Genomic DNA, 54,474 nt, shown 5'->3' on the forward strand with positions numbered 1-54,474 from the left:
AACAGTAAATTGTTAGCGTCCTTTTTATTATGATGCAATCTCACCAGTTTTTACAGCATCTTGATTGTACGTATCCTGATCTAATTCACCAAGCCATTTACTAGAAATAAGACCTGCTGTCATAGAACCACTTACGTTAAGAGCAGTACGACCCATATCGATTAATGGTTCAACTGAGATAACAAGAGCGACAATGCCGATTGGTAAGTTCATTGTAGATAGTACGATTAACGCTGCGAATGTTGCACCGCCACCAACGCCGGCAACACCGAATGAGCTAATAGCAACGACAGCGATTAAAGTTAAAATGAATTGTGGTTGTAATGGATCAATTCCTACAGTTGGAGCGACCATCATAGCAAGCATCGCTGGATAAATACCTGCGCAACCGTTTTGACCGATAGATACCCCAAAGGATGCAGCGAAGTTAGCGATTCCTTCAGAAATACCAAGTTTTTCTTTTTGTGCTTCAATATTTAATGGCATTGCACCAGCACTAGAGCGAGATGTGAATGCAAATGTTAATACAGGGAAAACTTTTTTCAAATATTGAATTGGATTTAAACCAGATAATGCGATTAATAATAAGTGAATGATAAACATTACGATAAGAGCTACGTAAGAAGCTAACACGAAGTTACCAAGTTTTAAAATAGCATTTATATCGCTACCAGCAACTGTCTTTGCCATAAGAGCTAATACGCCGTATGGAGTCAGGCGTAAAATTAACGTTACCATACGCATTACGATTGCATATACAGCATCAAGCATCTTCTTAAATAGCTCTGCTTGTTCTGGATGCTTTCTTTTTACACCGAGAAAGGCAATACCGATAAATGCTGCAAATATTACAACAGAAATTGTTGATGTTGGACGAGCACCTGTTAAATCAAGAAACGGATTTGTAGGCAACAGTTCTAATAATTTGTCTGGAATTGTTGTCTTTTCAATAGAAGTAAATCTTTCTTCTACTAATTTCAGACGAGCGGATTCTGCATCACCTTGTTGTAATCCTGTTGCTGATACATCAAATCCTGCGCTTGCAGCTATACCGACAGCTGCGGCAATTCCTGTAGTAAGAATTAAAATTCCGATAATAAGACCACTGATTTTACCAAGGTTTTTCGTTAATTGTAATTTTGTAAATGCTGAAATAATAGATACTAAAATAAGTGGCATAACGATCATTTGAAGTAACTTCACATAACCGTTACCAATTAAACCGAACCAGGTATTTGATTCGATAATTACTTTAGAAGTAGGCTCATAAATAAATTGTAATATAAGACCGAAGATAATTCCGACTCCTAAAGCAGTAAATACACGTCTATTAAAAGATACATGCTTACGTTGCATATAATACAATACGCCAACTAAAATGAGCATGACTGTGATGTTAATTCCGACAAGCAGTGTATTCATGTTAATTCCCCCTAATTCCAATGTGTTATATAGAATATAAGGTAATAAAACCTATAAGTCAACTAGGGAATTGCGGAATTAAAAAAAAGATGGCAAATTGCCATCTTTTAATGTCCAGCTCCAGGGACAAGTAAAAATGTTGTGTACCATGTAAATCCGATGAAGAAAACGGTTAAATATGCCCCGAATACGTATATATACATACGCTCTGTTAATTTTAAATAACTTAAAAGTACGAAGAATCCTGTTTGTCCTAAAAATAGTAGTGCGGCCGAATGCATATCCCCTACGTAAAACATAACCGAGAAAATTCCAGTCCAAAAGCCGAGAACGCGAAACATGCGCTCCATGCCATCTCCCTCCTTTTCTAGAAAAAGTAAAACCTCTCTTCATTATAGTTTATTTTTCATACTATTGTAAATATTCGTTCATATAAAAGAGAAGAAGCCAATTATAATAATTGACTTCTTATAAGATAGAAAATTAAATTTGCACTTTATAGTTACAAGATTTGCATCCATCTAGTAGACTATCGTTTCGTGTTAATTCCACGTTCGGGAATAGGATTTCAAAAATCCCCTTCATCATATCTCCGTGCATATTACAAATTTCAGTCGGATGATGCGCAGCAACTTCTTTAAATGGGCAATTGTGTACATCATAGAAAATTTTTGTGCCATCTGTACTTAATTCAAAAGCAGGAGATAAACCAGCTGTTGAGAATGCTTCTTTTGCGATTAGCATTTTTTGTTCTATCGTCAATGCTTCTGCACTTACATTTAAGCGATGCATATGTTGTTGCATTAATTCTTTGCCGAATTGTTTCCCTGTTTCATATAGCGCTTTTTCACCAGCGCTACCTAAGCTTAGCAGTGAATTAAATGCTATCTGCGCTAATAATTGATAATCGCGAAATGGGAATTGTAACTGGATGACATCTTGAGACAAGACGTATAGTCTGCTTGGTCTGCCGCCTTTCCCAGTTTTTTTTGTTTCTGATTTGAGCATATTAACATCTTCTAATTTAGATAAATGTAAACGCGCTACGTTTGGATGAATGTTAAACTCATCTGCAATTTCTTGTACAGTTACGTAATTATGCTTTTGCGAAATATATTTATAAATATAATAACGAGTAGGGTCAGATAATACACCTGTAATTTTTAAAGCTTGTTCCATTAGGATCTCCACCTTTATCACTTTATCCAAGATATTAACATTATAATACAGATAAACTTCCATATAGGTAATTTCAGACAATAATTCGGAAATTGTTCATAATTTCACAAACATATTTTTCCTTTTTCTCTTAGTGAAAATACAAAATCTCTAATTTTTCTTGTGCATTTTTTCATGATATATACATAGTGAGGAGGGAAACTTGATGAATAGTGTCGAGCTTTTTGCAAATATGATTATGAAAGAAGCTTGTAGGGTGCAAGCATCAGACTTACATATTGTGCCCAGGCAAAAGGATGTGGCGATTCAATTACGTATAGGGAAAGATTTAATTACGAAACGGTGTATTGAAAAGGAATTTGGAGAAAAGCTTGTTTCGCACTTTAAGTTTTTAGCATCAATGGATATAGGAGAGAGGAGAAAGCCTCAAAATGGTTCATTATATTTGCAAATTGATGGATCAGAAGTGTATTTACGCCTTTCAACACTTCCAACAGTATATCAAGAAAGTCTAGTTATTCGCCTCCATTTACAAGCATCTGTTCAGCCGTTGTCTCATCTTTCGTTATTTCCAAGTACAGCGGAAAAATTACTCTCTTTTTTAAAGCATTCTCATGGGTTACTCGTATTTACTGGGCCGACTGGTTCTGGAAAAACAACGACAATGTATGCGTTATTAGAAGTAGCAAGAAAAGGAGAAACACGTCGCATCGTTACGCTGGAAGATCCAGTTGAGAGAAGAAAAGACGGTTTATTACAAATTCAAATAAATGAAAAAGCTGGTATCACATATGAAACGGGATTAAAGGCTATTTTGCGTCACGATCCAGATATTATTTTAGTTGGCGAAATTCGTGATGAAGAAACAGCAAAAGTAGCTGTAAGGGCCAGTTTGACGGGACATTTAGTGATGACAACCTTGCATACAAATGATGCGAAAGGAGCGATACTACGATTTATGGATTATGGTATTACAAGGCAAGAAATTGAACAATCATTATTGGCTGTAGCTGCTCAGCGACTCGTTGAATTAAAATGTCCGTTTTGCAGAGGGAAGTGTTCAACTTTATGTAAATCAATGAGGCAAGTGAGGCAGGCAAGCATTTATGAACTGTTATATGGATATGAATTAAAACAAGCGATTAAAGAAGCAAGTGGAGAACATGTTACGTATCACTATGAAACGTTGGAATCGTCGGTGCGAAAAGGGTATGCTTTAGGCTTTTTAGAAGAAGATGTATATGTTTAAGAGAAAATGGAGTTTAAGTGATCAAGTATTATTATGGAAAAGATTAAGTGATTTATTAGAGAAAGGTTACTCACTTTTACAGGCGTTAGAATTTTTGCAGTTTCAACTACCGTTAGGGAAGAAATTACAGTTACAGCATATGATCGAGGGATTGAAAAATGGACAAAGTTTGCATGCTTCTTTTCATCAATTAATGTTTCATCCGGAGGTGTTAAGTTATTTGTTTTATGCAGAGCGACACGGTGATATTTCTTTTGCTTTGCAACAAGGGAGTGCACTTCTTTACAAGAAGGATAAATATAGGAAAGATATGATGAAAGTAATGCAATATCCTATGTTTTTATCATTTTTTTTAATGATTATGCTTTCTGTTTTTAACCTCATTTTATTGCCTCAGTTTGAAATGATGTATAGTTCTTTACGTTCTACAGCACCACCACTTACGGAGCAAATTTTAGTTGCAATTAAATTATTACCCTACTTCATTTATATCATTTTTCTTATCGTTATAACGGGATTTAGTTTATATATATTTTATTTCCGAAAACTTCCGCCTACTCAGCAGGTAAAGATTATGATCCGTATTCCCCTTATGAAAACATTTTCTATTTTAAATCATTCGCATTATTTTTCCGCTCAATTAAGTGGTTTATTACACGGTGGATTGTCAGTGCACGAAGCATTAACAATAATGATGAAGCAAAAGTATCATCCATTCTTTCAGTATGAAGCAGCCCGAATTGAGCGGCAATTAATTGCAGGAGAACCGTTACAATCTATTATTGATAAAAGCGGTTATTATGAGAAAGAACTTTCTTATATCATTACGCATGGACAAGCAAACGGTAATTTAGCAAATGAGCTTGGTGATTACAGTGAGCACATTATTGAAAAGGTAGAACAAAAAATTAAACGTATGTTATTTGTGATTCAACCCATTTTATTTACATGTCTTGGGGTTATAGTCATTCTGATGTACTTAGCGATGATTATGCCGATGTTTCAAATGATGAATTCAATTTAGGGGGGATTTACATGCAGAATGAGGAAGGTTTTACTCTTTTAGAAATGTTATTAGTTATGGTTGTCATAACTGTATTATTACTATTAATTATTCCAAATGTAGTTACACAGCGCTCATCCGTGCAAGGAAAAGGATGTGCAGCCTATGTGAAATCTATAGAAGCACAAATACAAGCATATCAATTGCAACATAATAAGATTCCATCAATAGAGGAACTTGAAACAGGAAAGTATATTACTTCTAAAACTTGTCCGAAAGGTGAACCAATCCATATTTCCGATGATGGCACAGTATCAGCCGGGAAATCGTGAAACAAAAAGGTTTTACTCTTTTAGAAATGCTACTTGTCTTATTTGCTATTTCTGTACTGAGTGTTGTTACGCATTTTAACGTTACTTCGTTATATGAAAAACAAAGAGCCGAGCAGTTTTTGAAACAGTTTTCAAATGATATTTTGTATATGCAGCAGTTGGCGATTAAGCGTCAAAAACATTATACGTTACGCTGGTTTAAAGGGAAACAGATGTATTATATTTCGGAATCGGAGACGGGCTTTTTAATTGTTAAGAGAGAATATGATAAAGATGTCCAAATTGATTTGCATACCTTTCCGAATCCGATGACATATAATCCGAGCGGGAATATTAATAGAGGTGGTACGATTTTACTTTCCTATCGAGGGTATAAATATGAGATTGTATTTCAGCTTGGCAGAGGGAGATTTACGTATCGTGAAGTGTCAAAAAGGATCAGTAATGGTTGAAATGGTTGTAGCGTTAAGTTTAATAATGATGGCGGTATCGTTATTGCTCCCGCAAACATTATTAATTATGCAAGAAAGAAAAAATATAAAAATGAGCTATAAAGCATTAATACTATTAAAAAAAGAAGCGACCTTATTTATGTATGAGAATGAGGAAAAGCGAGAAAAAGAGCAAGTCATAAAAGGAATTGTATATTACACATATTGGAGAGGAGATGAGGTTTGTACGATGTGGAAAGATATGAGAGGAAAAGCGATGGAGCAATGCCTTTATGCAGAGAAAAGGTAAAAAGGAAGCAGGATTTACGTTAATAGAAATGATTGCATGTTTGTTGCTTTTATCAATGTTCTTTTTACTTTTACCACGTCTTCATATTATGGGAATAGAAAATACACATTCAAAAGGATTAAATGAATGGGAGTGGGATGTGTTTTTAGGACAAATGCAATTAGAGTTTCGTGAAGTATTAAGTGGGAGGAAGATAGCACTAGAAAATGATGAACATATTTTGCGCTTCCAACTTCGTAATGGCGATGAGGTGACGTATGAAAAAGTGAATAGTAATTTAATAAGAAAAGTAAATATGCGCGGAAGGGAATCTATATTGCAAAGGATTGAAGCGATTTCGTATAAATTAACACCTCATTTGCTCTATATATATGTGAAAGATATAAGTGGTGAAATATATGAAGGCGTGGCTGTACGCTATAGTGAAATTGAGATAGAAACATGAGAAAACAAGATGGATTTGCAATGCCAGGAACAATTATTTTTCTTATTTTATTCATTTCTTTTTTGATGTACGAAACGAATATGTTACTTTTGGATAAAAAATTTTATTCTGAAATAGAACAAAGTTTTTTTATGGAGGAACTTATTGATCGAGCTATTTCAGATATAAAAAGAGACTTACAGCAAAAAGAAAAAGAGGATGTTTTTTTATTTCAGTATGAAAGAGGAGAAGGGAGTGGAAAGTACGTCTTTGAAAATGATGTTATTAACATTTCATTGCAATGTGTTACAAAAAAGAGAGTTTTCTACAAAGTGAGCTTTCGCTATAGGAAAAGGGATAATAAAATATTGGATTGGGTAGAAGGATAATGTGTAAAATACGCGGGGGAGAAGCATTAATTTCCAATGTGTTGAGAGTCAATTTTTTTGTGGAAAGGGATAAAAAGGATAGTTAAAAGTTTAAATTTTCTCAAAAAAGAGAAAGGTAGAAAGAATATGATATATTCATGCTATCCAATCATTTTTTCTAGGGAGATAAGGAAATGACAACTAACAATCAAATAGATGAAAATAAGGAACAAACTATTTTTGATCATAAAGGAAATACGATTATGACAGAAGATAGGGAAATACAAATTATTTCAAAATTCGAAGAACCCCTTATTGTCGTATTAGCAAATGTATTAAGTGATGAAGAATGTGATGGATTAATCGAATTTTCTAAAAATAAAATAGAGCGGTCTAAAATTGGTTCATCACGTGATGTAAATGATATTCGAACGAGTAGCGGTGCATTTTTGGAAGAGAATGAACTAACTTCGAAGATTGAAAAACGAATTTCATCTATCATGAATGTTCCTGTAGCGCATGGAGAAGGATTGCACATTTTAAATTATGAAGTGGATCAAGAATATAAAGCGCACTATGATTATTTTGCGGAACATAGTAGATCAGCTGCTAATAATCGTATAAGTACTCTTGTGATGTACTTAAATGATGTAGAGGAAGGCGGGGAGACATTCTTTCCGAAATTAAATCTTTCTGTACACCCTAGAAAGGGAATGGCAGTATACTTTGAGTATTTTTATCAAGACCAATCACTAAATGAGCTTACGTTACATGGAGGAGCACCTGTAACGAAAGGCGAGAAATGGGTTGCAACGCAGTGGGTGAGAAGAGGTACTTATAAGTAAAAGTGAGCCAGCTTGTTTGATTGCGAGAAAATAGGGAGTATGTTACGTTTTGTTCTTCATTTCATAAGAAGAACAAAACGTTTTTTTATTAAATAAAGTAGCATCTTTCGTTATAATAACAAATAATAACGGATGATTGAGAGGAACGAAAATGAAATCTATATACATAACCGGCTATATGGGAGCTGGGAAAACAACAATTGGAAAAGCGTTAAGTAAAGAACTCCATATGGAAGTTGTAGATACAGATCAAAAAATCGAAGAGCAGAAAGAGAAAGCGATTCGGCATATTTTTGCAGAAGAAGGCGAAATGGTTTTTCGCGAATATGAAAGTGAAATGTTACGTTCACTACCGTTTCAGAATGTAATTATTACAACTGGTGGAGGAATTATTGAACGAGAGGAAAATCGAAAGTGGATGAAGGAAAATGGAACTGTTGTGTATTTATATTGCGATCCACATGTAATTGCAGAAAGGCTTCGGGAAGATACGACACGTCCACTATTTCAGAAGAAAGATATAGCTGCATTTGTAACGAAATTTGAATCGCGCCGAGCTTATTATGAAGAGGCTGATATTCATATCGATACGACAAATAAGTCGGTGAAGCAAATTATGAATGAATTAAAGCAAAAGATTAATGAATAAAAAAGTGGACATACTAATCAAGTAGAGGTGATGATAATATGTCTACTAATGATTATGTACGCTTTGTGACACAGCAATTTGTGTCATATATGGATGCTCCAAAAGAGGATCGAAAACAACAGAAACAACAACGTCGTGCGGAGAAAGAGCCATTCTTAAATAAATGGTTTGGTGTTATGCCACTGAGCGCTGCTTTGTTTTATCGAAATGTAAAAAATAAAAGAAAAAAATCAAGCTAACTTTTTCGTAATATGTTTAGCGAAACCAAAATCCCCTAGTATAACAAGATGCTAGGGGATTTTGGTTTATTGCACAGATTCTTTTTCTTCAGTAACCGCATGTATTTTATTGTTTACCCATACAAATCCAATTCCGATACAAATAGAAATGCCCCACCCAACAGCGGTCATAATAGCTCTCATTTCACCATATCCATCTACACCGAAAACAGAGATGAAATAGATTTTCAAGAAACTTTTTAATATAAATTGAAGACCGAAAAATAGTGTTAAATATTGCAGTGCTGGATATATGCGACTATCCCGGTAAAGCTCACGACTTTTATCGCGGTCATGGCCTTGCAGCGCTGCGATATCCGCTGCGAAATATAACATAAGTGGTTTTTTTATAAAGATTGTACATATAACGATGCAGCCAAGTACGATATGATAATATGCATCATTCCATAGCATTCGTTCCGCTGATCCAGATATTAAGTCTACCGCTGTATTAGAAATAAGTGTAATTAAAATAAAGAACCCTGTAACGTTAAGCTGTTTTTCTTTTTTAAAGGTATACAGTGTATAAATAATCCCCGGAACAGAGGAAATTAACATTGCGTAATAAGGATCGATATAAGGTTTTGCAAATTTCCAAATGAGGAATGGGAATACGAGATAAAAGACAAGATCTAATATAGCTTTTTTATTTTGATTCATACATGGCCTCCTTAAGTCATACATATATTTTATAATATAATTTCTGAAAATTGTATAAGGTTAATGAAAAAAAAGAAAAGTAGATGTTTAATAGATTAAGAAATTGCCCCTAGCGTAGTAAGTTTTTTTAGTATATAATAAAGGAAACGCTTTCATTTTTTTACTTTGTTCACAAAATGGACGGAAAATCACATATTTACTATTGATATGTTGCTTTATAATGAAACTAATTAAATATACATGCATACAATATTGTGAAATAAATAACATAAATAACATAAATAATCTATATAAATGTAAACGTTATCAAAGAGAGAGGTGGAGACAATGAGTAAATTTTTCTTCAATCATAATCCAGCAACATTAGAGGATGGAAGACTTGTTAAGTATGCTGAAATTATTTATGGAGAAGGTGGCCGTTCTGTATTAGAAAATTTAATGGTGAAGGCATCTATCAGATTGCGTGATCGTTATCCGAATAAATCTGACGAACAGATCTCGAACCTCGTAAATCAAGGCATCCATGATATGTTTCAAAAATACGTGAATGAGTAAGAGCAGCTACTGGCTGCTCTTATTTTTTTGTATAAGGATTGTGCTTTTAGCTGAAAATAAAGGTGCATTCTGAAGTGTGTAAAAAGGAGGGGAAAAGATGAGCAATGGAATTGGTCGTTCAAAAGAAAATCTTCCAACTGATGCAAATCATGTAAGCGCGAAGGACCGTGCAAATCAAAAACGTATGACAGAGAAAAAACAACAAGAGCGTAATGACGATAGAGAATAGGATGGAAAAACATCTTAAAGAAAGCTCCTTCAACAGTTGAAGGAGCTTTCTTTAAGATAGAAAATGATTTGCGGTAACATAAAAGAGACCGCCGTTTATAATTTGTATTGTAATACGTGGTTCGTATTGTTCTTGTAATGCTTGCTTTTCAATTTCATAGCTTTCTGGAAGTTCATCGCTATCTTCGTAAAATCGATTTAAAAGGTCTAAATCGTGATTCCAACGCACTCTCGCTTCTTTTGCCCACGTGTGGTCATCTTCAGCAATTATACTTTTTAAAGCATCCTCTATACGTTGTAAGCCACTTTGTGGCTTAATGATAGGTGAGAGCGTAAAACAAAAATCAGGTATTTTCGGTGTGAGTTTGATCTCTGCTAAAGTGTCATGAAAGTTTGCAAGCATTGTCCCGGAAATAAGATGAATACCGATGGAATGAAGTATGTCTTTTTTTCGGTCGCATTGATAAGATACTTTTATATTTACACCAAGCCAAGGGTGAAGAGGGGTATGAGTTGCCCCGCTATGTTTCACTTCCTCATATAAACGTATGTATGAGCCTAGTTCTTTTGTCGTTTCAAATATTTGATGCAAACGTGGTGAACCGTAATGAATAAGTTCACCGTCGTTTTCTTCGTTTTCCGGATTTGTAATAAGAGTAAGGCGCATCGGGTTCGGAACGCCTCCTGTTTTTTCAAGATAGTGCCAATAGAAAGGGCGGTTCATTAATAATTTATCCATTTCAATTGTTAACTGCACGTCTAATAGGTGAGGGGAACGTTCTAAAATTTCGCAGTTATTCGCCTCAAAAAAGTTGTATAAGTAATTATGAATTTCATTTTGCTGCATAGTCCTGCACCTCTGCTTCATTGCGCTTCGCAAAATCGATAATAGATGTTAAATTTTCCATCTTGATTCGAATTTCACCTTCGCTTTTTGACTGCGCGAAAATCTCTTGAATATGTGCATCAATATTTTTCATGTTGATTCTCGTTAAAATTTCATCGAGTTCACCGATTACACGTTCAAATAAATTAATTTTTTCATATAGTAGTTTTAAAATGTGCTCTTCAACAGTATGCTTTGTTGCTAAGTTATAAATATGAACATCATTTTTTTGTCCAAGGCGGTGAATACGTCCAATCCTTTGCTCAAGTCGCATTGGATTCCACGGTAAGTCGTAATTAATCATATGGCTACAAAATTGTAAGTTAATTCCTTCACCACCAGCTTCGGTCGCAATTAATACTTGGGCATGAGTTTGGAAAAGCTCCTTCATCCAATCTTTTTTCCCGCGCTTAAATCCACCGCGAAATGGGACAGAGGAAATGCCATGTTGTTGTAAGAACCATTGTAAATACATTTGTGAAGCTCTATATTCAGTGAAAATAATGACTTTATCGTCAACTTCTTTTATAAGCTCTAGTGCTTTATTTGCTTTGGAGTTGAACGGAATATGATTAATTTTATCCATCAGCACATCAATATGTGGGTCCTTTATGTAATGCTCATTTTCTTTCTGCCGTTTTTCTACATGTTTTTTTAATGAATAGTAAACAGCTTCCCGACTACTACATGCTTCCCGTTTTAAAGTTAAGGATGAGAAAGCAGATGTAAAGGCATTTTGTTCACGCCAATTTTCAATTTCATTATACAAAGCTTGTTCTTCTTCATTAAATTCAACGAAGATTGTTCGTACATGCCTCTTCGGCCAATCAATGCCAGTGTTATGGCGTCTATTTCGAACCATTACTTTATTGATAAGAGCTTTTAAATCTTCATCGGATTCAGTGGAACGATTTTTTGAAGCATAATATTCTTCAAAATTAGATTGATTGCCTAAATGACCTGGTTTTAATAAAGAAACGAGGTTGAAGATTTCATCAATTTTATTTTGAACAGGAGTTGCGGTTAGTAATAAACAAAACTTCTTTTTTAATCGCTGTGCAAATTCATAGTTTTTTGTTTTATTGTTTTTTAGTTTATGTGCTTCATCGATAATAATAAGGTCATACTCTAGGTTTAAAACGATATCGCGATGCGGTGAACGTTTCGCAGTATCGATTGATGAAACGATGACATCAGCTTGTTCCCAAGAATAACTTTTCTTTTGAGCGACCGCAGGAATAAAAAATTTTGTGTTAAGTTCATATGCCCACTGAGATACGAGAGAAGCTGGAACGAGAATGAGTACCTTTTTTACAAGTCCTCGAACCATGTATTCTTTTAAAATAAGTCCAGCTTCAATCGTTTTTCCAAGTCCAACTTCATCTGCTAGAATCGCTTTACCATTCATTTGTTCAATGACATTTTGAGCGACCTCCAATTGATGCGGCAGCGGCGTGAAATGTGATAAATGTTTCGGTGCTTGCAATCCATCAAAAGTAGGAACGAGTAATGATTTCTCTGTTTTATAAGCTAAATGATATAAATCCCAATTTGTCCAAGGACCATCTTCATCAATTCTTGTTAAAAAATTGTTTTGCCACGTTCGATCTACGGAAATATCGACATTCATTAAGACTCTCCCACCTTTTATAAACTAAAGTGATTATTTTAAAAATCTTTATTATAAGCCTCGTAATAAGGCACTATCACAATTACTAAAAGTTAAAGAATAGGCAATGATTCAGGACTAAATCTCGAAAGTTGTATTTAATATGATTAAGAATAAAAAATTCTAAATTTTTTTTTATGCTAGAATATTGATGAAATATAGCGAATGATGTTAGGATAATGGTGTGAAATGTGTGGAATCTTTCGTATTTTATCCAAGAAAGTAACTTTTTATTTACGCTTTCATAAAAAAATATACTGAGATTCCGTATAACCTTATCTTTTCAGAATGAAAATGTTTAGATATGGGAAGCAACTTTTATTGATTTGTCAGAGCATAAGGGGGAAAGAGCATGATTACATTACAACGTACACCGTTATTTGATGTATACGCGAAGTATGGTGGGAAAACAATCGACTTCGGTGGTTGGGAATTACCAGTTCAATTTTCAAGCATTAAAGAAGAGCATGAAGCTGTACGTACAGAAGCAGGTTTGTTCGATGTATCTCATATGGGAGAAGTAGAGGTAAAGGGTGTAGATAGTTTAGCATTTTTACAACGTGTTGTTACAAATGACGTATCTACCTTAAAGGTAGGAGGCGCACAATATACAGCTATGTGCTATGAAAATGGCGGCACAGTAGATGATTTATTAATCTACAAACGTGGTGAAGAAGACTATTTATTAGTAATCAATGCATCAAATATCGAGAAAGATTACGAATGGTTAGCAAGTCATGTAATTGGCGATGCAAAGGTAGTCAATGTTTCTAGTGAAGTTGCGCAACTTGCAATTCAAGGACCAAAAGCACAAGACATTTTACAAAAAGTTGTGTCAGAAGATTTGAAAGAAATTAAGTTCTTTAAATTTAAAAACGATATTCTTGTAGATGGAATTCCTGCACTTGTATCTCGTACAGGTTATACAGGTGAAGATGGATTCGAAATTTACTGTAAGAGTGAAGATGCTGCAAAACTTTGGGTGAAACTTCTTGAAGTTGGAGAAGAAGATGGGTTAAAACCATGTGGCTTAGGTGCTCGTGATACACTTCGCTTCGAAGCAACACTTCCGTTATACGGGCAAGAGTTATCAAAAGATATTACACCGATTGAAGCGGGAATTGGCTTTGCGGTAAAACCAAATAAAGAAGCAGATTTCTTTGGGAAAGAAACGTTAAAAGAGCAAAAGGAAAACGGTGCATCTCGTAAATTAGTCGGCATCGAAGTAATCGAACGCGGTATTCCTCGTACGCATTACCCTGTATTTATAGGAGAAGAAAAAATCGGGGAAGTAACGAGTGGTACACAATCTCCAACGTTAAAGAAAAGCATTGGTTTAGCACTAATTGATGTGAAATACGCAACAGTTGATACAGAAGTAGAAATTGAAATTCGTAATAAACGCGTCAAAGCAGTAGTTGTTCCAACACCATTTTATAAACGTTCAAAGTAACGGGGAGAGGGGTAGATTTCATGTTGCATCGTTATCTTCCAATGACAGAAGAAGACAAAAAAGAAATGTTACAAACAATCGGCGTTCAGACGATTGATGAGTTATTCTCTGATATTCCAGAGAGTGTTCGTTTTAAAGGGGATTTAAAAATTAAAGAAGCAAAATCAGAGCCAGAGCTTTTAAAAGAGCTATCTCAAATGGCTAGCAAAAATGCGAACTTAAAAGAATACGCTTCTTTCTTAGGTGCAGGTGTATACGATCATTACGCTCCAGTAATTGTTGATCATGTAATTTCTCGTTCAGAATTTTATACAGCTTACACACCATACCAACCAGAAATTTCACAAGGGGAATTACAAGCAATTTTTGAGTTCCAAACAATGATTTGTGAATTAACAGGAATGGATGTAGCGAACTCTTCTATGTATGACGGAGGTACAGCATTAGCTGAAGCGGCAATGTTAGCAGCTGGTCATACTCGCAAAAAGAAAATTCTTGTGTCTAATGCAGTTCATCCAGAATCAAGAGCGGTACTTGAAACATATGCAAAAGGTCAAAATCTTGAAGTTGTTGAAATTGATCATAAAAACGGTGTAACAGATTTAGACGTATTACAAAGTGAAGTAGATGATACAGTTGCTTGCGTAATCGTTCAATATCCAAACTTCTTCGGACAAGTTGAAAAGTTAGCTGATATCGAAAAAATCGTTCATCAACAAAAATCATTATTTATCGTTTCTTCAAATCCATTATCATTAGGCGCATTAACACCACCAGGAAAATTTGGTGCTGATATTGTAATCGGTGATGCACAGCCATTTGGTATCCCAACGCAGTTTGGTGGACCTCATTGTGGTTACTTTGCAACAACGAAAGCATTTATGCGTAAAATTCCAGGACGTCTTGTCGGACAAACTGTAGATTCAGATGGTAAACGTGGATTTGTATTAACGTTACAAGCACGTGAACAGCATATTCGCCGTGATAAAGCGACGTCTAACATTTGTTCAAACCAAGCGTTAAATGCATTAGCAGCATCAGTTGCAATGACTGCACTTGGAAAACAAGGTGTGAAAGAAATGGCACGTCAAAATATTTCTAAAGCACAATATGCAAAGCGTCAATTCGAAGCGAAAGGCTTCACTGTAACGTTCGCTGGACCATTCTTTAATGAATTTGTTGTAGATTGCAAACGTCCAGTTAAAGAAATAAATGATGTATTAATACAAAAGAATATTATCGGTGGTTACGACCTAGGCCGTGATTATAAAGAGCATGAAAATCATATGCTTGTAGCAGTAACAGAGCTTCGTACAAAAGAGGAAATTGACACACTTGTAAACGAAATGGGGGCTATCCAATGAAGAACCAAGACCAAGCACTTATTTTTGAAGTGACTAAAGAAGGACGCGTAGGATATAGCTTACCCAAATTAGATGTAGAAGAAGTGAAATTAGAAGATGTATTTGAGAGCGATTATATTCGCGTTGAAGATGCAGAGCTTCCAGAAGTATCTGAACTTGATATTATGCGCCATTACACAGCGCTTTCAAACCGTAACCACGGCGTTGATTCTGGATTCTACCCACTTGGATCTTGTACGATGAAATATAATCCGAAAATTAATGAAAACGTAGCTCGCTTCGCAGGCTTTGCAAATATTCATCCACTTCAAGATGAAAAAACAGTGCAAGGTGCAATGGAATTAATGTACGACTTACAAGAACATTTAATTGAAATTACAGGTATGGATACTGTTACGTTACAGCCAGCAGCTGGTGCACATGGTGAATGGACAGGTTTAATGTTGATTCGTGCATATCATGAAGCAAATGGTGACTTTAACCGTACGAAAGTAATTGTTCCTGACTCTGCTCACGGAACAAACCCGGCGTCTGCAACAGTAGCTGGTTTTGAAACAATTACGGTGAAATCAAATGAACATGGTCTTGTTGACTTAGATGATTTAAAACGTGTTGTAAACGAAGAAACAGCAGCACTTATGTTAACAAATCCGAATACATTAGGCCTATTCGAAGAAAATATTTTAGAAATGGCAGAAATTGTCCATAACGCAGGCGGTAAATTATACTATGATGGTGCAAACTTAAATGCGGTATTAAGCCAAGCACGCCCAGGAGATATGGGATTTGACGTTGTGCATTTAAACCTTCATAAAACATTTACAGGTCCGCATGGCGGCGGTGGCCCAGGTTCTGGTCCAGTAGGTGTGAAAGCTGATTTAATTCCGTACTTACCAAAACCGATTTTGGAGAAAACGGAAAATGGCTATCACTTCAACTATGATCGTCCAGAAGCAATTGGGCGTGTGAAACCATTCTATGGTAACTTCGGAATTAACGTTCGTGCATACACATATATTCGTTCTATGGGTCCAGATGGACTACGTGCAGTAACTGAGTATGCTGTATTAAATGCGAACTATATGATGAGAAGATTAGCACCATTCTATGATCTTCCATTCGACAGACATTGCAAGCATGAATTTGTATTATCAGGTCGTCGTCAAAAGAAACTTGGTGTGCGTACATTAGATATTGCAAAACGTCTGCTTGATTTCGGTTACCATCCACCAACAATTTACTTCCCATTAAATGTGGAAGAATGTATTATGATTGAACCAACAGAAACAGAATCAAAAGAAACATTAGATGGTTTCATTGATAAGATGATTCAAATTGCTAAAGAGGTAGAAGAAAATCCAGAAGTTGTACAAGAAGCGCCACATACAACGGTAATTAAACGTTTGGATGAAACATTGGCTGCTCGTAAACCAGTTTTACGTTATGAAAAGCTAGCACCTGTACAAGTGTGATTGGAATAAAAAGAACTCGCTACATGCGGGTTCTTTTTTTTTTTTGCAACATTGGTGCGGCTAGAATGAAAAAATGTTGAAAATTTATATTTTTTGTTTCATATTGCTGTAAAGATGCGGTTTTATAGGTGATTTTGTTGAAAAAGTCGGTTTGATAAAAGTATTTATTTTTGTTAGAATTTTATTGAAATTAAGAAGATGCGATGAGGTAGAAATTACTCATTTTTATGTATATGTGAAAAAACGAGCAAGGCGGGGGTGGAAGCGTGGGATATAGATGTTATAGAATGGTATACCATCTAGAAAATGGAGAAACAATTAAAGATGTAAAAGAATTTTGTTACAGAGACCAAGGAAAAGTGTTAGAAAGAGTAGCGCACCGTGTAATGGATAATAGAGAAGTGACAGCGATTGATAAACAAGGAACAATCATTTCAATAGCGTGTGAGGACATTGTAAAGGTAGAACTTGATTACATAACAGAAAGTTAACCTTGAGTCATATCGAATTATTCGATACAATATACTGTTGAATGGTGAAGAGAGAAGAGAGGAGTTTATCATGGATAATACAAGACACTTTTATATGTTTATTTTAGCGTTTGTTCTTGTTGTGGCGTTAACGATTTATTTAATTGTTGATAGCAGCTGGTACAATACAGTTCATCCAGCATTCCTTCTTTTTATGTATGTAGGAATTGCGGTTGTTAGTTTCGGAATGAGAGACGAAATGTTAGATCGCTTTGAAAAGTGATACATATACGAAAGACCAACAGGAAAATGTTGGTCTTTTTTTCTTGCCAAAAATAGGATGTTGTGTATATACTGTGTATATAAGGTATATACAGTATATACACACTGGAGGAAAACATGAATATTATTATTTCGAATTCTTCCCAAGACCCTATTTATGTGCAAATAAGGAAACAATTAAGCCAGCTTATTTTAAATGGTGGTTTAAAGGGTGGAGACCAATTACCGTCTATTCGTAGCTTAGCGAAGGAATTACAAATTAGTGTAATTACAACGAAGCGTGCGTACGAGGAGCTTGAAAAAGAAGGATATATAGAAACTGTTGCTGGGAAGGGGACTTATGTTTCACGTGAAAATAATGAACTATTAAAAGAACAGCGGCTACGTCTATTGGAAAGTAAAGCGGAAGAGATTGTGAATGAAAGTAAAGTGTTGCAGCTTTCACTTGAAGAGTTGCAACAGATGATTGCGCGTTTATACAAGGGGGAATAAGAGATGTTAGAGCTAAAAAACGTTTGTAAAACTTATCAAGATTTCTCAGTGAAAAATGTAAGTTTTACATTGCCACGTGGATATATTATGGGATTTATCGGACCGAATGGAGCTGGAAAAAGTACGACGATCAAAATGATTATGAATTTAATCAGAAAAGAGAGCGGTGATATAAAAATTTTTGGTAAGGACAATAAGAAAGCCGAAAAGGAAATAAAACAAAATATTGGTTTTGTATATGATGAAAATCATTATTACGAAGATTTAACGTGTGAGCAAATGAAACGGATTATTGCACCGTTATATAAAAAGTGGGACGAAAAGCAGTATCAATCGTATATGCAGAGATTACAAGTTCCAACGTATAAAAAGATTAAAGAGTTATCCAAGGGGATGAAAATGAAATTTGCGATTGCAATCGCACTTTCACACCATGCGGAATTCATTATTATGGATGAACCAACAGCAGGGTTAGATCCAGTTGTTCGAAGTGAATTGCTTGATATGCTGCAAGAGATTGTGATGGAGGATGAAGTATCTGTCTTATTTTCCACACACATTACTACAGACTTAGAACGCATCGCGGATTACATTACGTTCATCAATGATGGAGAAATTATATTTACTGGTGAGAAAGATGAATTAATGGAGAACTACGTAATCGTAAAGGGAAGCAATGATTTATTAGATCGAGAAGGAAAAGAACTATTTGTTGGATTACGAAAAAATAAATTTGGCTTTGAAGGTTTAGCAGAGGATAGACAAGCAATTATCGATTGGTTTGGAAATGAGGTTGTACTAGAAAAACCTACATTAGATGATATCATCGTTTACACTGCGAAAGGGAGAGGTGCTTATGCGTCAGCTCGTATATAAAGATTTGTTCTTTTTTCGGGGGATATGGTTAGTGTATCTTACTATACCTTTTATATTCTTTTTATTTGAACATGGTGATGGAATGCTGTTTCCTATGAGTTGTTTATTTATAACTCTTTCCTCAGTTACGATATTAGTCGTAATAGATGAACGAAATACAAGTGACATTATTATTAATAGTTTACCGTTAAGTAAAAAGGATATCATAATTGCTAGATATATTTCCAGTGCAATATTTATTGTAGGTGGTATGTTCTCCACTATGTTGGTTGCTTTTCTTATAAGAGGTATCGCTGTTATTGGTGATATCGGTGCATATCATCCTAATCTATACATTGAAGTTCCATGGTATGGAGTAGTAAATGGGGTTGTTTACGCCGTATTTTTGGTTGTCACCTTTTTCCCTAGTTATTATGGTACAAAATCGAAGGTAGTAAGAAGTATAGTATCAGCAGCATCAATAGGAGTGGGGGGAATACTTTGGATATTTATTAGTGATGGGCTGAATGAAACAGCACCTTCATTCATTGAGTGGATTATGAATCCATCACATCTTGGCGTATTTATAGTTGGAGGAATTATATTGGCTAGTGTATATATGGCTTCTATGTTTCTAACAATTAAAATTTACGGAGCACGTGATTTATAGAGAGGAGAATTCATATGCAACAGTTGATTTTGAAGGAGTTTTTCTTACAGAAGAAGATGTTTCCTTTCTATTTTTTAATACCTATTTTATCTATTTTTAGAAATTCCGTAGAACCAATGGGGATTGCAATAGGATTATTTATAACATGTAGTACGATTATATATTTCTTTTTATTATGAAGAGAAAAGTAAAACAGAAAAAGTATTAGTGAGTTTGCCTATAACAAGAAAAGAGATAGTTATAGCTAAATATATTGCAACCACATTATTTATTATAGCCGGTCTGAGTACAACTTTTATAGTCGTAATATTAGGAAACATTTTATTGAACAGAGATATAGTTATTCCTGGATATGCAATATTTTCAGCAATAGTAGCAACTTTGATTTATTGTGTAGTAACGATACCTACTAATTACATTGGAGGATATAAAGCTACTACTGTCTTGAATGTGATTATGATTTTTCCTTTAATGGGTATGATTGGCCTTATGTGCAATGTTTTTGGTGATAAAACAATCATGCTAAAAGTACTTCACTCTGAAGATGCTATATTATCAATGAGTGTTCTTGGTATCGGATTGTTAGTAAGTATAGTCATATCCATGTTGCTCTCAATGAAAATGTTTCAGGAGACAGAGTTATAGAAGGGGCATTTTCATATTAGGAGGTGCAATAAATGATCAGGCAACTAGTCTTAAAAGATATGATGTTGCAAAGAAAGTTAGGGTTTGCTTATCTTATATGTTTGTTTTTCCTTGCTATTGTTGATTTTCGTAGTGATAGTTTTCTGACGACATTTAGCATGTTTATACCTGTTCTTGGCATGATGCTGTCAATGAGTTATGAGAATAAAAATAAAAGTGAAATGCTAGTAAATAGTCTTCCATTTCAACGAAAAGAAATTGTCATAGCAAAATACATATTTGTAAGCATTTTAGTTGTTTTAGGTGGAATTTTCTCACTTGTGGTTGGTTTAATTCAGTTACAAAATGAACATATAACTGGATTTATGCTGTGGGGAGCGATTCTTGGTGGAATAACAGGTGGTTTTGTTTATAGCATAATTGTACTTCCAATTGAATTTTCAGTAGGGTATAGCAGTGCAAAATAAATTGCTCCGTTTGCCGGACTTGCATTGGGGTATTTAAGTGGAGTGATTGTAAGTAACGTGTGGTTAGATGTAGAGAATGTTTGGAGCACGAGTCTAGTCGTAAATGTTTGTTTTATAGCTGGGCTGCTTCTTTTATATATCATGTCTATGTTATTCTCAATTAATTTGTATAGTGAGCGTGATTTGTAAGAGAGAGGAGAATAGTGTTGAAACAACTAATTTTAAAAGATTTCATCATTCAATGGAAATTTTTAATTTGGTACATATTGTATCCTGTTTTCTTTTATATGGCTTTAACAGATACGGAAAATCTGTTCATAATTATGTCAGTAATTATTACAATTGGGGCAACAGTAAAAACATTTGAAGCAGATAGTAAAAATGAGAGTGAAGTTATAGTAAATAGTTTACCAATATTGAGAAAACAAATTGTGTATGCGAAATATATAGTAGCAATTATTATTCTTTTTATAAGCGTAACGGTCGGTTGTTTCACGATGGGAATGAAGAATGGGGTTAACCTATTTGAATTTATTGAAACGACAATGGTTGCTAGTATTAGCTTTATTTTAGTGTATTTAAGTTTTGTTTTACCGATATCGTTTTGGCTAGGATATAAAAAAACTATTTTTATTACGCTTTTCATACTAATAGCACCGATAGCAATTTGTTCTATGTTCTTTCAAATCAAACTAGAACAAATTCAACTATATAACAGCGTGTTATTCGTTAGTTCAATATGCATGTTCATAGTATCGATCTTCGTTTCAGTGAAATTGTATGAGAAGAGAGAATTTTAAAAGGTGCCTCATAAAAGGCACCTTCTTCAATAACGGCAATACGAGAGCAAAAGTTTATAAAAAGAAACGCTATTAGGCACATCTTTTGGAGTATGTAATATAAAGCTGAAAATGATAACGAGAATGAGAAAGAGGAAAAATAAAAATAGGATCTGCTTATGTATAGAATTTTGCATATTATGCACTCCTTTTTTAGGTAGTATGTCCAAAAGAAAGGAGGGTATGAAAAATTTTAGGAGGGAGAATGATGAACAAAAGAAAATGGTTATATAGAATAGGAGTACTTTTATTTTCAATAGGTCTCATATTAGCAAATTTTTATTCGGATATACCACCGCTATTTCCTAGTTTGCATAAAGGGATTGGTATGAGTGTTGTCATAGTTGGTCTGCTTTGTCTTATCGCATCAAATTTCTATAGAAAATCTAAATAGACATAAAAAAGGACAGTTACTTCTTTTCAGAAGAACTGTCCTTTTTAAATAACTTATTCCATAGTTTGGCGATGCTCCATATAATCACGATAGTAATGGAGGCAATAATTGACCAAGCGATAGATGCAATTTCAAGTGCCATGTTGGGAAGGAATGTAAGAATGGATATTACTTTATGAAACAACCATTCTATTATATGAAAACTTATTTGCAATAGAATGATAATCCCGAGTGTGATCCATGTTAAGATTTGTTTTCCTTTTTCTTTCCACATGACATTCACCTCACGTTAGCCTAATAGTTTTAAGCCAACAGCACCGCATAGAATACAGCTTAAGAAGGCAAGGCGGCGCCAATCCGCTGACTCGCGGAAAATAAGAATACCTAGAAGTGCACTTCCGGCAGTTCCGATTCCAGTCCAAATTGCGTAAGCAGTTCCCATCGGTAATGTGTCCATTGCAAGAGATAAGAAGAAGAAGCTTACGCCGAAGTTAGCGATTAAAATTACTTTTGGTGCCCAGCCTTTCTTTTCAGTGGCTACTTTCATAAAGAGTACACCAACAATTTCACAAATACCAGCTAGAATTAAAAATACCCAAGCCATTTTATGCAGCCTCCTTCGCTTCTTTTTCTTCTGTTACTCGTTTTAAGCCGATTACTCCGAAGAAAATTAAACCGATTAATAAAACTTTTACGATAGAGAAAGGTTCTCCGAAGATGAAAATCTCTGTAAGAACGATTCCGCCAGCTCCAATTCCAGTAAAGACTGCGTATACAGTGCCGACAGGTAAATCTTTATAAGCTCTAAATAATAAGACGAAACTTACTGTAATTAATAGAGCGACACCTATCCATTCAAGTGGTGTCTCCGCGTGTTTTAGTCCAATCACCCAAAAAATTTCAATAATACCAGCTAAGATTACATAAATCCATGCCATATGTCATTTCTCCTTCCTACCAGTCGTTAGGTAAAGGGCTTAAAAACGACGCATTGCAAAGGAGCAATCCGTCAGTTTGAAAGTCCGCGCCAAAATACTTTCCAAGAAGCTTCTAAACGTGTCTCAAAACGATTTAAACCTGCGTATAGTAGTTCAACCATAAGGCCGTCAAGTAAGCATAAAAAAGCCTCCAAAGCGTCTTTTACTTCAATGTTATGCAGTTCATCTTGTTCGCTTGCTCTTTTAAACACAGGGAATAAAAGTTTTCCGACATTTTCAATGTGTACATTCGCTTTATCAATAATTTGTTCGCGAAATGCATCCGGCGGAAAATAAGAAGTTCGTAACCAAAACATTGATTCTTCACTTTCACCAAATCGTTTTGCATAGCCTTTTAACAAATTTAAGAGCAATTCTTCAGTAGACGATTTTGAAAAATTTTCGATATCGTTTGTGAAGCTTTGCAAATCTTTTTGAAGAGCGGATTCCAAGCATGTAAAATATAGCTCTTCTTTTCCTTTAAAGTGTGCGTAAATCGATGGTTTTTTAATCCCAACTTCTTGAGCAATATTTGCTAATGAAGTTCCTTCGTAGCCGTAGCGTGCGAAATGAGAAAGTGCTACAGCTTTAATGCGGTTTGCTGTCATTTTCATCCCCTACCTACCGTTCGTTAGGTTAATTATATGAGATGAAAAATATAAAGTCAATAGGCGGAGAACTGAAAAAAGAGCGCTATAGTTAACGCTCCTTTTTCAAACTGTTTCTCGTTCAATTAAATGGAATGGAAGTTCTTCTGCGTTGCCGATAATTTGTTCGCTTTGAATCTGTTTATGGAATAAAGAAAAAGCACGTGATCCCATCGTGAGACCGGGATGTTCAATAGTTGTAATTTCTAATGCTTTTGAAATTTCATGGTTATCAAATCCCAGGATTGCGAGGTCTTCAGGTATGCGAATGCCGTTTTTTTTTGCCTCTGTTAATAAACCAGCAGCAACTTGATCGTTCGCTGTGAAAATAGCGGTTGGGCGATTTTTCATGTTTAAAATACGGTGAAGTATTTTTGCCCCGTCCTGCATCGTATAACATTGATGGAAAATCCAATCAGGGTGAACTGTTTTTTCTTCGTGACGAAGGGTATCGGCGAAAGCTTTTTCACGCTCGATTGAATTAACACTTGTTTTTCTTGCTAAACAAATGCCGATTTTTTCATGACCTTTACTGAGTAAATAGGAAGTACCGAGACGGAAGCCCTCATAATGATCTACATAGACAGATGAAATGAGGGGATGGTTCATTTTTTCACATGAAATAATAGGGGCAAATTTTGCGAACGGTTCAATTTGTTCCCATGAACTCGTGCGAGAGCAAATAATCATCCCGTCAAATTGCTTCATTTTCATCATTTCAAGAACGCGAATTTCTTCAATACTATCGTAATTCGTTTGGCATAAATTAATATGATATCCAGCTGCTAACGCTTCGTTTCCGATTCCTTCAATGATCGTGCTAAAGTACGGAACATTAATAAAAGGTAGCATAACGCCAATTGTATATGTTTTACCTTTTATTAAATGGATAGCATTTATATTTTTTGCATAGTTCAATTCTTCAACTGCATCTAGAACACGCTTACGTTTTTCTTCTTTTACGTAAGGATGATTATTAAGGACACGGGAAACCGTTGATATGGATACACCAGCAGTTTTTGCAATTTGTTTTATATTGGCCATATGTATCACCTCTTTACTCAATTATAAGGGGAAAATAATAAGAATGAAAAAATCTTGACCTGAAAAGCTTTTCACAATCTATGTTATAAGCATGACTTCTGTTGCTCGCGTAACCTTTTTATTTGGGCGTAAGAGTAGCGGGGTCTTTTTTATGTCTGCAAAGAATTTTTGTCAAAATGTGTGAGAATAACGTGGAAAGTTTTCGGAGGAGGCGTTTGATAACGAAGCGAATAGAAGAGAGTATAAACGCTTCGCTCGTTAAGAGGGCGGTATGAAAGGGCGGAAACAAATTGAAAAAAGGAATCATTTGTTTCGTGTTTTCTAGTGTAATACTTAGCTCATGTTCATTTCAACAAACGATACAAGAAGAAAAAACATTTGTAGGAACAACAGGAGGGGCTAAGGACCGTGTTACTGATCCGATTCCGCTAAAGGAAATTCCAAAATATTTTCCGGCGAAGTTTAAAGTTCCAACGTTTTTACCTTATGACATTACGAGTGATGTGAAGGGAGAGGTAAGAACGATGGGAAAGAAGAATGCTGTCTTAACGATTAAATATAAGCAACAAGAGAAAGGAAGGCACGATTATATAGAGTTAACAGTGGCCAACTTTTCTTACAGTTTTCCATACCTCGTAGAAGAGAATCGATTTCAAGAACAAATGAAATTGAATAATGGAGCACCTGCTTATTTTAAAAATAAGGATGATTACGAGCGAGGGGACGAATTTGCTACGCTTATATGGAAAGAGAAGGGGATTGAATACCAGCTATTATATCGTAATGTAGATGAGAAAGATGAAGATGTGATTAAACAAAATCTACTGTACATTGCGAACAATATGGAATAAAAAAACTAGCTGTATCGTGCAGCTAGTTTTTTGTATGTTATTTCTTTTTAATTTTGCCTGACCAAGATTTAAATCCACCTTTTAATTGGTAGAAATCTGTGTAGCCTTGTTTTTTTAAGTATTGAGCTGCACGACCTGTACGGAATCCGCTTTGGCAATATAAATAAACCGGTTGATCTTGGCGAAGTTCTTTGTGGCGAAGGCGAATTTGTGATAATGGAATGTTACGCGCACCTAAAATATGTCCCGCGTTAAATTCATCTGCTTCGCGAATATCGATAAGCTGTGCTTTACGGTAGCCAGCGCGAAATTCTTCTTCTGAAAGTGTTTTAATTAATTTTTTTTGATAGAAATACATCCATACAGTGTAGCCGATGAATGCTGCAATTGCCGCTAGTATAATAATCAAGTTTGTTGACACGATTCTATCGCTCCCTTTTTTCTTATCCTACTTTCAATATTATAATGCCCATATGTATTTATGCAACAGATTCATTTGTATATAAGAAGAAATTTCGTATTCTTTCACAAATTTTGTCGAATTTGGTAGACTAGAGAATGTGAAAAATAATTGGTTATATGAGGTGCAGGATGGGAAAAGAAAAATGGTGTTATATTAACTCTGGTCAATGTTCACCAGCATTTAATATGGCGTTAGATGAATGTTTATTAAATTGGCAAAGTGAAAAGAAAATGCCACCAACAATTCGTTTTTACGAATGGGAAGTACCAACATTAACAGTCGGGTATTTTCAGCGTGTTGAAAAAGATATAAATATGGATGTAGTTAACGAAAAGAAATATGGATTCGTTCGTCGTCAAACAGGCGGCAGGGGTGTACTACATGACAAAGAATTAACGTACAGTGTTATTGTGTCTGAAGATCATCCGGATATGCCAAAAACAGTTACAGAAGCATACCGCGTTATTTCGCAAGGCTTATTAGACGGTTTTAAGGCATTAGGATTAGAAGCGTATTATGCGGTTCCGAAAACAGAAGCGGATCGTGAGAATTTAAAAAATCCGCGTTCAGGAGTATGTTTTGATGCACCATCTTGGTATGAAATTGTAGTTGAAGGAAGAAAAATTGCAGGTAGTGCTCAAACACGTCAAAAAGGTGTTATCTTACAGCACGGTTCGATTCCGTTAGAAATAGATTTAGATGAGTTATACGATCTATTTTTATTCCCGAATGAACGTGTAAAAGAGCGTATGAAAAACATGTTTTCTTCTAAAGCAGTAGCGATTAATGAATTAACAGACCGTACATTTACGATTGAACAGTTAATTCAAGCGTTTGAAACTGGATTTGAAAAAGGTTTAGATATAGAGCTTGTGCCGTATGAACTAACAGAAGAACAGCTTCATGAAGTTCAAACTTTAGCAAAAGAGAAGTATGAAAGTAATGAATGGAATTATAAAAAATAAGGAGATGGCGACCGCCATCTCCTTGTTTTTATAGTAAATTAAGTACTTTTTCTACTTTGATTCCTTTATCTTGTAAAGAACGAAGGCGATTTACAACGTCCATAATTTCTTTGTCGAATGTAACGCTAATACCTTGGCTTTGTAGCTCTTTTTTTAATCCTTCAATAGAATCATCTATGTCGATGCCAAGCTCGTAATCTTGACAAACTTCAATTGTCTTTTTCACAAGTTTAACATAATTTTCTTGTAGTTTTGTATTTGTTTCAGTCAAAGCAGGTTGCTTCGGTTTTACAGGAGTAACCGGTGCTGTCTCTTGCTTTGTAACTGGAGTAGGTACTGCTTTTTTCACAGGTGCTGGAGTAGATAGTTCTACAGCTGCTTCAACACTTACTGACTTCGGTGTTGGTACCGGTGTAGGCTTAGGTGCTACAGCAGGTGTTTCGCGCATAACAGGTTTAGGAGCGGGTGTAACTGCTTTAGGAGCCTCTACAACTACTTCTTTGTTCGGAGTAGCTTCTACAACTGTTTCTTCTTGCTCAGCAGCTTCTTTATTTTCTTTGCTCCACATAACGCGTTCAATTTCTAGAGAAACATTGTTCTTATTCATCGCTGTTAATGTAACTTTACCAACTTCCGCGTTCCCAGTGAAATCAACAATTTTATAAATAACACTCTTGTTCCAATCCACGTTTCCGCTCAAAAATAATTCTTCGTTACATTTCGGCGTTAAGCCCTCGATTTTAATTTCTGCGTTTACACCGTTTTCACTATATACCATAATTAGCGAAGCATTTACATCTTCGTCTGCTAACATTAGTTCACGTACCATTTTGCCGGTGCGTACTTGCGTTTTCTTCTTAACTGACATCAAATTTCTCCTCTCAAAAACTCAGTAATAATAAAAAAATCGTATAACGAAAAATAATTGCTCACGAAGATTTATGATACCGATAATAAAAGCATCACGTCAACAATTAACTTTAATTATTTTGCATTTTTCTTATTTTCTTTATGAAATTTTTCAATTTGTAAAATTAGACAGAAGAAAAACAGCCGTTTGAAAGGCTGTTAAAAATTTGATTTTTTGTATAGTAATTTATATAAAATAAAAAATAGGATAGCGATTAAGGCGTTTTGCCAAAAGGTTAGATTATAAATGAGATAAGGTTGTTTTTTAAAATAGATATTTAAAAATACAGCTGAACAAAATGGAGTAGCAAATGCGAATCCAAATAGAATCCTTCTTTTCCAATTCATCGTTTGATCAAAAGAGTAGCGTTTTAATAAATATAAGATGAAAAGTATACCTAGTACGATAAGTGAAATAGACAAAGTAGTCCCAGGAATACTAAAAGGTGGGCTTAATCTTTCTGTATTCTTTTCAAAAAGAAAAATGAAAAAAGAAGCAACGGTATCCATTCCAAACTGTATAGCAAGAAGTAAGCTAATAACAAAGCCGATTAAAGAAAATTTTTCTAACTTAGTTGGAGCTGGCAAAGCCGCTATAAGTTCATCGCAATAAGGTTGTAAGTCATCACCAAAGATATCATAAGCATTTTTATTTTCTGCTTGTGCTTCGATGAGATGATCTAATATTTCTAATAATAGTTCTTCTACTTGATGTTCGGGTACGTTAGATAACCGAAGATATACTAACATATCACCATAAGCAACTTCGTTTTCAGGTGTTAGAAGTTTGCGTTTTCTGTTGTTTAGTTCTATCATATCTTTCGCCTTCATCCCTATCACTCCCCTTGTAATAAGTTGTTTACCGTCGTTGAAACCATCCCCCAGCTTTTTTTAAATTCTTCAAGCTGTTCTAATCCCTTATCAGTTACGTGATAATATTTTCGCTTCGGTCCAAGAGAGGAAGCCTTTAATGTACCTTCAATAAGTTTCTCTTTTTGCATGCGTAACAATAAAGGATAGATGCTTCCTTCACTTACGAATGTAAAGCCGTATTTATTTAATTTTGTACTTAGTTCATATCCGTACACTTCTTCTTGTGAAATGATATATAGAATGCAACCTTCTAGTACACCTTTTAACATTTGGCTGTGCATGATTTCACCACCTTTTATCCAGGTAACTTGCCTTGCAAGGTAGCTGTTATCCAAATTATAACATCTGGTAACTTGCTTTACAAGTTACTGAAGTGGAAAACTTTAATCTGTGTTAATTTTTCTTTGCTTCCCATACTAACGAGAGGAGGGAAGCATATGAAACCATTTATACCAAAACTCGTTTACTTTGAACCGAGGGCACTCGAATATCCGCTTGGAAAAGAGCTTTATGAGAAGTTTACGAAGATGGGATTAGAAATTCGTGAAACGACATCACACAATCAAATTAGAAATTTGCCAGGCGAAAATGAATTGCAAAAGTATCGTAATGCAAAAGCAACACTTGTCGTTGGGGTGAGGAAGACGTTAAAGTTCGATACATCAAAACCGTCAGCTGAATATGCAATTCCGCTTGCAACAGGGTGTATGGGACATTGTCATTATTGTTATTTGCAAACGACGCTTGGGAATAAACCTTACGTTCGCGTGTATGTGAATCTAGATGAAATATTTGAGAAGGCAAAGCAATATATGGATGAAAGGGCCCCTGAAATAACAAGATTTGAAGCGGCGTGTACATCCGACATCGTTGGAATTGATCATTTAACGCATGCATTAAAGCGGGCGATAGAGTTTATCGGAGAAAGTGAACATGGACGTTTACGTTTCGTTACGAAATATTCGCATGTTGATCATTTATTAGACGCAAAGCATAATGGGAAAACGCGTTTTCGATTTAGCATTAATTCACGTTATGTGATTAAAAATTTTGAGCCGGGGACATCACCGTTTGAAAAGCGAATTGAGGCGGCACGTAAAGTAGCAGGAGCTAATTATCCACTTGGTTTTATTGTTGCACCAATTTATATGCATGAGGGATGGGAAGAGGGATACCGAGAATTATTTGAGCGCTTGTACAATGCATTAAAAGATATGGCGATACCAAATTTAACATTTGAATTAATTCAGCATCGCTTTACGAAACCGGCAAAAAAGGTCATTCAAGAGCGTTATCCAAATACGAAACTTGAAATGGATGAAGAGAAGCGGAAATATAAATGGGGACGATACGGCATTGGAAAATATGTATATCAAAAAGATGATGCGGAAGTGTTGGAGGAAACAATAAGAAGTTACATACATGAGTATTTTCCCGATGCAGAAATTCAATATTTTACATAAGGGAACCTGTATGGGAATACGGATTCTTTTTTGTTTTATATATTTAGGCTCGTTTCTACCTTGTCACGTTATTCTTTCTGGTGTATCATTTTATTGATTGCTTCGTACGGAATAAGCAAAATGAAATTGGATGGAGGAAACCGATGCCTACCCCTAGTATGGAAGATTATATTGAACAAATTTATTTGTTGATTGATGAAAAGGGTTATGCCCGTGTATCTGATATTGCTGAAGCGCTTAGTGTACATCCATCCTCTGTAACAAAAATGGTACAAAAATTAGACAAAGACGAATATCTAATTTATGAAAAATATAGAGGGCTTGTATTAACATCAAAAGGTAAAAAAATCGGAGAACGTCTCGTATATCGTCATGAATTGTTAGAACAGTTTATGCGCATTATCGGTGTGGATGAAAGCAAAATTTATAATGATGTAGAAGGAATTGAACATCATTTAAGTTGGGAATCAATTGACCGTATCGGTGATTTAGTACAATACTTTGAACAAGATGAAGTTCGAGTAGAAACACTTCGTGGTGTTCAAAAAGCAAATGAAGAGAAAAGTAATTAAGGGGAACGTGTGGCGTTTCCTTTTTTATTTCAATCGAAAAGGACGGGAGAATAATGAAAGCAATTATTTTTGATTTTGATGGATTAATTGTGGACACAGAAACAATATGGTTTCACTCTTTCAGAGATGCTGTTCGTGAATACGGCGGCGAGTTACCTTTAGAGGAATTTGCAAAATGTATTGGAACGACAGATGAAGTGCTTTATGCATATTTAAAAGAGCAATTAAAAGAAAAATTTAACGAGCATGCATTAAAGGAAAAAGTAACAAATTTACATAAAGAGAAAATGAAAATACCAAAAGCGCGTGACGGGGTAAAAGAATATTTAGAAGAAGCGAAAGAACTTGGATTGAAAATCGCATTAGCCTCTAGTTCATCTAGGGAGTGGGTCGTTCGTTTTTTAGAAGAGCTACAAATTAGAGATTATTTTGAAGTGATTAAAACGAGAGAAGATGTAGAGAAGGTAAAACCAGATCCAGCTCTTTATAAAGTTACGATAGAAGAATTAGGAATTGAACTGTCAGAAGCTGTTGTATTTGAAGATTCATTAAATGGATTGAAAGCAGCGGTTGCAGCAGGATTAAAATGTATCGTCGTGCCTAATGATGTGACAAGAAATTTGCAATTTGAAAACCATCACCTTCGTATCGAAAGTATGAAAGAGAAAAGTTTGAAAGAAGTGCTTCAACATATAAAGTGAAACTTTAATCAGTAGGGTTTTTCGCATCTTCCACTGATTATTAGCCCCGCACCAACCGGGGGGAAAAAAGACCGTATTTCCTAAAAGGAAGCACGGTCTTTCTTTTTGTTTTTTTTACCTTCAATGACAGTTAAATGAGATTGTTTTCTTTTTCTTTTCAACGATGGAGAATTACCCTTTTTCCCCTTGTCATCAGAAGCATTTCGTTTCAAGAAAGAATTGCTTAGGGGTGCTACATTTTGTTTCCCGTGTTTGCGGTTCGATTGTTTCGCTGCACGCTTATATGAGCTTTGCGAATTTGCAGAACCACTAGAGTTTGTAAACATTTTGTAGAGTAAGTAAAAGATACCGACGACAGCCAACATGATACCAATGTTTTTCAATACTTCCATTGGATTTGTAATGACAGATGAAACAAGGCCGAATATTGCTAATCCGATAATAAGCACAAATATAGCGAATGTAAACGAACGACCGTTCATAAGGGACACCTCCTAAAAACATATATTAAAATTAGTATATTAACGATGAGGAAAGGAGTTGAACACCATTTTTAAATAATTATTGTTTGTTTTCTAAACGTAATAATTCTTCAAACGATGCGATTGCAACTTCCGCTTGATCATCTGTTGGTTCTTTTGTTGTTAATAGTTGCAGCCATAATCCTGGATATCCAAGTACTCGCAAAACAGGGACATCTCGTAATCGATTGGTAAATTGTAATACTTCAAAAGAAATACCGAGAACAACTGGAATTAATAAAATTCGGTTTACTACCCTTGCCCAAAGCGGATCTGTAGGGACGAGGAAATAGACAAACATTCCAATAATGACCGTAAATATAATAAAGCTACTGCCACAGCGATAATGGAGGCGAGTTTGCTTTTGAACATTTTCTACAGTCAGTGGAAGATTATTCTCATAAGCATTGATTACTTTATGTTCCGCACCGTGGTACTGAAATACCCGCTTAATAAGTGGGGTTAAAGAAATGAAGTATATATAGCTCAATAATAGCATGAGCTTAATGACACTTTCGACAATGATTTGCCCTGTATGAGATGGGAAAATCGGTCTCGTTAATTCAGCTAAAAGTGCAGGAACTGCTGTGAAAATTACTTTACCGAATATGAACGATAAAACGCCAACTGCTGCAACTCCTAATACCATCGTTAATTTTGATTGTTCTTCTTTTTTATTTGCAAATTGTTCATCATCTTCTGGGTGGACATCAAATCGTTCTGAAGCAAAGTTTAAATGTTTCGCTCCATTCGCACTTGCATCCACAATAGCGGCAATACCTCGTAAAAATGGAATCTTCTTTAGTAGAGACAATGCTTTATTACGAACGCGTGGTAAACGATAAAATTCAATCGATTTATCTTTACGACGAACCGCTGTAACAGTATATTCTCTACCGCCAAACATAACTCCTTCTATGACTGCCTGCCCGCCATATATTTGTTTTGACTCTTCTGCCATGTTAACACCAACCTGTATTTGTTTCTCTCTTATGTAGAAAAAGAGGCAATTGTCATACTTGGTTCTGTCATCTTGAAATAAGACAATCACCGAGTTTCTTTTATTTTATCGACAAATACAGGTAGATGACAAGTGAAAATGTTACGAGAGTCGGACATTTCTTATTCTTTTTATAGACAAATTTTGCAGGATTTAAACATGCTTCAAAATAGTTTCGGGCATACTATTGAGCGGAGGTGTCAATGTGAATCAAGAACAATCAACAATAAGAAACTTTGTACAAATTGGTTTATTTGGTGGCTTATTTTGGGGAGGGATATGGTATTTCCTTCATATATTCTCATTTACAGAAGCTGGCCCTAACTATTTACTTTTACCGTTTGCATTTGGAGATTGGAAAGAAGGGGTTTGGGGAAATGTACTAGGTATCGTTTGTATGGGACTTCTTTCAATTTTAGTGGCATTTCTCTATAAAGCTCTTTTTAAAAAGTTTGAAGGAGTATTACCTGGCGTACTATACGGTTTGTTTTGGTGGGCATTATTATTTTTGGGGATGGGGCTAATGGCACCTGTTATTAAAAGTGCACTCCATTTACCGAAAGAAACAATTGTAACGACAATATGTATCTTTATATTATATGGTGTTTTTATTTCGTATTCTGTAGCATTCGAATCGAATAATACGAATAGAGGAGAAGGGCTCGAGAAGACAAACTATTCAAACAAGTGATTCCTATGTTAAAATGTCGTATAGACATTCTTTAATATTAAGGAGTTTTAAGAAAATGAAAAAGTTACTCCTCGTAAACGGTCCGAACCTAAATCGCCTTGGCGTTAGGGAAGTAAATGTATACGGAAAAGGAACGTTAGCGACGCTTGAAGCAGATATGAAACAAGAAGCAGAAAAAATGGGAGTGGAATTAGAATGTTTCCAATCGAATCATGAAGGTGCTCTTATTGACATCATTCATGAGGCTGAAGATATATATGAAGGGATCATTTTAAATCCTGGAGCATTTACGCATTATAGCTACGCGATTCGGGATGCTATCGCAAGCGTGTCGATTCCAGTTATTGAAGTACATATTTCTAACATTCACGGGCGTGAGTCGTTTCGTCATGAATCTGTGACAACGGCTGTTTGTGCGGGACAAATTGTTGGATTTGGTTTTTATGGCTATAAGCTAGCGCTATTTGCATTAATGGAGAAATTGAGGGAGGCATAAAGTAATGGAAAAGATCGAGAGATTAAGAAGTGCGTTTGATGAGGCTGGTATTGACGGTATCGTATTAACGAATGAACATAGCCGTAGATATATGGCGAATTTCACAGGAACAGCTGGTGTTGTACTAATTTCAAAAGAGCGTGCTCTATTTATTACAGATTTCCGTTATGTAGAGCAAGCTAGTAAGCAAGCGGCTGGATACGAAATAGTGCAGCATACAGGATTAATTCTTGATGAAGTTGCGAAACAAGTTAAAGAACTTGGAATTCAAAAGCTAGGCTTTGAGCAAGATACTCTTACATATAGCTCTTACGTAACGCATAATGAAGCGATCGAAGCTGAATTCATCCCAACTTCTGGGCTTGTAGAAAAGTTACGCTTGATAAAGACTGATTCAGAGATTAAGATATTAAAGGAAGCTGCACAGATTGCAGATGCTGCCTTTGAGCATATTCTATCATTCATTCGCCCGGGAGTATCTGAAATTGAAGTGTCAAATGAACTTGAATTTTTCATGAGAAAACAAGGAGCAACATCTTCTTCGTTTGATATTATCGTTGCTTCAGGTCTTCGTTCGGCATTACCGCACGGCGTGGCATCTGAAAAAGTGATAGAAAAAGGAGATTTCGTCACATTAGACTTCGGCGCTTATTACAAAGGATATTGCTCTGATATTACTCGTACGATTGCAGTCGGTGAACCATCTGATAAATTAAAAGAAATTTATAATATCGTTTTAGAAGCACAACTACGTGGTGTGAACGGTATTAAAGCTGGTTTAACGGGTCGTGAGGCTGATGCATTAACGCGTGATTACATAACGGAAAAAGGATATGGTGAATACTTCGGACACTCTACTGGTCACGGAATCGGTCTTGAAATCCATGAAGCACCAGGTTTAGCGTTCCGTTCTGATACAGTACTTGAACCAGGTATGGCTGTAACAGTAGAACCAGGTATTTATATTCCAGGTGTTGGCGGGGTACGTATTGAAGATGATATCATTGTAACAAGTGAAGGTAATGAAGTAATAACGAAATCACCAAAAGAACTTATTATTTTGTAATACACAGGAGGATTTTTTTACATGATTTCAGTAAACGATTTTCGTACAGGTTTAACAATTTCAGTGGACAATGCCCTTTGGCAAGTAATGGATTTCCAACACGTAAAGCCAGGTAAAGGTGCTGCATTCGTTCGCTCTAAACTACGTAACCTTCGCACAGGATCTGTTCAAGAGAAAACATTCCGTGCAGGTGAAAAAGTAGAAAAAGCACACATCGAAAACCGTCGTATGCAATACTTATACGCGAGCGGTGAGTCTCACGTATTTATGGATAACGAAACTTATGAGCAAATCGAACTTGGCGAAAACCAAATCGAGCGCGAATTAAAATTCTTAAAAGAAAACATGGGAGTATCTATTATGACATACCAAGATGAAGTACTTGGTGTTGAACTTCCGAACACAGTTGAATTAACAGTGTCAGAAACAGAGCCTGGTATTAAAGGTGACACAGCTTCTAACGTAACAAAACCAGCTAAATTAGAAACTGGTCTTGTTGTACAAGTACCAATCTTCATTAACGAAGGCGAAATGCTTATCATCAACACTGGTGAAGGTAAATACGTTTCTCGTGCATAGTAGAAAAGCACTCGTGATTATCACGAGTGCTTTTTTTTATAGGAAATAGGGAAGATAGTAAATTGCGGTTATAACAAAACTAACTGTGACGAGTGAAAGAGTACCCATAATATATGGAGTCAAAATAATTTGAAAGGGTTTTATTTCACCAGTCTCAACACCAGTTAATGTTTTACTTACCGCGTGATCCGTAATGTTGTTTCTATGGTTACTCATAATAATTAGCCATGTGATTGCAAATATGGCTAAACTGCCAAGGAAAAAGCTATCCATAAATGACCAACCGACCAATTTTGAAAAAAGATAAATAAGGGCTAATTCTACCACGATTGTGAAACTAATTTTCAATACCTTCATATTTTTCCTCCTCACTTTGTAATTTCAACCAATTTAAAAAAATTTTACGTGATACGCCATGCAGTGAGCAAGGGGACTTTACTTCTTTCTCTAGTGCAGCGTGTTCTTCTGGAAACTTGTTTTCCACATGCAATGAAATGTACGGTAGTTTTTCTTGTGCTTTTAACGAGCGAATATTATTCGTTTTAGCACCAGCGAATACGTATGTAAGTTGTAAGTCTAAAAAAGCGATTTTAAAAATTTCTTTTTTAGCAGCCTCGTTATAGCCTTTTCCCCAGTAAGGATGGCCAAGCCAACTGCCAATGTGAGATTGTTTCTTCTCGTAATTAATATGTTTAAGTGTGGTGAGGCCGATTATTTCATTTTCTTCATTTAGAACCACTCTGGATAAAGATTTCTTTTGGTGCTCTTCTTCTATCGCAAAAAGAAGAAACGCTTTCGTGTCTTCGATTTTTTCTACCTGTATTCCTAATGCATTTTTTACATGTGGATCACTTGATAGCTTGAAAATCACATTTGCATATCGTAAATCTAGTGGTAACAAACGAACGTGCTGCATCGTCAAAACCCCTTTCTCATTAAATGTACCATAAAATACCATAAAATAATACGAATATTCAGATTAAAGGATGGGGATAGAGAAAAATTATGTTTTTACTTCTGAAATAGACAACCCCTGCATATGGTTGTACAAATATATTCTTTTTTAGAATACGAAATTAGTAACCGTTACGGGAGAAGGTGGGAGAATGAAACAGTGGCTAGCGGCAATGGAAACATCCGTGCTTGTTATGGGGTTACTTCGGTTGTTTTCAGGTAGCGCGGAAATATTCGCCGCTTTGCTTATGATTTACGTGAATGATGCGAAGAAAGCATTGTTTATAAATGGTATGTTGGCGTTTGTTGGTCCGACCGTATTAATTTTAACAATGACAATTGGCATAGCGAGTGTAGCAAGTGAGATTTCTTTCTTGAAACTCTTTTTTCTAGCGCTTGGAATTGGCTGCATTTTTATCGCGTTGTTGAAATAGTAAGTCGAGTATAGTGGGGAGAAGCTTATGAAAGAAGTATTAGAAGTTTTACCGAAAACGATGAGACAGTTAGTTGAAGGCTGTAAACAATACGACGCTCTAGAGGAAATTCGTGTTCGAATTGGAAGGCCCCTAGAGTGTATCGCACATGGAGAAGTGTTTTTCTATGACTATATCGCTACAGCGGAAGATGCAATCCATTTATTGAATAAATTAAGTCAATTCTCAATTTATACGATGGAAGAGGAATTGAAACGTGGATATGTGACACTACGAGGAGGACATAGAATTGGTCTAGCTGGAAAAGTCATTACAGAAAAAAGTGCAGTGAAAATGATTCGGGATGTCTCTTCGTTTAATATTCGGATTGCCCGTCAAAAAATAGGGATTGCTGAGCCGCTTCTGCCATATCTTTATGAATCACGATGGTTAAACACGATGGTAATAGGCCCACCGCAAACGGGGAAAACAACACTTTTAAGAGATGTAGCACGCTGTATGAGTCAAGGTGTAAGTGCTTCGAAAATCCCTTCATGTAAAGTGGGAATTGTTGATGAACGATCAGAAATTGCGGGCTGTGTGAAAGGAATCCCGCAATATGACTTTGGCACGCGAGTAGATGTATTAGACGCTTGTCCAAAAGCTGAAGGAATGATGATGATGATTCGTTCTATGAGCCCAGACATATTAATCGTAGATGAAATTGGACGTAAAGAAGATAGTGAAGCGATTATGGAGGCGGTACATGCAGGCGTTCAGCTTTTTATAAGTGCACATGGATTTTCTTATGATGATGTTGTGAAACGTCCATCGTTACAGGCGGTGCTGGAACTTGGTGTATTTGATAGGTTTGTGGAATTATCAAAAGCGAGAGGGCCAGGAACAGTTATGCAAGTGAAAGATAAGTATGGAAAATCAGTATTACCTCATAGAAAGGCTCAAGGCGTATGGTGAAAATATTTGGTGCGGTATTAATAGTTGCTGTTAGCACCTTTTTCGGATTTTCATACGCTAAAAGGTACAGTGAGAGACCGCGGCAACTTAGGTTATTGAAGGCAGCATTGCAATCATTAGAAGCTGAAATTATGTATGGACACACGCCGTTATCTGAGGCTGCAGAGCGTTTAGTCAAACAAATGCCGAAGCCATTAAATTGGATATTTCAAAGCTTTTCGAAACGGCTAGAGGGCGGGGAGCAAACAGTTAGAGAAGCTTGGATTGATAGTTTGAAGGAGAACTGGACGTTAACGGCGTTTAAACAAACCGAGTATGAAATACTGCAACAATTTGGTGAAACACTTGGACAACATGATCGTGAATCACAACAAAAACATATTCGCTTATGTATTACACATTTGGAGAGAGAAGAAGGAGAAGCGAAAGCATTACAACTACAATATGAAAAAATGATAAAGAGTTTAGGGGTACTAGCAGGGCTACTTATCGTAATTTTACTGCTATAGGGGGGAGAAAGGCGATGTCCATTGATGTTGGATTAATATTTCAAATCGCCGGAATCGGCATTGTTTTAGCTTTCATTCATACTGTACTAAAAGAATTAAAGCGAGAGGATATTGCAAATTGGGTTATCCTTGTCGGTTTTGTCGTTATTTTGTTTCATGTTGCATTTTTAATTAATACTCTATTCGACAAGATTAAAAGTGTCTTTCTCTTCCAGTAAAGGAGGCGGTTCGAATCGAAATTATACAAATTGTCGGATTAGGCCTCGTTGCTACATTTTTAGCTGCTGTTTTGAATCAGCATAAGTCTAGTATTACATCGTTATTTATTGTGTTCATTGGTAGCATGATGTTTCTTCTCTTAATCGATCAAATTCATTCTATTTTACAAATGATTGAGAGAGTGGCGAGTGAAGCGAAGGTTAGCAACGTATATGTAGAAACGTTATTGAAAATTATAGGGATTGCTTATATCGCTGAGTTTGGTGCGCAAATTACAAAGGATGCTGGTCAAGGTGCAATCGCTTCGAAAATTGAATTAGCTGGGAAAATCTTAATTCTCGTCATGGCAATTCCTATTTTGACGGTTGTAATTGAAACAATTCTCGGTTTTTTACCTACGGGATAAGGGGGAGTGAATGTTGAGGAAGTTTGGAGCTAAGCTACTATTTGCTTGCTTCCTTTTCTTTTCTTTACCGATTGTTGTACAAGCTTCTCCTATAGAAACAAACGTCGTTGATCAACAATTGGATAAGCTCGGAATTGAAGATGTGAAGCAATTTTGGGACGGGCTTGTTACAAAGTATGGAGGCTATTTACCAGAGAGTCAAAAAGGAAGCTTTATGGAGTTTGTAAAGGGAGAAAAAGAGTTCTCCATAAAAGAGTGGATGATAGGTCTACTAAAATATTTATTTCACGAGCTTGTTGCAAATGGAAAGTTACTTGGAACGCTCATTATGCTAACGATTTTCAGTGCATTGTTGCAATCGTTGCAATCTGCTTTTTCAAAGAGTAGCGTGAGTAAAATCGCTGATGCAGTCGTATACATGGTACTTATTATTTTCGCTTTAAATAGTTTTTATGTCGTCATGACATATGCAAGAGAGACGATACAAACAATGGTAGATTTCATACTAGCGTTATTACCAATTTTACTTGCACTCATAGCAACAGGCGGCGGTGTTGTTTCTGTAGCATTTTTTCATCCAATCATCATTTTCTTAATGAATACGAGTGGGCTTCTTATGAACTATATCGTTCTACCACTTTTATTACTTGCAACTATATTAAGTATTGTAAGTACGATGAGTGATCAATATAAAGTTACGAAATTGTCCAAGCTTTTGCAAAACGTTAGTGTTGGGATTATTGGTATCTTTTTGACGGTTTTTTTAGGTGTATTATCTGTACAGGGAACAGCGTCAGCCGTTGCTGATGGTATAGCTGTGAAAACGGCTAAATTTGTAACAGGAAACTTCATTCCTGTAGTAGGAAGGATGTTTACTGAGGCGGCGGATACTGTTATTAGTGCATCTGGATTATTAAAAAACACAGTCGGAATTATCGGGCTCGTTATTTTATGCTTAATTGTCGCTTTCCCAGCGATTCAAATTTTTTGTATCGCGTTTATTTATAAATTCGCAGCAGCAGTATTGCAACCAGTAGGCGGAGGAGCAATTATTCAATGTTTAGATATCATTGGACGAAGTATCATTTACGTATTTGCTTGCTTAGCTATCGTATCATTTATGTTCTTTTTAAGTATCACAATTATTATTGCTGCCGGGAACATCACTCTCATGATGCGGTAGGAGGTGAAGAGTGTGCAATTTGTTACAGAGTGGATTAGAAATATTATCGTTTTTTTACTCTTAGCGACAATGCTTCATCTTATTCTTCCAAATTCAAATTTGCAAAAGTACGTTAAATTCGTTGTAAGTCTATTGTTAGTCGTATTAATTTTAACGCCTCTATTTAAGTTGTTACAAACAGATGTAAATGAAGTTATCGCAAATTTCAATGAAGAAAAGTACGTAGCAGATGGATCTGTAAAAAATTCGATAGATTCGAAGAAAAAAGAAATACAAGCTCTAACACGTGCATATAGTTTAGAAGAGATGGCTACCAAAATGAAAAAAGACGTAGGAAAAGAGTTTGAGAAAAAGTATGGTATGACAGTCTCTGAAATACAAATAGTCGCAGTGGAAAGTGCAGAAGAAGTAAAGTCAGCGAAAGATATTCAATCTGTTGTTGTGACGTTGAAAGAAAAAGAACGTAGTAAAAATGATGCAATCGAAACAGTAAAGCCAATTGAAATTAATATGAAAGAACCTCCAAAAAAAATAGAAGAAACGAATGTAGAAATGAAAGATTTCTTTTCAAGCAGGTGGCAACTAGAGGATAAACAAATCCAAGTTCAGATGGAAGGGAGGACAGGTAGCGTAAATGGACAATAAAGATAAAAATTCGAGGTTCTCATTTTTTCGAAACCTATTAAATGGGGATGGAAAAGAAAGTAATGAGAAGGGGAAAAAGGTAACACCTAAGTTTTTGCTTGTCCTACTTATACTTGGGATTGCGCTTATGTTTTCTAGTAATTTCTTATCACCTAAAAAAGAAGAAGTGCCTGTGTTTAAAGAAAAGACAAGTCAAAGCCACGATAAAGATGTACCAACTTTCGGACAAAAAAACAATGATAATATGTCAAATGTAGAAAAATACGAAAAAGCGTATGAACAAGAATTGAAAGCTTCTTTAGAAGAGATAGCCGGAGTAAAAGACGTAACTATTAAAGTGAACTTAGATTCATCTGAAGAAAAAATACTCGAGAAAAATACAGTAAAACGTTCACAAACGACAGGTGAAACTGATAAAGCAGGCGGTAAAAGGGAAGTAGAAGACGAGTCTCTTGATGAAAAGACCGTCATTATACGTGAAGGTGATAAAGAAACTCCAATTGTTTTGCGAACAGAGAAACCGAAAGTACGAGGTGTTCTGGTCGTAGCAAAGGGAGTGGATAATATACAAATAAAAGCAATGGTAAAAGAAGCTGTGACGCGATTATTAGATGTACCAGCTCATCGCGTTTCAGTATCACCGAAAAATGGATAGGGAGGAAATAAAGTGTTAAAAAAACAAACGGTTTGGTTATTAACGATGTTAAGTTTAGTGGTTGTACTATCTGTTTATTACGTAACAACTCCTGATAAAATGAATACTGCAGCACCGGCAACGGGTGAAAAGATGGGACAAGAAAAGCAAGGTGCTGATAAAGCAGTTACAAAAGAAACAACGAAAGAAACTACAAATAAAGAGACAACAAAAGAAAGTACAAGCAAGGAAACTACAAATAAAGAAACAGACAAAAAAGAGAATGATAAAAAAGAAACAAGTAAAAAAGAGGCTAGCGTAACAGTTCAATCAAGCGATGAGAATTTCACAGCGTTACGTATGCAAATGGAAGATCAGCGTAGTGTAGAGAAAGAAAAGTTACAAAATGTAATGAAGTCATCAAAATCTTCAGCAGAAGAAAAGAGTAAAGCGAAAGATAATCTTGATGCAATCACTACAATGGAAACGAAGCAACAATTACTTGAGACAGTGATTAAATCTCAAGGTGGATATAAGGATGCTCTTGTAAGAGCTGATGGAACGGACATTAAAGTAACAGTTAAATCGGCAAAGCATTCACAAAAAGAAGCGAATAAAATTATTCAGCTCGTAAGAAGTGAGGGTGGTTCAAAAGATGTAGGTGTGAAATTTGATCCCTCAGTAAAATAAAGTGGCATATTCATTATAATGGGTGTTTTTTCTTCAAATTAGATAAAAGAATAATAGAAAAAAGCTATCGTTTTCGATAGCCTTTTTCTATTTCATCTTTGCAGTTGTATTTAGTATTTTCAATTGGAAACGGGGAAATACGCTGTGAGTAAAAGATTAATGGTTCATGATGATGGTGATTACTTTTTCCAGATTTGACGTGGATGAAGAGGACCAATGCCCAAATCACTACGGCAGGCAAGAACAGGATGAGCCATATCATATGTCCGCACCTCACTACAATAAATTTTCTACACTTTGAACATACTATTCTTTTATGAAGGAAGAATGAACGGCACGTAAACAAAAAAATAATATTTGGTAAAAATATGTTTTTTTACCGTAGATAAAATGAAGAATGCTGAGGGAATTACGTTTTTACACTTTACAGTTTTGAAAAAGTAAAGAATGTTTTTTAGGAAGTGGTCTTGCCAATTTTGTGTGAAACTTGGTATTATTACTAGGTAATAATTTTTTGGTGGAATAATATTTTTACAGGAGTTTCGATTTATAATAAAGAAATATAAATTGGAATGTTTAAAAAATTTAGCGTAAGATGGGAATAGTAAATATTTCTATTAGTAAATGTCATAGGAATAAATTTTCTAATAGAATACATCGTATTTTTACAGTAAATCAGTTTGATGCTAATCTGTAAAAACGGGACAAACAAGAGTATGGGAGTGGATTTTACATGTTTAAAATTCAAGAAGTTCGTGAATTAATTAAATTAATTGATAGCTCTAATATTGATGAATTTGAATACAAAAAAGACGGTACAACAATCAAAATGAAAAAACGTGGTAATGAAGTTGTTGCTGTGCAAGCACCGGTAACGAAACAGCTAGTACAACCAGCAGCATCTGTTGAAGTAGAAACAACAGTAGCGGCAGCGCAAGTAGAAGTGCAAAAACAAGAAGAAGAGAAAGCTGTTCAAAATGAAAACCTACATAAAATCACATCACCGATGGTAGGGACATTTTATTCCTCTTCTTCGCCTGATACACCTCAATATGTAAGTGTTGGGGACAGAGTATCGAAAGATTCTATCGTATGTATTGTTGAAGCTATGAAATTATTTAACGAAATTGACGCAGATGTAGAGGGCGAAATTGTTGAAATTCTTGTTAATAACGGACAGCTTGTTGAGTATGGACAACCGCTATTTCTTGTAAAAGCGTAATAAGGGAGTCTTTGTGATGATAAAAAAAGTATTAATAGCCAATCGTGGAGAAATTGCTGTACGAATTATTCGCGCTTGTAAAGAAATGGATATTGAAACAGTTGCAATTTATTCTGAAGCAGACAAAGAGTCACTTCATGTGCAAATTGCAGATGAAGCGTATTGTGTTGGACCAACGATTTCGAAAGAAAGCTATTTAAATTTGACGAACATTATTAGCGTTGCAAAATTGACAGGTTGTGATGCAATTCATCCGGGATACGGATTTTTAGCAGAGAATGCAGATTTTGCAGAATTATGCCGTGAGTGTAACTTGATTTTTATCGGTCCAAGCCCGGAAGCTATTTCAAAGATGGGCACAAAAGACGTTGCACGTGATACAATGAAAGAAGCAGGGGTTCCGATTGTACCAGGTTCACAAGGGATTATTAAAAATACCGAAGAAGCGATCGAGCTTGCTAATCAAATTGGATATCCAGTTATTATTAAAGCGACTGCAGGTGGCGGCGGAAAAGGTATTCGTGTTGCGCGCCATGAAGAAGAGCTTGTAAAAGGAATTCAAATTACACAGCAAGAAGCCAGTACCGCTTTTGGGAACCCTGGTGTATACTTAGAGAAGTACGTTGAAGATTTCCGCCATGTTGAGATTCAAATAATGGCAGATACACATGGAAATGCCATTCATTTAGGAGAGCGTGATTGTACAATTCAGCGCCGTCTGCAAAAACTATTAGAAGAAAGTCCATCACCTGCACTTGATGAGAATATTCGCAAGCAAATGGGTGACGCAGCAGTTAAAGCGGCGGTAGCGGTTGATTATACAGGTGCTGGTACGGTTGAGTTTATTTATGAATATAAAACGAAAAGCTTTTATTTCATGGAGATGAATACGAGAATCCAAGTTGAACATCCAGTTACTGAAATGGTAACAGGGATGGATTTAATTAAAGAACAAATTCTTGTTGCTTCTGGAGAAAAGTTATCGTTACAGCAAGAAGAAGTACAATTTAATGGTTGGGCAATGGAATGTCGAATTAATGCGGAAAACCCTGCCAAAAAATTTATGCCATCTCCAGGTAGAGTAGAAATGTACTTACCACCAGGCGGATTTGGTATTCGCGTCGATTCAGCTGTATATCCGGGATATTCAATACCACCTTTCTATGATTCGATGGTTGCTAAATTAATTGTTCACGGAAAAACACGTGAAGAGGCAATTGCAAAAATGAAGCGAGCGCTCAGTGAGTTTGTCATTGAAGGCGTACATACAACAATCCCGTTCCATTTGCAATTGTTAGATCATCCTGATTTTGTAAAAGGTGAGTTTAACACGAAATTTTTGGAAGAGCATGAACTTGTGACGCAGTGATACATTAAAGGAGGTTTTTTTCATGGCTGAACATATGTTAGATATGGGTCAAGATACAACTCTTGGAAAAGTAGAAATTGCACCAGAAGTAATCGAAGTAATTGCAGGTATTGCAGCTGCTGAAGTAGAAGGTGTAGCGGCAATGCGTGGTAATTTTGCTACAGATGTTGTTGAGAAGTTAGGTAAGAAAAATCATGGTAAAGGTGTAAAGGTTGAATTAGCAAACGAAGATATTATTGTTGACCTTTATGTTGTGATGTATTTTGGTGTAGCAATTCCGGTTGTTGCACAAAAAATTCAAGACAATATTCGCCAAGCACTCTTTACAATGACAGGACTTGAGCCAAAAGAAGTGAACGTTCACATCGTTGGCGTAACATTCGAAACACAAAAAACAGAAATCGAACCAGTGTAAGAGTGAAAAAAGGTGCCTAGTAAAATAGGCATCTTTTTTATCGTTTCATTTCTTCACAAATTAAAACCCTCGAATTATTATACTATTTCAAAAAATAAGAAATATAAAACGGGATGGTTCATTTTTCCAAAAAACGTACATTGTGATAAGATATGGAACTTGAAGTTAATCTTTTTATTATTTTTCAGCCTTGTACCCCGTGTGTGAAACGATAAATTGTGTTATTATCATTGTATTATAAGGTTGGAAAATCAATGAAAACTGCAAGAGTAAGTGAATTGACGGCTTATAAATTATAATAATATAACAAAACATAAGGAAAGACTTGAAGTATAAAGGAGAGTTACAATGAAACGTAGGACGGCTAGAGAAAGAGCAATGCAAGCATTATACCAAATGGATATTACAGGTGAATTAGAACCGAAAGTAGCGGTGGAAAATACGCTAGATGAAGGCGAAGAAACAAATGAGTTTCTAGAATCACTTGTTGTAGGATTTGTAGACAACAAAGAAGAGATTGACGCAGCAATTCGTCAAAATTTAAAAAAGTGGAAGCTTGAGCGTATTAGTATTGTTGATCGCAGTATTTTACGTGTAGCTGTGTGTGAGATGAAATACATGGAAGAAATTCCGCACAATGTAACAATTAACGAAGCAATTGAAATCGCGAAAACATTTGGGGATGAGGAATCTCGTCGTTTTATTAACGGCGTTTTATCTAATATAAAAGATACACTGTAATTTCTTTAAGGGGGAAACTTAAAATGGTAGCAGTAATCATCAAAGGAAATGAAGTTGCGGAGAAAAAACGAGCACAATTAAAAGAAGAAGTTGTGAAGTTAAAAGAGCAAGGGATTGTACCAGGATTAGCAGTTATTTTAATTGGAGAAGATCCAGCATCTCGTTCTTATGTAAAAGGAAAAGAAAAAGGCTGTGAGCAAGTAGGAATCTATTCAGAGCTAATTGAACTTCCTGAAACGATTACCGAGGAGCGTTTGCTTGCTGAAATCGATCGCTTAAATGGAGACGACCGCATTAATGGCATATTGGTACAATTGCCTTTACCAAAACATATTGAAGAAAAAGCTATCATTGAAAGAATTTCACCGGAAAAGGATGTAGATGGATTTCACCCAATCAGCGTAGGACGTATGATGACGGGACAAGACACATTCCTTCCATGTACACCGCATGGCATTTTAGAATTAGTAAAAGAAACGAATCTTGATATTTCTGGAAAGCATGTTGTTGTAATTGGAAGAAGTAATATTGTTGGTAAACCAGTGGGGCAACTGTTTTTAAATGAAAATGCAACTGTCACATATTGTCATTCTAAGACGCAAAATATAGAAGAATTATCGAAGTTAGCTGATATTTTAATCGTAGCCGTTGGACGACCGAAAATGGTAACAGCTGACTATATTAAAGAAGGTGCGGTTGTAATTGATGTTGGTGTTAACCGTTTAGAAACAGGCAAACTTTGTGGTGATGTTGATTTTGACAATGTATTAGACGTTGCAGGTTACATTACGCCTGTGCCAAAAGGAGTCGGCCCAATGACTATTACAATGCTTCTTCACAACACTGTGGAGTCTGCAAAGCGTGCAGGAGTTGTTTGTCAATAATTTGAATCGGCTATGAGGAGAGAGCAATGGAGAAACAATATTTAACCGTTACAGCATTAACACGCTATATTAAAACAAAAATAGAGTATGATCCGCATTTACAGTCTGTTTGGTTAAAAGGAGAAATTTCCAACTTTAAATATCATAGTCGTGGTCATATGTATTTTACATTGAAAGATGAAAATGCAAGAATTGCAGCGGTTATGTTTGCGGGTCATAATCGTAACATTAAATTCAGACCGGAAAATGGAATGAAAGTACTTGTAAAAGGAAAGATTTCTGTTTACGAGGCGAGTGGTTCTTATCAAATTTATATTCAAGACATGCAGCCTGATGGAGTTGGAAATCTTCATTTAGCTTATGAACAATTAAAAGTCCGATTAGAAGAAGAAGGGCTGTTTTCTCAAGTTTATAAGCGTCCAATCCCTGCATTTGCAAAAACAATCGGTGTTATAACGTCGCCAACAGGAGCAGCAATTCGCGATATTATAACAACAATTAAACGTCGTTATCCAATTGGAAATGTTATTGTGTTTCCTGTACTTGTACAAGGGGAGTCAGCGGCTCCCTCAATTGTACAAGCAATTCGTACAGCGAATGAAATGGGAGATATTGATGTTTTAATTGTTGGACGTGGTGGAGGCTCTATTGAAGAATTATGGGCCTTTAATGAGGAAGTAGTTGCAAGAGCAATTTTTACAAGTGAGATTCCGATTATTTCAGCTGTAGGTCATGAAACGGATTTTACAATCGCAGATTTTGTCGCGGATTTACGTGCACCAACACCGACTGCAGCAGCTGAGCTGGCGGTACCTAACATTATAGAGTTACAAGAAAAGGTATTACAAAGAACTCTGAGATTGCAAAGAGCAATGAGAGAGAGAGTACATAAAAAAGAAGAAAAACTGCAAGTGTTACAAAAATCTTATGCGTTCCGTTATCCAAGGCAAGTGTATGAGCAAAAAGAAGAGCAGTTAGACAGAGCTCTTGAACAACTTGTTTTAGCGAAAGAGCGTTATATAGATAAAAAAGTAAATCAATTAAAGCAACTTTCATTTTATTTAGAAAAGCACCACCCATCTCAAAAAATTATACAAACGAAAACGGCAATTGAAACGTTGCAAAAGCAGTTGCAACGTGAAATGCAAACGTTACTTCAAACGAAGGAGTTCGTATTTGTGAGAGCGGCTCAAAAGCTTGAAGTATTAAGCCCGCTTAAAGTAATGATGAGAGGGTACGGGCTTGTATACGATGAAGAGAAACAAGTATTAAAAAGCGTGAAAGATGTTAGCCTTGGAGATGCTGTTTCGGTTCAATTACAAGATGGAATACTAGATTGTAGCGTATCAAGCATAGAGGAGCGTGAATTGAATAATGGAAAATAAGTTAAGCTTTGAAGAAGCAATTTCGCAGCTTGAGCATCTCGTTTCTAAGCTTGAACAAGGTGATGTACCTTTAGAGGAAGCGATTTCTTATTTTAAAGAAGGCATGGAATTATCTAAGCTTTGTGATGAGAAATTGAAAGATGTACAAGAACAAATGGCAGTTATCCTTGGAGAAGATGGAGAGCTTAAACCGTTTACTGCTTTAGGAGATGAAGCATAGTGACACATATAGCTTTTGATGCTTTTTTGAAAGAGAGTAAAACTTTCGTAGAAGAAAATCTTGTAAGCTATGCAAATGAATTACAATGTCCAAATGTGCTTCGTGAAGCGATGGCATATTCTTTGGAAGCGGGTGGGAAACGTCTCCGCCCGTTACTTTTATTTGCAACGTTACAAGCGTTTGGGAAAGAAAGAAATCTTGGAGTGGGTGCAGCTTGTGCCCTTGAAATGATTCATACATATTCGTTAATTCATGATGATTTACCTTGTATGGATGATGATGATCTAAGACGAGGACAGCCTACCAATCATAAAGTATTTGGTGAAGCAATGGCAGTTTTAGCAGGAGATGGTTTGTTGACATATGCTTTTCAAGTTATTATGGCATATGGGCAAAAAGAAATCTCTGCTGAAAAAAAAGTAAGACTTGTACTTGAGCTTGCGAAAGCAGCAGGACCTGAAGGAATGGTTGCTGGACAAGTGGCAGATATGGAAGCTGAAGGAAAACGACTTACAATTAATGAATTAGAGTACATCCATAAGCATAAGACAGGTAAACTGCTTGAGTTTGCTGTACTTGCAGGAGCGATACTTTCTGATGCTACAGAAGAGCAAGAAGAGAAGTTACTTGCATTTGCAAAATATATCGGTCTAGCTTTCCAAATTAGAGATGATATTTTGGATGTAGAAGGAACAGAAGAAGAGATTGGAAAACCGATTGGTAGTGATGCTTCCAATGAAAAGAGCACATATACGACGTTATTTACTGTAGATAGAGCAAAATCTATTTTAGAGGAGAAAATTGCAAAAGCAAAAGATTCTATTAGCTCCTTACAATTACAAGATGAATATTTACTATCTATTTGTGATTTAATCGCAAAACGTAATAACTAATATAACAGCGTTTCCATTTGTTGAGTCATTCATCATTTTATGATATAAATGTAGGAAAAGGTTTTTCTTTTCTTGTTATTGGCAAAAATATATGTAGATTACATTGCCGTTATCACTTCGTGTTAGCGGCTATTTTTTTCATCACGTAAAGAAATATGATGTATAATATGATAAGTGAAAAAATGGAAGTGTTTTCTGAAAGCAGGACAAGATAAAAAGAATAGAAAAGAGAATTTCTTGTGTTGTGTAAATGTTTCTTATAATATTTGACATGTTGACAGATTATGAAATGAAAGTGAGTGATCCATGTGGATCTAACGCAAATTCAAAACCCTAGTTTTTTGAAAGATATGTCTATCAGTGAACTAGAGGGGTTGAGTGAGGATATTCGTAAGTTTTTAATTGAAGAGCTCTCTCAAACAGGTGGACATATTGCACCTAATTTAGGTGTAGTAGAACTCACAATTGCTCTGCATAAATTATTTGATAGTCCGAAAGATAAATTTTTATGGGACGTAGGACATCAATCCTATGTACATAAAATTTTAACAGGGCGTGCGAAAGAATTCGGCACATTAAGGCAATATCAAGGTCTATGTGGTTTTCCAAAACGCTGCGAGAGTGAGCATGATGTTTGGGAAACTGGTCATAGTTCGACGTCGTTATCTGCTGCAATGGGAATGGCCCTAGCACGTGATTTAAAGAAAACGGAAGAATACGTTATACCAATCATTGGCGATGGTGCATTAACAGGCGGAATGGCTTTAGAGGCATTGAACCATATTGGACATGAAAAAACGGACATGATTGTTATTTTGAATGACAATGAAATGTCAATTGCACCAAACGTCGGTGCACTTCATAATGTACTTGGTCGTTTACGTACCGCAGGGAAGTACCATTGGGTAAAAGATGAATTAGAATATATATTGAAGAAAATCCCAGCAGTCGGCGGGAAAGTTGCTGCGACAGCAGAGAAAATAAAAGATAGTCTAAAATATTTACTAGTATCAGGCGTCTTTTTTGAAGAATTAGGCTTTACATATTTAGGGCCGGTCGATGGGCATGATTATGAAAAGTTATTCGAAACGTTGCAATATGCAAAGAAAACAAAAGGCCCAGTACTTGTTCATGTTATTACGAAAAAAGGAAAAGGTTATAAACCAGCTGAGAGTGACGTTATTGGAACTTGGCATGGAACAGGACCGTACAAAATTGAGTCAGGTGACTTCGTTAAACCGAAGGAAGTTGCACCAGCATGGAGTGCTGTTGTTAGTGAAACAGTGCTTAAGCTAGCGAGAACGGATGAACGTATCGTTGCAATTACGCCTGCAATGCCTGTTGGATCGAAACTTGAGAAATTCCAAAAAGAATTTCCGAATCGTATGATTGATGTAGGTATTGCAGAGCAGCATGCTACAACAATGGCGGCTGGTATGGCAACGCAAGGAATGAAGCCATTCTTAGCAATTTATTCAACGTTTTTACAAAGAGCATATGACCAAGTTGTTCATGATATTTGTCGCCAAAATTTAAATGTTTTCATTGGAATAGATCGTTCTGGATTAGTTGGAGCAGACGGTGAAACGCATCAAGGTGTATTTGACATCTCGTTTTTACGTCATTTGCCGAATATGGTACTTATGATGCCGAAAGATGAAAATGAAGGACAACATTTAGTATATACAGCGATGCAATACGAAGATGGACCGATTGCTTTACGTTATGCACGCGGCAATGGACTTGGCGTTCAAATGGATGAAGAATTAAAGGCGATTCCAATTGGTACATGGGAAACGTTAAAAGAAGGCACACAAGCAGCAATTTTAACGTTTGGTACGACAATCCCGATGGCAATGGAAGCAGCTGAGCGTCTTGAACAAACTGGAGTATCAGTGAAAGTAGTGAATGCTCGCTTTATTAAACCGATGGATGAGGCATATTTACATGAGCTTTTAGGGGGAAATATACCGATTTTAACGATTGAAGAGGCTTGTTTAATCGGTGGCTTTGGAACGGGAGTAGTTGAATTTGCTTCTGAGAACGGATACCATAGTGCTTTAATTGAACGAATGGGTATTCCTGATCGCTTCATAGAGCATGGTAGTGTAACAAAACTGTTAGAAGAAATTGGTTTAACGACAGATGCTGTTGTAGACCGTATTCATACAATGATTCCATCAAAACAAAAAAGGGCGTAACAAATGAGCATAAAAAAAGAAAGAGTAGATGTACTATTAGTAGAGCGAGGACTTATAGAAACGCGTGAGAAGGCTAAACGTGCTGTTATGGCAGGTCTTGTATATGCGAATGAAATGAGACTCGATAAGCCAGGGGAGAAAATCTCGCAAGATACGGAGATTACGGTGAAAGGGCAAGTTATGCCGTATGTAAGCCGTGGTGGTTATAAGCTTGAAAAGGCATTAGAAACATTTCAACTTGATTTACAAGATAAAGTTATGATAGATATTGGTTCATCAACTGGTGGTTTTACAGACTGTGCGCTTCAAAATGGTGCGAAGTTATCCTACGCATTAGATGTAGGATATAATCAACTTGCGTGGAAATTGCGTCAAGATGAGCGTGTTGTTGTGATGGAACGAACGAACTTCCGTTACGTGACACCGGCAGATTTAGAGCGTGGTTTACCGCAGTTTGCAAGTATTGATGTTTCATTTATATCATTAAGGCTTATATTGCCGGTTTTAAAAACAATGCTTACGCCAAATGGTGATGTAGCTGCATTGATTAAACCTCAGTTTGAAGCTGGACGAGAACAAGTCGGGAAAAAAGGCATTGTTCGTGATAGAAAAGTACATGAAGCTGTCGTGGAAATGATTGTCGATTTTGCTCTTAAGGAAGGCTATAATGTCGAAGGTTTAACGTTCTCACCAATTACAGGCGGGGATGGAAATATTGAATTTTTAATTCATCTAAAGTGGCACGGTGAGCGTGAGAATGGTGAAAATCATTCTCCGGTTTCTATTGAACAAGTTGTTACAGAAGCGCATAATGTTCTAAAACAAAAAGGGAAAGGGGAATAACATATGTTGTTCCTCTTTTTGTTGTAATCGTATAATTATTGTAAAAACAATTGTATACAAGTAACGGATTATACGTTAACATAAATAAATGAAGTATACCAATGTTTAAACTATGGTAAGAGATAGTGTGAGGTGCAAATGTATGAATAAAGGTCAGCGCCATATTAAAATCAGGGAAATTATTGCGAACAAAGAAATTGAAACACAAGATGAACTAGTTGATATTTTACGTAATGTGGGGTTTAATGTAACGCAAGCAACAGTATCGCGCGATATTAAAGAACTGCACTTAGTGAAGGTGCCATTACATGATGGTCGCTATAAATATAGCTTGCCAGCAGATCAACGATTTAATCCGTTGCAAAAATTAAAACGAAATCTAGTGGATTCATTTGTAAAATTAGACACGGCAGGACATATGCTTGTGCTAAAAACATTGCCTGGTAACGCTCATTCACTTGGGGCACTTATTGATCATTTAGAGTGGGATGAGATCGTCGGAACCATTTGTGGTGATGATACTTGCTTAATTATTTGCCGTACACCTGAAGATACAGGTGTTGTCTCTGATCGTTTCTTAAATATGCTGTAACAGAAAAATCTTGTTTACTTTCCTCTGTAAAGTGGAAAGTAAACAAGATATTTTTATTGGCGAAAAATATGGATTTTCAAATACAATACATTATTTTTTTTGAATGAAGTTAGAAAATAGGTGGATTGACCCGTAAAACGAATGTTTGGTACAATGGAGCGGGTTAGAAGAGTAATTTATACATACAAACATATAGTATAACTATTTGAATGAAGAATACTGAGAAAAGCCCTTAATTGGGGATTAGTTTATAACGAGGTGAATGGGGCATTGTTATCGGAATTATCGATCAGAAACTTTGCTATTATTGAGGCATTAAATATTTCTTTTCAAAAAGGTTTAACCGTTTTAAGTGGTGAAACAGGAGCTGGAAAATCCATTATTATTGATGCAATTAGTTTGCTTGTTGGTGGCCGTGGTTCAGCAGAATTTGTTCGATATGGAACAGAAAAGGCTGAGATAGAAGGATTATTCTATGTAGAAGATGCCAAGCATCCATGTATCGCAAAGGCAGAAGAGTTAGATATAGAAATAGAAGATGGCATGATTATTTTGAAGCGTGACATCGCTGCTAACGGAAAAAGTGTCTGTCGTGTAAATGGGAAACTTGTTACACTCAGCATATTAAAAGAGATTGGAAAAACGCTAGTTGATATTCATGGACAGCATGAAACACAAGATTTAATGAATGAAGAGCGTCATATGTTTATGCTTGATCATTTTGATGGAAATCGCATTGTTAAACAATTGGCCATATATCAAAATGTATATACAGACTATGAGAAGTTAAAAAAACAGCTAAAATCTTTAAGTGAAAATGAACAACAAATGGCCCATCGTCTAGATTTAATTCAATTCCAACATGAAGAAATTCGTAAGGCGGATTTAAAAATGGATGAAGAATATGAATTGACTGAGGAACGATTAAAAATCTCCAATTTTGAAAAGATTTATAAAGCATTAGGAGATGCGTATCGTTCGTTAAGTGGAGACGGACAGGGATTAGATCACGTAAGAAATGCAATGGGACAAATGGAGAGTATTACGCACTTAGATGAAGCGTATCAAGAAAATCATGATTCCATTGCAAATAGTTATTACTTATTAGAAGAAGTTGCATATCAGCTTAGAGAAAAGTTAGATATGATGGAATATGATCCGAAACGTCTAGATGAAATTGAAACACGTTTGAATGAAATCCGTATGTTAAAGAGAAAGTATGGAAATACTGTAGAAGAGATTTTAGCGTATGCTGATAAAATTGAACAAGAAATTTTTACGATTGAAAATAAAGACGTACATATTGAAACGACGAGAAAGCAGTTAACGAAATTAGAAGGTGTTATTGTAAAAGAAGCAACGTTGTTAAGTA

Annotated in this window: 72 protein-coding genes and 3 pseudogenes (1 of these 75 only partly in view); 54 read left to right on the forward strand and 21 right to left on the reverse strand. The window is 35.8% G+C overall.

Annotation, left to right across the window (positions count from 1 at the left end; genetic code table 11):
* Positions 1–27: 27 nt before the first annotated feature.
* From JTF23_RS05670 to JTF23_RS05680, 3 genes are all read right to left on the reverse strand, one after another.
* Positions 28–1,422 (reverse strand): L-cystine transporter, encoded by a 1,395-nt coding sequence (locus JTF23_RS05670; protein ID WP_078172813.1) that lies wholly within the window; start codon positions 1,420–1,422, stop codon positions 28–30.
* 107 nt (positions 1,423–1,529) lie between these two features.
* Entirely contained in the window at positions 1,530–1,772 is a 243-nt protein-coding gene (locus JTF23_RS05675) for a DUF2626 domain-containing protein (protein WP_002088627.1), read from the reverse strand.
* A 133-nt stretch (positions 1,773–1,905) separates the two neighbouring features.
* A complete protein-coding gene (locus JTF23_RS05680; RefSeq protein ID WP_078172814.1) occupies positions 1,906–2,601 on the reverse strand; it encodes a helix-turn-helix transcriptional regulator in 696 nt (231 codons plus the stop codon).
* 205 nt (positions 2,602–2,806) lie between these two features.
* Between JTF23_RS05680 and comGA the strand changes: the two genes are divergently transcribed.
* The 10 genes from comGA to JTF23_RS05730 all read left to right on the forward strand — a co-directional run bounded on the left by comGA (position 2,807) and on the right by JTF23_RS05730 (position 8,451).
* Positions 2,807–3,850 (forward strand): competence type IV pilus ATPase ComGA, encoded by a 1,044-nt coding sequence (gene comGA / locus JTF23_RS05685; RefSeq protein WP_016106153.1) that lies wholly within the window; start codon positions 2,807–2,809, stop codon positions 3,848–3,850.
* Positions 3,837–4,874, forward strand: coding sequence for a competence type IV pilus assembly protein ComGB (gene comGB, locus JTF23_RS05690; protein WP_286674621.1), 1,038 nt, complete (start codon positions 3,837–3,839; stop codon positions 4,872–4,874). Before comGA ends, comGB begins: the two co-directional genes overlap by 14 nt.
* Positions 4,875–4,885: 11 nt before the next feature.
* Positions 4,886–5,185: a competence type IV pilus major pilin ComGC gene (gene comGC / locus JTF23_RS05695; RefSeq protein WP_002160489.1), complete on the forward strand. Its 300-nt coding sequence runs from the start codon at positions 4,886–4,888 to the stop codon at positions 5,183–5,185.
* Positions 5,182–5,637, forward strand: coding sequence for a competence type IV pilus minor pilin ComGD (comGD, locus tag JTF23_RS05700; RefSeq protein WP_002160490.1), 456 nt, complete (start codon positions 5,182–5,184; stop codon positions 5,635–5,637). Before comGC ends, comGD begins: the two co-directional genes overlap by 4 nt.
* Entirely contained in the window at positions 5,630–5,926 is a 297-nt protein-coding gene (locus tag JTF23_RS05705) for a hypothetical protein (RefSeq protein WP_033714873.1), read from the forward strand. The genes comGD and JTF23_RS05705 overlap by 8 nt, the downstream gene beginning before the upstream one ends.
* Positions 5,910–6,371, forward strand: a complete 462-nt coding sequence (gene comGF / locus JTF23_RS05710; protein WP_002160492.1) for a competence type IV pilus minor pilin ComGF — start codon at positions 5,910–5,912, stop codon at positions 6,369–6,371. The genes JTF23_RS05705 and comGF overlap by 17 nt, the downstream gene beginning before the upstream one ends.
* Complete coding sequence (gene comGG, locus JTF23_RS05715; protein ID WP_204208263.1) at positions 6,368–6,739, forward strand: competence type IV pilus minor pilin ComGG; 372 nt, start codon at positions 6,368–6,370, stop codon at positions 6,737–6,739. Before comGF ends, comGG begins: the two co-directional genes overlap by 4 nt.
* 173 nt (positions 6,740–6,912) lie before the next feature.
* On the forward strand, positions 6,913–7,563 hold the full coding sequence (locus JTF23_RS05720) for a 2OG-Fe(II) oxygenase (protein ID WP_016106149.1): 651 nt from the start codon (positions 6,913–6,915) through the stop codon (positions 7,561–7,563).
* A 151-nt stretch (positions 7,564–7,714) separates the two neighbouring features.
* Complete coding sequence (locus JTF23_RS05725; RefSeq protein ID WP_204208264.1) at positions 7,715–8,212, forward strand: shikimate kinase; 498 nt, start codon at positions 7,715–7,717, stop codon at positions 8,210–8,212.
* A gap of 38 nt (positions 8,213–8,250) precedes the next feature.
* The gene (locus JTF23_RS05730) at positions 8,251–8,451 is read left to right on the forward strand and encodes a YqzE family protein (protein ID WP_002015009.1); all 201 of its coding nucleotides are present in this window, start codon (positions 8,251–8,253) and stop codon (positions 8,449–8,451) included.
* Between the two features lie 66 nt (positions 8,452–8,517).
* Here the strand turns inward: JTF23_RS05730 and JTF23_RS05735 are convergent, their stop codons facing one another.
* Both JTF23_RS05735 and JTF23_RS05740 read right to left on the reverse strand, forming a co-directional pair.
* Positions 8,518–9,150, reverse strand: coding sequence for a VC0807 family protein (locus JTF23_RS05735; protein ID WP_002145755.1), 633 nt, complete (start codon positions 9,148–9,150; stop codon positions 8,518–8,520).
* A gap of 127 nt (positions 9,151–9,277) precedes the next feature.
* Positions 9,278–9,396 (reverse strand): annotated as a pseudogene (locus tag JTF23_RS05740) (GTP pyrophosphokinase).
* An 81-nt stretch (positions 9,397–9,477) separates the two neighbouring features.
* On the opposite strand from JTF23_RS05740, the gene JTF23_RS05745 reads away from it, so the two are divergent.
* Together JTF23_RS05745 and JTF23_RS28090 are read left to right on the forward strand one after the other, a co-directional pair.
* Entirely contained in the window at positions 9,478–9,705 is a 228-nt protein-coding gene (locus JTF23_RS05745) for a hypothetical protein (RefSeq protein ID WP_000032698.1), read from the forward strand.
* Between the two features lie 97 nt (positions 9,706–9,802).
* On the forward strand, positions 9,803–9,934 hold the full coding sequence (locus JTF23_RS28090; protein WP_002111807.1) for a hypothetical protein: 132 nt from the start codon (positions 9,803–9,805) through the stop codon (positions 9,932–9,934).
* Positions 9,935–9,985: 51 nt separating this feature from the next.
* Here JTF23_RS28090 and JTF23_RS05750 read toward each other — a convergent pair whose 3' ends face one another.
* Positions 9,986–10,780, reverse strand: a complete 795-nt coding sequence (locus JTF23_RS05750) for a YqhG family protein (RefSeq protein WP_002160497.1) — start codon at positions 10,778–10,780, stop codon at positions 9,986–9,988.
* Complete coding sequence (locus tag JTF23_RS05755; protein ID WP_204208265.1) at positions 10,767–12,449, reverse strand: DEAD/DEAH box helicase; 1,683 nt, start codon at positions 12,447–12,449, stop codon at positions 10,767–10,769. The genes JTF23_RS05750 and JTF23_RS05755 overlap by 14 nt, the downstream gene beginning before the upstream one ends.
* A gap of 391 nt (positions 12,450–12,840) precedes the next feature.
* Here JTF23_RS05755 and gcvT point away from each other — a divergent pair, with 391 nt between their 5' ends.
* The 12 genes and pseudogenes from gcvT (at position 12,841) to JTF23_RS05815 (ending at position 21,891) form a co-directional block, all read left to right on the forward strand.
* A complete protein-coding gene (gene gcvT / locus JTF23_RS05760) occupies positions 12,841–13,941 on the forward strand; it encodes a glycine cleavage system aminomethyltransferase GcvT (RefSeq protein ID WP_002111803.1) in 1,101 nt (366 codons plus the stop codon).
* Positions 13,942–13,961: 20 nt separating this feature from the next.
* Positions 13,962–15,305, forward strand: coding sequence for an aminomethyl-transferring glycine dehydrogenase subunit 1 (gcvPA, locus tag JTF23_RS05765; RefSeq protein WP_002111800.1), 1,344 nt, complete (start codon positions 13,962–13,964; stop codon positions 15,303–15,305).
* Complete coding sequence (gcvPB, locus tag JTF23_RS05770; RefSeq protein WP_002122485.1) at positions 15,302–16,777, forward strand: aminomethyl-transferring glycine dehydrogenase subunit 2; 1,476 nt, start codon at positions 15,302–15,304, stop codon at positions 16,775–16,777. The genes gcvPA and gcvPB overlap by 4 nt, the downstream gene beginning before the upstream one ends.
* Before the next feature lie 287 nt (positions 16,778–17,064).
* Complete coding sequence (locus JTF23_RS05775) at positions 17,065–17,268, forward strand: DUF3929 family protein (RefSeq protein ID WP_000262495.1); 204 nt, start codon at positions 17,065–17,067, stop codon at positions 17,266–17,268.
* Positions 17,269–17,338: 70 nt separating this feature from the next.
* Positions 17,339–17,530, forward strand: a complete 192-nt coding sequence (locus JTF23_RS05780; RefSeq protein ID WP_002160499.1) for a hypothetical protein — start codon at positions 17,339–17,341, stop codon at positions 17,528–17,530.
* 116 nt (positions 17,531–17,646) lie between these two features.
* Positions 17,647–18,021, forward strand: coding sequence for a GntR family transcriptional regulator (locus JTF23_RS05785; protein WP_204208266.1), 375 nt, complete (start codon positions 17,647–17,649; stop codon positions 18,019–18,021).
* Positions 18,022–18,024: 3 nt separating this feature from the next.
* Positions 18,025–18,897 carry an ABC transporter ATP-binding protein gene (locus JTF23_RS05790; RefSeq protein ID WP_078181002.1) on the forward strand — a complete coding sequence of 291 codons (873 nt, stop codon included), beginning with the start codon at positions 18,025–18,027 and terminating at the stop codon, positions 18,895–18,897.
* Positions 18,878–19,546, forward strand: a complete 669-nt coding sequence (locus tag JTF23_RS05795) for an ABC-2 transporter permease (RefSeq protein ID WP_204208267.1) — start codon at positions 18,878–18,880, stop codon at positions 19,544–19,546. The genes JTF23_RS05790 and JTF23_RS05795 overlap by 20 nt, the downstream gene beginning before the upstream one ends.
* 14 nt (positions 19,547–19,560) lie before the next feature.
* Positions 19,561–20,191 (forward strand): annotated as a pseudogene (locus JTF23_RS05800) (ABC-2 transporter permease).
* A 32-nt stretch (positions 20,192–20,223) separates the two neighbouring features.
* A pseudogene (locus tag JTF23_RS05805) lies at positions 20,224–20,847 on the forward strand (ABC-2 transporter permease).
* A gap of 14 nt (positions 20,848–20,861) precedes the next feature.
* The gene (locus JTF23_RS05810) at positions 20,862–21,458 is read left to right on the forward strand and encodes an ABC-2 transporter permease (RefSeq protein ID WP_204208268.1); all 597 of its coding nucleotides are present in this window, start codon (positions 20,862–20,864) and stop codon (positions 21,456–21,458) included.
* Positions 21,459–21,705: 247 nt separating this feature from the next.
* Positions 21,706–21,891, forward strand: coding sequence for a hypothetical protein (locus tag JTF23_RS05815; protein WP_002199374.1), 186 nt, complete (start codon positions 21,706–21,708; stop codon positions 21,889–21,891).
* A 16-nt stretch (positions 21,892–21,907) separates the two neighbouring features.
* Here the strand turns inward: JTF23_RS05815 and JTF23_RS05820 are convergent, their stop codons facing one another.
* The 5 genes from JTF23_RS05820 to JTF23_RS05840 form a co-directional block, all read right to left on the reverse strand.
* A complete protein-coding gene (locus JTF23_RS05820; RefSeq protein ID WP_204208269.1) occupies positions 21,908–22,165 on the reverse strand; it encodes a DUF3975 family protein in 258 nt (85 codons plus the stop codon).
* Positions 22,166–22,180: 15 nt separating this feature from the next.
* Positions 22,181–22,495 carry a DMT family transporter gene (locus JTF23_RS05825; protein WP_002122482.1) on the reverse strand — a complete coding sequence of 105 codons (315 nt, stop codon included), beginning with the start codon at positions 22,493–22,495 and terminating at the stop codon, positions 22,181–22,183.
* A 1-nt stretch (position 22,496) separates the two neighbouring features.
* Entirely contained in the window at positions 22,497–22,829 is a 333-nt protein-coding gene (locus JTF23_RS05830) for a DMT family transporter (RefSeq protein WP_002199376.1), read from the reverse strand.
* 71 nt (positions 22,830–22,900) lie between these two features.
* Positions 22,901–23,482 carry a TetR/AcrR family transcriptional regulator gene (locus JTF23_RS05835; protein WP_204208270.1) on the reverse strand — a complete coding sequence of 194 codons (582 nt, stop codon included), beginning with the start codon at positions 23,480–23,482 and terminating at the stop codon, positions 22,901–22,903.
* Positions 23,483–23,581: 99 nt separating this feature from the next.
* Complete coding sequence (locus tag JTF23_RS05840) at positions 23,582–24,559, reverse strand: LacI family DNA-binding transcriptional regulator (RefSeq protein WP_204208271.1); 978 nt, start codon at positions 24,557–24,559, stop codon at positions 23,582–23,584.
* A 314-nt stretch (positions 24,560–24,873) separates the two neighbouring features.
* Here JTF23_RS05840 and JTF23_RS05845 point away from each other — a divergent pair, with 314 nt between their 5' ends.
* Positions 24,874–25,410 (forward strand): hypothetical protein, encoded by a 537-nt coding sequence (locus JTF23_RS05845; RefSeq protein WP_002160511.1) that lies wholly within the window; start codon positions 24,874–24,876, stop codon positions 25,408–25,410.
* Positions 25,411–25,447: 37 nt separating this feature from the next.
* On the opposite strand, the gene JTF23_RS05850 is transcribed toward JTF23_RS05845, so the two are convergent.
* Positions 25,448–25,831 carry a rhodanese-like domain-containing protein gene (locus tag JTF23_RS05850; protein ID WP_002034000.1) on the reverse strand — a complete coding sequence of 128 codons (384 nt, stop codon included), beginning with the start codon at positions 25,829–25,831 and terminating at the stop codon, positions 25,448–25,450.
* A 170-nt stretch (positions 25,832–26,001) separates the two neighbouring features.
* Between JTF23_RS05850 and JTF23_RS05855 the strand changes: the two genes are divergently transcribed.
* Entirely contained in the window at positions 26,002–26,838 is an 837-nt protein-coding gene (locus JTF23_RS05855) for a lipoate--protein ligase family protein (RefSeq protein WP_002145776.1), read from the forward strand.
* A 28-nt stretch (positions 26,839–26,866) separates the two neighbouring features.
* Here the strand turns inward: JTF23_RS05855 and JTF23_RS05860 are convergent, their stop codons facing one another.
* The 3 genes from JTF23_RS05860 to JTF23_RS05870 all read right to left on the reverse strand — a co-directional run bounded on the left by JTF23_RS05860 (position 26,867) and on the right by JTF23_RS05870 (position 28,901).
* The gene (locus JTF23_RS05860) at positions 26,867–27,706 is read right to left on the reverse strand and encodes a hypothetical protein (protein WP_078180995.1); all 840 of its coding nucleotides are present in this window, start codon (positions 27,704–27,706) and stop codon (positions 26,867–26,869) included.
* A 200-nt stretch (positions 27,707–27,906) separates the two neighbouring features.
* Positions 27,907–28,578 carry a DUF1129 domain-containing protein gene (locus tag JTF23_RS05865; RefSeq protein ID WP_204208272.1) on the reverse strand — a complete coding sequence of 224 codons (672 nt, stop codon included), beginning with the start codon at positions 28,576–28,578 and terminating at the stop codon, positions 27,907–27,909.
* A 5-nt stretch (positions 28,579–28,583) separates the two neighbouring features.
* Positions 28,584–28,901, reverse strand: a complete 318-nt coding sequence (locus JTF23_RS05870) for a PadR family transcriptional regulator (protein ID WP_002160515.1) — start codon at positions 28,899–28,901, stop codon at positions 28,584–28,586.
* Positions 28,902–29,057: 156 nt separating this feature from the next.
* Here JTF23_RS05870 and splB point away from each other — a divergent pair, with 156 nt between their 5' ends.
* From splB to JTF23_RS05885, 3 genes are all read left to right on the forward strand, one after another.
* Entirely contained in the window at positions 29,058–30,083 is a 1,026-nt protein-coding gene (splB, locus tag JTF23_RS05875) for a spore photoproduct lyase (RefSeq protein ID WP_204208273.1), read from the forward strand.
* A gap of 143 nt (positions 30,084–30,226) precedes the next feature.
* A complete protein-coding gene (mntR, locus tag JTF23_RS05880; protein WP_001143080.1) occupies positions 30,227–30,655 on the forward strand; it encodes a transcriptional regulator MntR in 429 nt (142 codons plus the stop codon).
* 53 nt (positions 30,656–30,708) lie between these two features.
* Complete coding sequence (locus JTF23_RS05885; RefSeq protein WP_204208274.1) at positions 30,709–31,356, forward strand: HAD family hydrolase; 648 nt, start codon at positions 30,709–30,711, stop codon at positions 31,354–31,356.
* Between the two features lie 80 nt (positions 31,357–31,436).
* Here the strand turns inward: JTF23_RS05885 and JTF23_RS05890 are convergent, their stop codons facing one another.
* Positions 31,437–31,838, reverse strand: a complete 402-nt coding sequence (locus JTF23_RS05890) for an SA1362 family protein (RefSeq protein WP_002015046.1) — start codon at positions 31,836–31,838, stop codon at positions 31,437–31,439.
* 79 nt (positions 31,839–31,917) lie between these two features.
* Positions 31,918–32,838, reverse strand: coding sequence for a DUF1385 domain-containing protein (locus JTF23_RS05895; RefSeq protein WP_002160519.1), 921 nt, complete (start codon positions 32,836–32,838; stop codon positions 31,918–31,920).
* A 244-nt stretch (positions 32,839–33,082) separates the two neighbouring features.
* Between JTF23_RS05895 and JTF23_RS05900 the strand changes: the two genes are divergently transcribed.
* The 4 genes from JTF23_RS05900 to efp are packed head-to-tail and all read left to right on the forward strand — an operon-like array spanning position 33,083 to position 35,709.
* Entirely contained in the window at positions 33,083–33,568 is a 486-nt protein-coding gene (locus JTF23_RS05900; protein ID WP_002160520.1) for a YqhR family membrane protein, read from the forward strand.
* A gap of 55 nt (positions 33,569–33,623) precedes the next feature.
* Positions 33,624–34,064 carry a type II 3-dehydroquinate dehydratase gene (gene aroQ / locus JTF23_RS05905; RefSeq protein WP_204208275.1) on the forward strand — a complete coding sequence of 147 codons (441 nt, stop codon included), beginning with the start codon at positions 33,624–33,626 and terminating at the stop codon, positions 34,062–34,064.
* A 4-nt stretch (positions 34,065–34,068) separates the two neighbouring features.
* The gene (gene pepQ / locus JTF23_RS05910) at positions 34,069–35,130 is read left to right on the forward strand and encodes a Xaa-Pro dipeptidase (RefSeq protein WP_204208276.1); all 1,062 of its coding nucleotides are present in this window, start codon (positions 34,069–34,071) and stop codon (positions 35,128–35,130) included.
* Between the two features lie 21 nt (positions 35,131–35,151).
* Positions 35,152–35,709, forward strand: a complete 558-nt coding sequence (gene efp / locus JTF23_RS05915; RefSeq protein ID WP_002033989.1) for an elongation factor P — start codon at positions 35,152–35,154, stop codon at positions 35,707–35,709.
* Positions 35,710–35,745: 36 nt separating this feature from the next.
* On the opposite strand, the gene JTF23_RS05920 is transcribed toward efp, so the two are convergent.
* Together JTF23_RS05920 and JTF23_RS05925 are read right to left on the reverse strand one after the other, a co-directional pair.
* Complete coding sequence (locus JTF23_RS05920) at positions 35,746–36,066, reverse strand: hypothetical protein (RefSeq protein WP_204208277.1); 321 nt, start codon at positions 36,064–36,066, stop codon at positions 35,746–35,748.
* Complete coding sequence (locus JTF23_RS05925; protein WP_204208278.1) at positions 36,047–36,625, reverse strand: GNAT family N-acetyltransferase; 579 nt, start codon at positions 36,623–36,625, stop codon at positions 36,047–36,049. The genes JTF23_RS05920 and JTF23_RS05925 overlap by 20 nt, the downstream gene beginning before the upstream one ends.
* Before the next feature lie 190 nt (positions 36,626–36,815).
* Between JTF23_RS05925 and JTF23_RS05930 the strand changes: the two genes are divergently transcribed.
* Genes JTF23_RS05930 through JTF23_RS05970 form a run of 9 tightly spaced genes read left to right on the forward strand, consistent with a single transcriptional unit; the run spans position 36,816 to position 42,337 of the window.
* Positions 36,816–37,097, forward strand: a complete 282-nt coding sequence (locus tag JTF23_RS05930; RefSeq protein WP_204208279.1) for a YqhV family protein — start codon at positions 36,816–36,818, stop codon at positions 37,095–37,097.
* Positions 37,098–37,124: 27 nt separating this feature from the next.
* Positions 37,125–38,051, forward strand: a complete 927-nt coding sequence (gene spoIIIAA, locus JTF23_RS05935; protein ID WP_204208280.1) for a stage III sporulation protein AA — start codon at positions 37,125–37,127, stop codon at positions 38,049–38,051.
* Positions 38,045–38,560 (forward strand): stage III sporulation protein SpoIIIAB, encoded by a 516-nt coding sequence (gene spoIIIAB / locus JTF23_RS05940; protein WP_002111763.1) that lies wholly within the window; start codon positions 38,045–38,047, stop codon positions 38,558–38,560. Before spoIIIAA ends, spoIIIAB begins: the two co-directional genes overlap by 7 nt.
* A gap of 14 nt (positions 38,561–38,574) precedes the next feature.
* The gene (gene spoIIIAC / locus JTF23_RS05945; RefSeq protein ID WP_000020914.1) at positions 38,575–38,778 is read left to right on the forward strand and encodes a stage III sporulation protein AC; all 204 of its coding nucleotides are present in this window, start codon (positions 38,575–38,577) and stop codon (positions 38,776–38,778) included.
* Between the two features lie 23 nt (positions 38,779–38,801).
* Positions 38,802–39,185, forward strand: a complete 384-nt coding sequence (spoIIIAD, locus tag JTF23_RS05950) for a stage III sporulation protein AD (protein WP_078172833.1) — start codon at positions 38,802–38,804, stop codon at positions 39,183–39,185.
* A 10-nt stretch (positions 39,186–39,195) separates the two neighbouring features.
* Complete coding sequence (gene spoIIIAE, locus JTF23_RS05955) at positions 39,196–40,368, forward strand: stage III sporulation protein AE (protein WP_002111760.1); 1,173 nt, start codon at positions 39,196–39,198, stop codon at positions 40,366–40,368.
* 12 nt (positions 40,369–40,380) lie between these two features.
* The gene (gene spoIIIAF / locus JTF23_RS05960; protein ID WP_002111758.1) at positions 40,381–41,013 is read left to right on the forward strand and encodes a stage III sporulation protein AF; all 633 of its coding nucleotides are present in this window, start codon (positions 40,381–40,383) and stop codon (positions 41,011–41,013) included.
* The gene (gene spoIIIAG, locus JTF23_RS05965) at positions 41,003–41,668 is read left to right on the forward strand and encodes a stage III sporulation protein AG (protein ID WP_204208281.1); all 666 of its coding nucleotides are present in this window, start codon (positions 41,003–41,005) and stop codon (positions 41,666–41,668) included. The genes spoIIIAF and spoIIIAG overlap by 11 nt, the downstream gene beginning before the upstream one ends.
* Positions 41,669–41,680: 12 nt before the next feature.
* Entirely contained in the window at positions 41,681–42,337 is a 657-nt protein-coding gene (locus JTF23_RS05970) for a SpoIIIAH-like family protein (RefSeq protein WP_002111756.1), read from the forward strand.
* A gap of 64 nt (positions 42,338–42,401) precedes the next feature.
* Here the strand turns inward: JTF23_RS05970 and JTF23_RS05975 are convergent, their stop codons facing one another.
* Positions 42,402–42,599: a DNA recombination protein RecO gene (locus tag JTF23_RS05975; RefSeq protein ID WP_078172836.1), complete on the reverse strand. Its 198-nt coding sequence runs from the start codon at positions 42,597–42,599 to the stop codon at positions 42,402–42,404.
* 471 nt (positions 42,600–43,070) lie between these two features.
* On the opposite strand from JTF23_RS05975, the gene accB reads away from it, so the two are divergent.
* From accB to recN, 12 genes are all read left to right on the forward strand, one after another.
* Positions 43,071–43,559: an acetyl-CoA carboxylase biotin carboxyl carrier protein gene (gene accB / locus JTF23_RS05980; RefSeq protein ID WP_204208282.1), complete on the forward strand. Its 489-nt coding sequence runs from the start codon at positions 43,071–43,073 to the stop codon at positions 43,557–43,559.
* Positions 43,560–43,575: 16 nt separating this feature from the next.
* On the forward strand, positions 43,576–44,928 hold the full coding sequence (accC, locus tag JTF23_RS05985) for an acetyl-CoA carboxylase biotin carboxylase subunit (protein WP_002160529.1): 1,353 nt from the start codon (positions 43,576–43,578) through the stop codon (positions 44,926–44,928).
* Between the two features lie 22 nt (positions 44,929–44,950).
* The gene (locus JTF23_RS05990) at positions 44,951–45,343 is read left to right on the forward strand and encodes an Asp23/Gls24 family envelope stress response protein (RefSeq protein ID WP_000807630.1); all 393 of its coding nucleotides are present in this window, start codon (positions 44,951–44,953) and stop codon (positions 45,341–45,343) included.
* 348 nt (positions 45,344–45,691) lie between these two features.
* Complete coding sequence (nusB, locus tag JTF23_RS05995) at positions 45,692–46,084, forward strand: N utilization substance protein NusB (RefSeq protein WP_002067080.1); 393 nt, start codon at positions 45,692–45,694, stop codon at positions 46,082–46,084.
* 23 nt (positions 46,085–46,107) lie between these two features.
* Positions 46,108–46,968 carry a bifunctional methylenetetrahydrofolate dehydrogenase/methenyltetrahydrofolate cyclohydrolase FolD gene (folD, locus tag JTF23_RS06000; RefSeq protein WP_002160530.1) on the forward strand — a complete coding sequence of 287 codons (861 nt, stop codon included), beginning with the start codon at positions 46,108–46,110 and terminating at the stop codon, positions 46,966–46,968.
* A 26-nt stretch (positions 46,969–46,994) separates the two neighbouring features.
* Positions 46,995–48,353, forward strand: coding sequence for an exodeoxyribonuclease VII large subunit (xseA, locus tag JTF23_RS06005; RefSeq protein ID WP_204208283.1), 1,359 nt, complete (start codon positions 46,995–46,997; stop codon positions 48,351–48,353).
* The gene (xseB, locus tag JTF23_RS06010) at positions 48,343–48,573 is read left to right on the forward strand and encodes an exodeoxyribonuclease VII small subunit (RefSeq protein ID WP_000428422.1); all 231 of its coding nucleotides are present in this window, start codon (positions 48,343–48,345) and stop codon (positions 48,571–48,573) included. Before xseA ends, xseB begins: the two co-directional genes overlap by 11 nt.
* On the forward strand, positions 48,573–49,466 hold the full coding sequence (gene ispA / locus JTF23_RS06015) for a (2E,6E)-farnesyl diphosphate synthase (protein ID WP_002160531.1): 894 nt from the start codon (positions 48,573–48,575) through the stop codon (positions 49,464–49,466). Before xseB ends, ispA begins: the two co-directional genes overlap by 1 nt.
* A gap of 308 nt (positions 49,467–49,774) precedes the next feature.
* Positions 49,775–51,667: a 1-deoxy-D-xylulose-5-phosphate synthase gene (gene dxs, locus JTF23_RS06020; protein ID WP_078172837.1), complete on the forward strand. Its 1,893-nt coding sequence runs from the start codon at positions 49,775–49,777 to the stop codon at positions 51,665–51,667.
* 3 nt (positions 51,668–51,670) lie between these two features.
* On the forward strand, positions 51,671–52,510 hold the full coding sequence (locus JTF23_RS06025) for a TlyA family RNA methyltransferase (RefSeq protein WP_002160533.1): 840 nt from the start codon (positions 51,671–51,673) through the stop codon (positions 52,508–52,510).
* A gap of 142 nt (positions 52,511–52,652) precedes the next feature.
* The gene (gene argR, locus JTF23_RS06030; protein ID WP_002015076.1) at positions 52,653–53,102 is read left to right on the forward strand and encodes an arginine repressor ArgR; all 450 of its coding nucleotides are present in this window, start codon (positions 52,653–52,655) and stop codon (positions 53,100–53,102) included.
* Between the two features lie 270 nt (positions 53,103–53,372).
* On the forward strand, positions 53,373–54,474 hold the 5' portion of the coding sequence (gene recN / locus JTF23_RS06035) for a DNA repair protein RecN (RefSeq protein ID WP_016106127.1). It continues 638 nt past the right edge of the window; 1,102 of the gene's 1,740 nt are visible here — the first part of the coding sequence; the start codon lies at positions 53,373–53,375; its stop codon lies off the right edge, out of view.

The sequence above is a fragment of the Bacillus sp. RIT 809 genome (assembly GCF_016892495.1).
Classification (GTDB): Bacteria; Bacillota; Bacilli; order Bacillales; family Bacillaceae_G; genus Bacillus_A; species Bacillus_A cereus_U.

Excerpts from the sequence above, each read along its gene's own strand:
- spoIIIAG (WP_204208281.1), top strand. The coding sequence starts at position 41,003 with ATGGACAATAAAGATAAAAATTCGAGGTTCTCATTTTTTCGAAACCTA.
- JTF23_RS05785 (WP_204208266.1), top strand. The coding sequence starts at position 17,647 with ATGAATATTATTATTTCGAATTCTTCCCAAGACCCTATTTATGTGCAA.
- spoIIIAC (WP_000020914.1), top strand. The coding sequence starts at position 38,575 with ATGTCCATTGATGTTGGATTAATATTTCAAATCGCCGGAATCGGCATT.
- mntR (WP_001143080.1), top strand. The coding sequence starts at position 30,227 with ATGCCTACCCCTAGTATGGAAGATTATATTGAACAAATTTATTTGTTG.
- JTF23_RS06025 (WP_002160533.1), top strand. The coding sequence starts at position 51,671 with ATGAGCATAAAAAAAGAAAGAGTAGATGTACTATTAGTAGAGCGAGGA.
- JTF23_RS05790 (WP_078181002.1), top strand. The coding sequence starts at position 18,025 with ATGTTAGAGCTAAAAAACGTTTGTAAAACTTATCAAGATTTCTCAGTG.
- accB (WP_204208282.1), top strand. The coding sequence starts at position 43,071 with ATGTTTAAAATTCAAGAAGTTCGTGAATTAATTAAATTAATTGATAGC.
- comGG (WP_204208263.1), top strand. The coding sequence starts at position 6,368 with ATGAGAAAACAAGATGGATTTGCAATGCCAGGAACAATTATTTTTCTT.
- comGB (WP_286674621.1), top strand. The coding sequence starts at position 3,837 with ATGTATATGTTTAAGAGAAAATGGAGTTTAAGTGATCAAGTATTATTA.
- JTF23_RS05735 (WP_002145755.1), bottom strand. The coding sequence starts at position 9,150 with ATGAATCAAAATAAAAAAGCTATATTAGATCTTGTCTTTTATCTCGTA.
- efp (WP_002033989.1), top strand. The coding sequence starts at position 35,152 with ATGATTTCAGTAAACGATTTTCGTACAGGTTTAACAATTTCAGTGGAC.
- JTF23_RS05815 (WP_002199374.1), top strand. The coding sequence starts at position 21,706 with ATGAACAAAAGAAAATGGTTATATAGAATAGGAGTACTTTTATTTTCA.
- JTF23_RS05705 (WP_033714873.1), top strand. The coding sequence starts at position 5,630 with ATGGTTGAAATGGTTGTAGCGTTAAGTTTAATAATGATGGCGGTATCG.
- JTF23_RS05745 (WP_000032698.1), top strand. The coding sequence starts at position 9,478 with ATGAGTAAATTTTTCTTCAATCATAATCCAGCAACATTAGAGGATGGA.
- JTF23_RS05730 (WP_002015009.1), top strand. The coding sequence starts at position 8,251 with ATGTCTACTAATGATTATGTACGCTTTGTGACACAGCAATTTGTGTCA.
- argR (WP_002015076.1), top strand. The coding sequence starts at position 52,653 with ATGAATAAAGGTCAGCGCCATATTAAAATCAGGGAAATTATTGCGAAC.
- nusB (WP_002067080.1), top strand. The coding sequence starts at position 45,692 with ATGAAACGTAGGACGGCTAGAGAAAGAGCAATGCAAGCATTATACCAA.
- JTF23_RS05795 (WP_204208267.1), top strand. The coding sequence starts at position 18,878 with ATGCGTCAGCTCGTATATAAAGATTTGTTCTTTTTTCGGGGGATATGG.
- JTF23_RS05750 (WP_002160497.1), bottom strand. The coding sequence starts at position 10,780 with ATGCAGCAAAATGAAATTCATAATTACTTATACAACTTTTTTGAGGCG.
- comGA (WP_016106153.1), top strand. The coding sequence starts at position 2,807 with ATGAATAGTGTCGAGCTTTTTGCAAATATGATTATGAAAGAAGCTTGT.
- JTF23_RS05840 (WP_204208271.1), bottom strand. The coding sequence starts at position 24,559 with ATGGCCAATATAAAACAAATTGCAAAAACTGCTGGTGTATCCATATCA.
- JTF23_RS05990 (WP_000807630.1), top strand. The coding sequence starts at position 44,951 with ATGGCTGAACATATGTTAGATATGGGTCAAGATACAACTCTTGGAAAA.
- splB (WP_204208273.1), top strand. The coding sequence starts at position 29,058 with ATGAAACCATTTATACCAAAACTCGTTTACTTTGAACCGAGGGCACTC.
- xseA (WP_204208283.1), top strand. The coding sequence starts at position 46,995 with ATGGAGAAACAATATTTAACCGTTACAGCATTAACACGCTATATTAAA.
- JTF23_RS05835 (WP_204208270.1), bottom strand. The coding sequence starts at position 23,482 with ATGAAAATGACAGCAAACCGCATTAAAGCTGTAGCACTTTCTCATTTC.
- JTF23_RS05780 (WP_002160499.1), top strand. The coding sequence starts at position 17,339 with ATGGATAATACAAGACACTTTTATATGTTTATTTTAGCGTTTGTTCTT.
- JTF23_RS05975 (WP_078172836.1), bottom strand. The coding sequence starts at position 42,599 with ATGATATGGCTCATCCTGTTCTTGCCTGCCGTAGTGATTTGGGCATTG.
- JTF23_RS05680 (WP_078172814.1), bottom strand. The coding sequence starts at position 2,601 with ATGGAACAAGCTTTAAAAATTACAGGTGTATTATCTGACCCTACTCGT.
- JTF23_RS05755 (WP_204208265.1), bottom strand. The coding sequence starts at position 12,449 with ATGAATGTCGATATTTCCGTAGATCGAACGTGGCAAAACAATTTTTTA.
- JTF23_RS05725 (WP_204208264.1), top strand. The coding sequence starts at position 7,715 with ATGAAATCTATATACATAACCGGCTATATGGGAGCTGGGAAAACAACA.
- JTF23_RS05860 (WP_078180995.1), bottom strand. The coding sequence starts at position 27,706 with ATGTCAGTTAAGAAGAAAACGCAAGTACGCACCGGCAAAATGGTACGT.
- spoIIIAB (WP_002111763.1), top strand. The coding sequence starts at position 38,045 with ATGGTGAAAATATTTGGTGCGGTATTAATAGTTGCTGTTAGCACCTTT.
- JTF23_RS28090 (WP_002111807.1), top strand. The coding sequence starts at position 9,803 with ATGAGCAATGGAATTGGTCGTTCAAAAGAAAATCTTCCAACTGATGCA.
- spoIIIAE (WP_002111760.1), top strand. The coding sequence starts at position 39,196 with ATGTTGAGGAAGTTTGGAGCTAAGCTACTATTTGCTTGCTTCCTTTTC.
- JTF23_RS05830 (WP_002199376.1), bottom strand. The coding sequence starts at position 22,829 with ATGGCATGGATTTATGTAATCTTAGCTGGTATTATTGAAATTTTTTGG.
- JTF23_RS05820 (WP_204208269.1), bottom strand. The coding sequence starts at position 22,165 with ATGTGGAAAGAAAAAGGAAAACAAATCTTAACATGGATCACACTCGGG.
- spoIIIAA (WP_204208280.1), top strand. The coding sequence starts at position 37,125 with ATGAAAGAAGTATTAGAAGTTTTACCGAAAACGATGAGACAGTTAGTT.
- JTF23_RS05920 (WP_204208277.1), bottom strand. The coding sequence starts at position 36,066 with ATGAAGGTATTGAAAATTAGTTTCACAATCGTGGTAGAATTAGCCCTT.
- JTF23_RS05890 (WP_002015046.1), bottom strand. The coding sequence starts at position 31,838 with ATGAACGGTCGTTCGTTTACATTCGCTATATTTGTGCTTATTATCGGA.
- JTF23_RS05855 (WP_002145776.1), top strand. The coding sequence starts at position 26,002 with ATGGGAAAAGAAAAATGGTGTTATATTAACTCTGGTCAATGTTCACCA.
- xseB (WP_000428422.1), top strand. The coding sequence starts at position 48,343 with ATGGAAAATAAGTTAAGCTTTGAAGAAGCAATTTCGCAGCTTGAGCAT.
- comGF (WP_002160492.1), top strand. The coding sequence starts at position 5,910 with ATGCAGAGAAAAGGTAAAAAGGAAGCAGGATTTACGTTAATAGAAATG.
- JTF23_RS05775 (WP_000262495.1), top strand. The coding sequence starts at position 17,065 with ATGGTATACCATCTAGAAAATGGAGAAACAATTAAAGATGTAAAAGAA.
- gcvPA (WP_002111800.1), top strand. The coding sequence starts at position 13,962 with ATGTTGCATCGTTATCTTCCAATGACAGAAGAAGACAAAAAAGAAATG.
- JTF23_RS05675 (WP_002088627.1), bottom strand. The coding sequence starts at position 1,772 with ATGGAGCGCATGTTTCGCGTTCTCGGCTTTTGGACTGGAATTTTCTCG.
- JTF23_RS05865 (WP_204208272.1), bottom strand. The coding sequence starts at position 28,578 with ATGAAGGCGAAAGATATGATAGAACTAAACAACAGAAAACGCAAACTT.
- JTF23_RS05670 (WP_078172813.1), bottom strand. The coding sequence starts at position 1,422 with ATGAATACACTGCTTGTCGGAATTAACATCACAGTCATGCTCATTTTA.
- accC (WP_002160529.1), top strand. The coding sequence starts at position 43,576 with ATGATAAAAAAAGTATTAATAGCCAATCGTGGAGAAATTGCTGTACGA.
- JTF23_RS05925 (WP_204208278.1), bottom strand. The coding sequence starts at position 36,625 with ATGCAGCACGTTCGTTTGTTACCACTAGATTTACGATATGCAAATGTG.
- folD (WP_002160530.1), top strand. The coding sequence starts at position 46,108 with ATGGTAGCAGTAATCATCAAAGGAAATGAAGTTGCGGAGAAAAAACGA.
- pepQ (WP_204208276.1), top strand. The coding sequence starts at position 34,069 with ATGGAAAAGATCGAGAGATTAAGAAGTGCGTTTGATGAGGCTGGTATT.
- JTF23_RS05720 (WP_016106149.1), top strand. The coding sequence starts at position 6,913 with ATGACAACTAACAATCAAATAGATGAAAATAAGGAACAAACTATTTTT.
- JTF23_RS05930 (WP_204208279.1), top strand. The coding sequence starts at position 36,816 with ATGAAACAGTGGCTAGCGGCAATGGAAACATCCGTGCTTGTTATGGGG.
- aroQ (WP_204208275.1), top strand. The coding sequence starts at position 33,624 with ATGAAAAAGTTACTCCTCGTAAACGGTCCGAACCTAAATCGCCTTGGC.
- JTF23_RS05870 (WP_002160515.1), bottom strand. The coding sequence starts at position 28,901 with ATGCACAGCCAAATGTTAAAAGGTGTACTAGAAGGTTGCATTCTATAT.
- JTF23_RS05895 (WP_002160519.1), bottom strand. The coding sequence starts at position 32,838 with ATGGCAGAAGAGTCAAAACAAATATATGGCGGGCAGGCAGTCATAGAA.
- gcvT (WP_002111803.1), top strand. The coding sequence starts at position 12,841 with ATGATTACATTACAACGTACACCGTTATTTGATGTATACGCGAAGTAT.
- JTF23_RS05825 (WP_002122482.1), bottom strand. The coding sequence starts at position 22,495 with ATGGCTTGGGTATTTTTAATTCTAGCTGGTATTTGTGAAATTGTTGGT.
- JTF23_RS05885 (WP_204208274.1), top strand. The coding sequence starts at position 30,709 with ATGAAAGCAATTATTTTTGATTTTGATGGATTAATTGTGGACACAGAA.
- gcvPB (WP_002122485.1), top strand. The coding sequence starts at position 15,302 with ATGAAGAACCAAGACCAAGCACTTATTTTTGAAGTGACTAAAGAAGGA.
- comGC (WP_002160489.1), top strand. The coding sequence starts at position 4,886 with ATGCAGAATGAGGAAGGTTTTACTCTTTTAGAAATGTTATTAGTTATG.